The sequence below is a fragment of the Polaribacter sp. Z014 genome (genome assembly GCF_023555435.1).
Lineage (GTDB): Bacteria > Bacteroidota > Bacteroidia > Flavobacteriales > Flavobacteriaceae > Polaribacter.
In genome coordinates this window covers 1-57,671 of sequence record NZ_JALCZP010000004.1, presented here as the reverse complement: position 1 = coordinate 57,671, position 57,671 = coordinate 1, and the positions used below count along the sequence as shown (strand labels likewise).

Annotated in this window: 38 protein-coding genes and 6 tRNA genes (1 of these 44 running past the window's edge); 29 read left to right on the top strand and 15 right to left on the bottom strand. The window is 32.4% G+C overall.

The features are described 5' to 3' along the window. The 17 genes from MPF19_RS07175 to MPF19_RS07095 all read left to right on the top strand — a co-directional run. Positions 1–880, top strand: the 3' portion of a protein-coding gene (locus tag MPF19_RS07175; protein WP_249987459.1) for a tyrosine-type recombinase/integrase. 14 nt of this gene lie to the left of the window's left edge; the window shows 880 of its 894 coding nt (coding positions 15–894); its start codon lies off the left edge, out of view; it ends in the stop codon at positions 878–880. 3 nt (positions 881–883) lie between these two features. Then, positions 884–1,192, top strand: a complete 309-nt coding sequence (gene hpf, locus MPF19_RS07170; RefSeq protein WP_203394019.1) for a ribosome hibernation-promoting factor, HPF/YfiA family — start codon at positions 884–886, stop codon at positions 1,190–1,192. A 105-nt stretch (positions 1,193–1,297) separates the two neighbouring features. Then, positions 1,298–1,371: transfer RNA gene (locus MPF19_RS07165), tRNA-Thr, on the top strand. 54 nt (positions 1,372–1,425) lie between these two features. Beyond that, positions 1,426–1,507, top strand: a tRNA-Tyr gene (locus tag MPF19_RS07160). Positions 1,508–1,523: 16 nt separating this feature from the next. Continuing rightward, positions 1,524–1,596, top strand: a tRNA-Gly gene (locus MPF19_RS07155). A gap of 15 nt (positions 1,597–1,611) precedes the next feature. Continuing rightward, positions 1,612–1,684: transfer RNA gene (locus tag MPF19_RS07150), tRNA-Thr, on the top strand. 60 nt (positions 1,685–1,744) lie between these two features. Next, complete coding sequence (gene tuf / locus MPF19_RS07145) at positions 1,745–2,932, top strand: elongation factor Tu (RefSeq protein WP_203394020.1); 1,188 nt, start codon at positions 1,745–1,747, stop codon at positions 2,930–2,932. Positions 2,933–3,007: 75 nt separating this feature from the next. Next, positions 3,008–3,079: transfer RNA gene (locus MPF19_RS07140), tRNA-Trp, on the top strand. 20 nt (positions 3,080–3,099) lie between these two features. Further along, on the top strand, positions 3,100–3,294 hold the full coding sequence (gene secE, locus MPF19_RS07135) for a preprotein translocase subunit SecE (protein WP_203394021.1): 195 nt from the start codon (positions 3,100–3,102) through the stop codon (positions 3,292–3,294). Positions 3,295–3,296: 2 nt separating this feature from the next. Then, positions 3,297–3,848: a transcription termination/antitermination protein NusG gene (gene nusG / locus MPF19_RS07130; RefSeq protein ID WP_203394022.1), complete on the top strand. Its 552-nt coding sequence runs from the start codon at positions 3,297–3,299 to the stop codon at positions 3,846–3,848. Between the two features lie 76 nt (positions 3,849–3,924). Continuing rightward, positions 3,925–4,362: a 50S ribosomal protein L11 gene (rplK, locus tag MPF19_RS07125; RefSeq protein WP_068450837.1), complete on the top strand. Its 438-nt coding sequence runs from the start codon at positions 3,925–3,927 to the stop codon at positions 4,360–4,362. 20 nt (positions 4,363–4,382) lie between these two features. Then, on the top strand, positions 4,383–5,072 hold the full coding sequence (gene rplA / locus MPF19_RS07120) for a 50S ribosomal protein L1 (RefSeq protein ID WP_203394023.1): 690 nt from the start codon (positions 4,383–4,385) through the stop codon (positions 5,070–5,072). A gap of 19 nt (positions 5,073–5,091) precedes the next feature. Further along, on the top strand, positions 5,092–5,607 hold the full coding sequence (rplJ, locus tag MPF19_RS07115; protein ID WP_203394024.1) for a 50S ribosomal protein L10: 516 nt from the start codon (positions 5,092–5,094) through the stop codon (positions 5,605–5,607). Between the two features lie 51 nt (positions 5,608–5,658). Next, complete coding sequence (gene rplL / locus MPF19_RS07110) at positions 5,659–6,033, top strand: 50S ribosomal protein L7/L12 (RefSeq protein WP_203394025.1); 375 nt, start codon at positions 5,659–5,661, stop codon at positions 6,031–6,033. A 147-nt stretch (positions 6,034–6,180) separates the two neighbouring features. Then, the gene (gene rpoB / locus MPF19_RS07105) at positions 6,181–9,990 is read left to right on the top strand and encodes a DNA-directed RNA polymerase subunit beta (RefSeq protein WP_203394026.1); all 3,810 of its coding nucleotides are present in this window, start codon (positions 6,181–6,183) and stop codon (positions 9,988–9,990) included. A 79-nt stretch (positions 9,991–10,069) separates the two neighbouring features. Continuing rightward, on the top strand, positions 10,070–14,344 hold the full coding sequence (gene rpoC, locus MPF19_RS07100; protein WP_203394027.1) for a DNA-directed RNA polymerase subunit beta': 4,275 nt from the start codon (positions 10,070–10,072) through the stop codon (positions 14,342–14,344). 123 nt (positions 14,345–14,467) lie between these two features. Further along, complete coding sequence (locus MPF19_RS07095) at positions 14,468–14,779, top strand: DUF3467 domain-containing protein (RefSeq protein WP_203394028.1); 312 nt, start codon at positions 14,468–14,470, stop codon at positions 14,777–14,779. Between the two features lie 14 nt (positions 14,780–14,793). Here the strand turns inward: MPF19_RS07095 and MPF19_RS07090 are convergent, their stop codons facing one another. Both MPF19_RS07090 and aroC read right to left on the bottom strand, forming a co-directional pair. Continuing rightward, complete coding sequence (locus MPF19_RS07090; protein ID WP_203394029.1) at positions 14,794–16,278, bottom strand: glycosyltransferase family protein; 1,485 nt, start codon at positions 16,276–16,278, stop codon at positions 14,794–14,796. Positions 16,279–16,302: 24 nt separating this feature from the next. Continuing rightward, complete coding sequence (gene aroC / locus MPF19_RS07085; RefSeq protein WP_249987457.1) at positions 16,303–17,367, bottom strand: chorismate synthase; 1,065 nt, start codon at positions 17,365–17,367, stop codon at positions 16,303–16,305. Positions 17,368–17,612: 245 nt separating this feature from the next. On the opposite strand from aroC, the gene MPF19_RS07080 reads away from it, so the two are divergent. The 4 genes from MPF19_RS07080 to MPF19_RS07075 all read left to right on the top strand — a co-directional run bounded on the left by MPF19_RS07080 (position 17,613) and on the right by MPF19_RS07075 (position 18,549). Beyond that, positions 17,613–17,697, top strand: a tRNA-Ser gene (locus MPF19_RS07080). A 186-nt stretch (positions 17,698–17,883) separates the two neighbouring features. Then, positions 17,884–18,015 (top strand): hypothetical protein, encoded by a 132-nt coding sequence (locus tag MPF19_RS19330; RefSeq protein ID WP_284041418.1) that lies wholly within the window; start codon positions 17,884–17,886, stop codon positions 18,013–18,015. 9 nt (positions 18,016–18,024) lie between these two features. Then, positions 18,025–18,207: a helix-turn-helix domain-containing protein gene (locus MPF19_RS19475; RefSeq protein ID WP_203394031.1), complete on the top strand. Its 183-nt coding sequence runs from the start codon at positions 18,025–18,027 to the stop codon at positions 18,205–18,207. A gap of 105 nt (positions 18,208–18,312) precedes the next feature. Then, a complete protein-coding gene (locus MPF19_RS07075; RefSeq protein ID WP_203394032.1) occupies positions 18,313–18,549 on the top strand; it encodes a hypothetical protein in 237 nt (78 codons plus the stop codon). Between the two features lie 135 nt (positions 18,550–18,684). Here the strand turns inward: MPF19_RS07075 and MPF19_RS07070 are convergent, their stop codons facing one another. The 13 genes from MPF19_RS07070 to MPF19_RS07010 form a co-directional block, all read right to left on the bottom strand. Then, positions 18,685–19,932 carry an McrC family protein gene (locus MPF19_RS07070; protein ID WP_249987455.1) on the bottom strand — a complete coding sequence of 416 codons (1,248 nt, stop codon included), beginning with the start codon at positions 19,930–19,932 and terminating at the stop codon, positions 18,685–18,687. Positions 19,933–19,946: 14 nt separating this feature from the next. Beyond that, on the bottom strand, positions 19,947–22,388 hold the full coding sequence (locus MPF19_RS07065; protein ID WP_249987453.1) for a DUF8426 domain-containing protein: 2,442 nt from the start codon (positions 22,386–22,388) through the stop codon (positions 19,947–19,949). A gap of 66 nt (positions 22,389–22,454) precedes the next feature. Continuing rightward, positions 22,455–22,829 carry a DUF6979 family protein gene (locus MPF19_RS07060; RefSeq protein WP_249987451.1) on the bottom strand — a complete coding sequence of 125 codons (375 nt, stop codon included), beginning with the start codon at positions 22,827–22,829 and terminating at the stop codon, positions 22,455–22,457. Positions 22,830–22,840: 11 nt separating this feature from the next. Continuing rightward, positions 22,841–23,701 (bottom strand): hypothetical protein, encoded by an 861-nt coding sequence (locus MPF19_RS07055; RefSeq protein ID WP_249987449.1) that lies wholly within the window; start codon positions 23,699–23,701, stop codon positions 22,841–22,843. Between the two features lie 6 nt (positions 23,702–23,707). Continuing rightward, on the bottom strand, positions 23,708–24,421 hold the full coding sequence (locus tag MPF19_RS07050) for a hypothetical protein (protein ID WP_249987447.1): 714 nt from the start codon (positions 24,419–24,421) through the stop codon (positions 23,708–23,710). A 19-nt stretch (positions 24,422–24,440) separates the two neighbouring features. Beyond that, the gene (locus tag MPF19_RS07045; protein ID WP_249987446.1) at positions 24,441–25,139 is read right to left on the bottom strand and encodes a hypothetical protein; all 699 of its coding nucleotides are present in this window, start codon (positions 25,137–25,139) and stop codon (positions 24,441–24,443) included. 76 nt (positions 25,140–25,215) lie between these two features. Further along, positions 25,216–26,016: a DUF4339 domain-containing protein gene (locus MPF19_RS07040; RefSeq protein ID WP_249987444.1), complete on the bottom strand. Its 801-nt coding sequence runs from the start codon at positions 26,014–26,016 to the stop codon at positions 25,216–25,218. Positions 26,017–26,256: 240 nt separating this feature from the next. After that, the gene (locus tag MPF19_RS07035; RefSeq protein ID WP_249987442.1) at positions 26,257–27,600 is read right to left on the bottom strand and encodes a restriction endonuclease subunit S; all 1,344 of its coding nucleotides are present in this window, start codon (positions 27,598–27,600) and stop codon (positions 26,257–26,259) included. Next, a complete protein-coding gene (locus tag MPF19_RS07030; RefSeq protein ID WP_249987440.1) occupies positions 27,593–29,218 on the bottom strand; it encodes an HsdM family class I SAM-dependent methyltransferase in 1,626 nt (541 codons plus the stop codon). Before MPF19_RS07030 ends, MPF19_RS07035 begins: the two co-directional genes overlap by 8 nt. 86 nt (positions 29,219–29,304) lie before the next feature. Continuing rightward, complete coding sequence (locus MPF19_RS07025) at positions 29,305–30,276, bottom strand: virulence RhuM family protein/type II toxin-antitoxin system death-on-curing family toxin (RefSeq protein ID WP_249987438.1); 972 nt, start codon at positions 30,274–30,276, stop codon at positions 29,305–29,307. A 53-nt stretch (positions 30,277–30,329) separates the two neighbouring features. Next, on the bottom strand, positions 30,330–33,401 hold the full coding sequence (locus MPF19_RS07020) for a type I restriction endonuclease subunit R (protein ID WP_249987437.1): 3,072 nt from the start codon (positions 33,399–33,401) through the stop codon (positions 30,330–30,332). A 247-nt stretch (positions 33,402–33,648) separates the two neighbouring features. Continuing rightward, on the bottom strand, positions 33,649–34,506 hold the full coding sequence (locus MPF19_RS07015) for an EcsC family protein (protein ID WP_203394045.1): 858 nt from the start codon (positions 34,504–34,506) through the stop codon (positions 33,649–33,651). Positions 34,507–34,604: 98 nt separating this feature from the next. Then, positions 34,605–35,342, bottom strand: a complete 738-nt coding sequence (locus MPF19_RS07010) for an SOS response-associated peptidase (protein ID WP_249987435.1) — start codon at positions 35,340–35,342, stop codon at positions 34,605–34,607. A gap of 339 nt (positions 35,343–35,681) precedes the next feature. Between MPF19_RS07010 and MPF19_RS07005 the strand changes: the two genes are divergently transcribed. From MPF19_RS07005 to MPF19_RS06970, 8 genes are all read left to right on the top strand, one after another. After that, a complete protein-coding gene (locus MPF19_RS07005) occupies positions 35,682–36,095 on the top strand; it encodes an HYC_CC_PP family protein (protein WP_502925069.1) in 414 nt (137 codons plus the stop codon). 116 nt (positions 36,096–36,211) lie between these two features. Beyond that, a complete protein-coding gene (locus MPF19_RS07000; RefSeq protein ID WP_249987433.1) occupies positions 36,212–40,045 on the top strand; it encodes an efflux RND transporter permease subunit in 3,834 nt (1,277 codons plus the stop codon). 15 nt (positions 40,046–40,060) lie between these two features. Further along, positions 40,061–41,305, top strand: a complete 1,245-nt coding sequence (locus MPF19_RS06995) for a TolC family protein (protein WP_249987431.1) — start codon at positions 40,061–40,063, stop codon at positions 41,303–41,305. Further along, a complete protein-coding gene (locus tag MPF19_RS06990; RefSeq protein ID WP_249987429.1) occupies positions 41,305–43,803 on the top strand; it encodes a heavy metal translocating P-type ATPase in 2,499 nt (832 codons plus the stop codon). Before MPF19_RS06995 ends, MPF19_RS06990 begins: the two co-directional genes overlap by 1 nt. 75 nt (positions 43,804–43,878) lie before the next feature. Continuing rightward, positions 43,879–45,591: an efflux RND transporter periplasmic adaptor subunit gene (locus MPF19_RS06985; RefSeq protein ID WP_249987428.1), complete on the top strand. Its 1,713-nt coding sequence runs from the start codon at positions 43,879–43,881 to the stop codon at positions 45,589–45,591. Positions 45,592–45,609: 18 nt separating this feature from the next. Then, positions 45,610–45,768, top strand: coding sequence for a hypothetical protein (locus MPF19_RS06980; protein ID WP_203394051.1), 159 nt, complete (start codon positions 45,610–45,612; stop codon positions 45,766–45,768). A 19-nt stretch (positions 45,769–45,787) separates the two neighbouring features. Beyond that, the gene (locus MPF19_RS06975; RefSeq protein ID WP_249987426.1) at positions 45,788–46,198 is read left to right on the top strand and encodes a heavy-metal-associated domain-containing protein; all 411 of its coding nucleotides are present in this window, start codon (positions 45,788–45,790) and stop codon (positions 46,196–46,198) included. 1,912 nt (positions 46,199–48,110) lie between these two features. Then, the coding region (locus MPF19_RS06970; RefSeq protein WP_249987424.1) for a hypothetical protein at positions 48,111–57,671 on the top strand (9,561 nt) is incomplete at its 3' end.

The window sequence follows — 57,671 nt, the reverse complement described above, 5'->3', positions numbered from 1 at the left end:
TTTAGAATATCTGTCTTTAGAAAAAAAATATTCTATACATACAGTTACGGCTTACAAAAACGATTTAATTTCATTTAGAGATTTTTTAGAGTCGGAGTATGGTCAAGAGAATTTATTAGAAGTTCATTATCCCCAAATTAGAAGCTGGATTGTTTCTCTAGTAGATTCCAAAATATCCAATAGAACTATCAATAGAAAAGTAAGTTCTTTAAAATCGTTTTTTAAATTTTTACAGAAGACAAAACAAATAGAGGGAAACCCGTTATCTAAACATAAAGCCTTAAAAACAGAAAAAAGAGTTCAAGTTCCTTTTACTTCAAAAGAAATTAATGCGGTAATCACCCAGATAGAAATAGAAGCAGATACCAATTTTACAGCTATTAGAAATAAATTAATTGTGGAATTATTTTATTCAACAGGGATTCGTAGAGCAGAATTAATTAATATTAAAGAAAGAGATGTTAGTTTATCAGATAAAACGATTAAAGTTTTAGGAAAAAGAAATAAAGAGCGTTTTATACCGCTGTTAAATTCTGTAATTCAAACAGTAAACAAGTATTTAGAATTAAAACAAGAATTTTCAATTGGTTTAGATGAACTTTTTATTACAGAGAAAGGAAATAAAATTTATGAAACTCTTGTTTACAGAATTATTAATACTTACTTTAGTCAAGTCTCATCGAAGGAGAAAAAAAGCCCACATATTTTAAGGCATTCTTTCGCAACACACCTATTAAATGAAGGGGCAGATTTAAATTCGGTTAAGGAGTTGCTAGGGCATTCTTCTTTAGCTTCAACACAAGTCTATACTCAAAATAGTCTTGATATAATAAAAAAAGTATATAACCAGGCTCACCCTAGGAGCCATAAAAAAGAATAATGTATGAAAGTATTCGTTCAATCAGTCAATTTTAACGCAGATCAAGAATTAGTAAAGTTCGCAGAAGATAAAGTCGAAACTTTAATTAAGTTTCACGATAAGATAGTAGATGCAGAAGTTTTTTTAAAAGTTCAAAAAACAAGTGATAAAGAAAATAAAATAACAGAAGTAAAAATAAATATACCAGGTAGTGACTTAATTGTAAAAAGAGAGACTAAAACCTTTGAAGAAGGCATTAGCTCTGCTGTTGATAATTTAAAAAGACAATTAAAAAGATCTAAAGAGAAGCTTCGAGACTCATTAATTTCATAAATTTGAAAAAAAAAGCAAAAAAGTTTGTAAAAAGTTTTGAAAAGTAAAAAAACTTCGTACATTTGCAATCCGTTAGAAATAGCGGGTTGTTTTTTTGCAACAAAAGCCGATGTAGCTCAGCTGGCTAGAGCAGCTGATTTGTAATCAGCAGGTCGTGGGTTCGAGTCCCTCCATCGGCTCAAAAGCAACAAAAATTGCGAAAGCAATAAAGTTCATTAAAATAGTAAATTAAAGGGGAGATACTCAAGCGGCCAACGAGGACGGACTGTAACTCCGTTGACTACGTCTTCGCAGGTTCGAATCCTGCTCTCCCCACAATTTACATATTATTGCGAAAGTAGCTCAGTTGGTAGAGCGTCAGCCTTCCAAGCTGAATGTCGCCGGTTCGAACCCGGTCTTTCGCTCAAATTTATCAACAAGCCGGTGTAGCTCAGTTGGTAGAGCGCATCCTTGGTAGGGATGAGGTCGTGGGTTCAAATCCCATCGCTGGCTCATTTAATATTTATCATTACACACTAAATATAATTAAACTAAGAATTAAAATCAATAATTATGGCAAAAGGAACTTTTGACCGTTCGAAACCACACTTAAACATTGGTACTATCGGACACGTAGATCACGGTAAAACAACTTTAACTGCGGCTATTACTAAAGTATTAGCTGATGCAGGATTCTCTGAAGCTAGATCTTTTGATCAGATTGATAATGCACCAGAAGAAAAAGAAAGAGGTATTACAATTAACACTTCTCACGTAGAGTATCAAACTGCTAATCGTCACTATGCGCACGTTGACTGTCCAGGTCACGCGGATTATGTAAAGAACATGGTAACAGGTGCTGCTCAAATGGATGGTGCAATTTTGGTTGTTGCTGCAACGGATGGACCAATGCCTCAAACTAGAGAGCATATTTTATTAGGTCGTCAGGTTGGTATTCCTCGTATGGTTGTATTCATGAATAAAGTGGATATGGTTGATGATGAAGAATTAATCGAATTAGTAGATATGGAAGTAAGAGAATTACTTTCTTTTTATGAATATGATGGTGATAATGGACCGGTAATTGCAGGATCTGCATTAGGTGCATTAAATGGTGAGCAAAAATGGGTTGATACTGTTTTAGAGTTAATGGCAGCTGTTGATGATTGGATTGAAGAGCCTTTAAGAGAGATTGATAAAGATTTCTTAATGCCAGTTGAGGATGTATTCTCTATTACTGGGCGTGGTACTGTAGCAACAGGTCGTATTGAGACTGGTATTGCTAACACAGGAGATGTTGTAGATATTATTGGTATGGGAGCTGAAAAGATGACTTCTACTATTACTGGTATTGAAATGTTCCGTCAAATCTTAGATAGAGGTGAGGCTGGAGATAATGCAGGTATCTTATTAAGAGGTATTGCAAAAGAAGATATAAAAAGAGGAATGGTAATTTGTAAGCCAGGTTCTGTAACTCCTCATGGTAAATTTAAGGCAGAAGTTTATGTTCTTAAAAAAGAAGAAGGTGGACGTCATACTCCATTCCATAACAACTATCGTCCTCAGTTCTATGTAAGAACTACAGATGTTACAGGTACTATTAGTTTACCTGATGGAGTTGAAATGGTTATGCCAGGAGATAACTTAACTATTACAGTAGATTTAATTCAACCAATCGCATTAAATGTTGGTTTACGTTTCGCAATCCGTGAGGGTGGTAGAACAGTTGGAGCAGGTCAGGTTACTGAATTATTAGACTAAGAATTTTAGTTTATTAATATATAAATTATAAGGGTGTTCCGTTTTTAACGGAACGCCTTTAATAATGAAAATAATACGGGCGTAGTTCAGCGGTAGAGCACTGGTCTCCAAAACCAGCTGTCGGGAGTTCGAATCTCTCCGCCCGTGCAATAAAACATAAAAGAAAAATGAAATTTATACAATATATCAAAGATTCTTTTGAAGAATTAAGCAGCCATATGACGTGGGTGTCTAAAGAAGAAGCTCAAAAAACAACAGTAACTGTTGCTGTATTTACAATTGTATTTGCTTTAGCGGTAGCTGGTATAGATTATGTTTTTCAAACAGGTTTAGATAACTTTTTTAACATATTCGCTAACTAATTATGGCGGCAGATTCAGTAATGAAATGGTATGTTGTTAGAGCCATTGGAGGACAAGAAAATAAAGTAAAAGCTTATATAGAAACTGAAATTTCTAGAGTTGGATTATCTGATTATGTAAGTCAGGTAATTGTACCTACAGAGAAAGTTGTTCAGATTAGAAATGGAAAAAAAGTAAATAGAGAAAGAGTTTACTTTCCTGGTTACATTATGGTAGAGGCTAATCTTTCCGGAGAAGTTCCTCACGTAATAAAAGGTATCACAGGTGTTATTGGTTTTTTAGGAGAAGTAAAAGGTGGTGAACCTGTTCCTATGCGTAAGGCTGAAGTTAACAGAATGTTAGGTAAAGTTGATGAGCTATCAATACAAGATGAAAATATTGCAATTCCTTTTAATATTGGTGAAACTGTAAAAGTTGTTGACGGTCCTTTTAATGGATTTGATGGAACCATAGAAAAAGTGAATGAAGAAAAGCGTAAGCTTGAAGTAATGGTAAAAATATTCGGAAGAAAAACGCCATTAGAGTTAAGTTATATGCAAGTAGAAAAAATATAATTGTTACACAAATATATATTGATATCGATTTATTTTTTGGCTTCCAACTAAAAGTAAATCATTAAACATTTTTAAAATGGCAAAAGAAGTTAGTAAAGTAGTTAAGTTACAAGTAAAGGGAGGCGCAGCGAATCCATCGCCGCCGGTTGGACCTGCTTTAGGAGCTGCTGGTGTTAACATTATGGAGTTCTGTAAACAGTTTAATGCAAGAACGCAAGACAAACAAGGTAAAGTTTTACCTGTTGTTATTACTGTTTTCAAAGATAAATCATTTGATTTTCTTGTAAAGACTCCTCCTGCAGCAGTTCAGTTACTAGAAGCAGCCAAAATTAAAAAAGGTTCAGGAGAACCAAACAGGAAAAAAGTAGCATCAGTTACTTGGGATCAAATTAAAGTAATTGCAGAAGACAAAATGGTAGATTTAAATGCCTTTGAAATTTCTTCAGCAATGCGTATGATTGCAGGTACAGCACGTTCTATGGGATTAACAGTAAAAGGTAATGCACCAGCATAAACTTTATAAAAAGTAGTAAAATGGCAAAATTAACAAAAAAGCAAAAAGAAGCTTACGCAAAGGTAGATAGCTCTAAGTCTTATGATTTAGCAGCAGCTTCAGCGCTAGTCAAAGACATTACTAATGTAAAGTTTGATGCATCAGTAGATTTAGCTATACGTTTAGGAGTAGATCCTCGTAAAGCAAATCAAATGGTTCGTGGTGTTGTAACATTACCACACGGAACAGGTAAAGATGTAAAAGTTTTAGCATTAGTAACTCCAGATAAAGAAGCAGAAGCTACAGCAGCAGGTGCAGATTATGTTGGGTTAGATGAGTACCTTCAAAAAATTAAAGGAGGATGGACAGATGTAGACGTAATTATTACGATGCCAAGTGTTATGGGTAAATTAGGTCCTTTAGGAAGAATTTTAGGTCCTAGAGGTTTAATGCCAAATCCAAAGACTGGTACCGTAACAATGGATGTTGCAAAAGCTGTTACAGATGTAAAAGCCGGTAAAATCGATTTTAAAGTTGATAAAACTGGTATCGTTCATGCAGCAATTGGAAAAGTATCTTTTGATGCTAAGAAAATTGAAGAAAATGCAAACGAGTTAATTCAAACAATTATTAAGTTGAAACCAACAACTGCAAAAGGAACGTATGTAAAAAGCGTTTTTATGTCTAGTACTATGAGTCCTAGTATTGCTGTTGAGGTGAAAGCTGTTTAATACGTTAAAACTTATAATTATGACTAGAGAAGAGAAATCACAAGTAATACAAGATTTAACAGCAGTATTAGCAGGAACTAACACATTATATTTAGCAGATATTTCTGGCTTAGATGCTCAAACTACCTCTAATTTACGTAGAGCTTGTTTTAAAGCAGGAGTTCAGTTATCAGTTGTTAAGAATACATTACTTGCAAAAGCAATGGAAGCTTCAGATAAAGATTTTGGAGACTTACCAACAGTATTAAAAGGTAATACATCAATGATGATTGCTGAAGCAGCAAATGCGCCAGCAAAATTAATCAAAGATTTCAGAAAGAAAGGAAGTATACCTTTATTAAAAGGTGCATTTGCAGAAGAATCTGTATATATCGGAGATGATCAATTAGGTGCTTTAGTAGATATTAAATCTAGAGAAGAGTTAATTGGAGAAATCATTGGATTATTACAGTCTCCAGCTAAAAATGTTATTTCAGCATTACAGTCTGGTGGACAAACACTTTCAGGTATTATTAAAACATTATCTGAAAAATAATTACGCGCACAAATAAACTATAATAAACAAAATTTTTAAAACAAAATTAAAATGGCAGAATTAAAAGATTTCGCAGAGCAATTAGTTAACTTAACAGTAAAAGAAGTTAATGAATTAGCTACTATTTTAAAAGATGAATATGGTATTGAGCCAGCAGCAGCAGCAGTAGCAGTAGCAGGTCCAGCAGCAGCAGGAGAAGACGCAGCAGATGAGCAAACTGAATTTGATGTTATCTTAACAGCAGCAGGTTCTTCTAAATTAGCAGTTGTAAAATTAGTTAAAGAATTAACTGGTTTAGGATTAAAAGAAGCTAAAGGTATCGTAGATAGCGCACCAGCAGCAGTAAAAGAAGGTGTATCTAAAGATGAGGCTGAAGGTCTTAAAAAATCTTTAGAAGAAGCTGGAGCTGAGGTAGAGCTTAAGTAAGCATTTTGTCCCGAGTTCGAGTATTCGAAACGGGAAAACAAATTTAGGTTTAGGTACTAAGAACTAACGTTTTTAGACCTAAACCATTTTGTGTATATATTCGTTTTTTATTTTTATTTCAGATTTTAATCAAAAAAATATTCTCTTTTGGCAACGAAAAACACTACTGAAAGAATCAACTTCGCTACTTCTCAAATGATTAAGGAATATCCAGATTTTTTGGATATTCAGGTAAAATCTTTCCAAGATTTTTTCCAACTTCAAACTAAGGCAGAAGAAAGAGGTGAAGAAGGTTTGTACAAAACCTTCATGGATAACTTTCCAATTACAGATACAAGAAATCAATTCGTTTTAGAATTTTTAGATTACTTCGTAGACCCACCAAGATATTCTATACAAGAATGTATTGAGAGAGGTTTAACGCACAGTGTCCCTTTAAAGGCACGTCTAAAATTGTACTGTACAGATCCAGAACATGAAGATTTCGAAACTATTGTTCAAGATGTTTATCTTGGTACAATACCTTATATGACTAACTCTGGTACCTTTGTAATAAATGGTGCAGAACGTGTTGTAGTTTCTCAATTACACAGGTCTCCTGGTGTATTCTTTGGACAATCTTTCCATGCAAATGGTACAAAATTATATTCAGCTAGGGTAATTCCTTTTAAAGGTTCTTGGATAGAATTTGCTACCGACATCAATCAAGTAATGTATGCTTATATTGATAGAAAGAAAAAATTACCAGTAACAACATTATTCAGAGCCATCGGTTTTGAAAGAGATAAAGATATTTTAGAGATTTTTGACCTTGCAGAAGAGGTGAAGGTTTCAAAAGCTGGATTAAAAAAAGTATTAGGTCGCAAATTGGCTGCTAGAGTTTTAAAAACTTGGCATGAAGATTTTGTGGATGAAGATACTGGAGAAGTTGTATCAATCGAAAGAAATGAAATTATTTTTGATCGTGATACTATTTTAGAAAAAGAACACATTGATGAAATAATAGAAGCAGGTGCTAAAACCGTTTTACTACATAAAGTAGATAACGATATGGCAGATTATGCTATTATTCATAATACATTACAGAAAGATCCTACCAATTCTGAAAAAGAAGCAGTAGAGCATATTTATAGACAATTACGTAATGCAGAACCGCCAGATGAGGAGACTGCAAGAGGTATTATAGATAAGTTATTCTTTTCTGAACAAAGATATAATTTAGGTGAAGTTGGTCGTTTTAGAATGAATACTAAACTTCAGTTAAATGAACCGATTGACCAAAAGGTATTAACAAAATTAGATATTATTACTATTATAAAATATTTAATTGAGTTAATCAATTCTAAAGCGGAGGTAGATGATATTGATCACTTATCTAATAGACGTGTAAGAACTGTTGGAGAACAATTAGCAAGTCAGTTTGGTGTTGGTTTAGCTCGTATGGCTAGAACAATTCGTGAACGTATGAATGTACGTGATAACGAGGTGTTTACACCTATCGATTTGATTAATGCAAAAACATTATCATCTGTAATTAATTCATTCTTTGGTACCAACCAATTATCTCAGTTTATGGATCAAACGAATCCATTAGCAGAGATTACACATAAGCGTAGATTATCTGCACTTGGACCTGGTGGTTTATCTAGAGAAAGAGCTGGTTTTGAGGTACGTGATGTTCACTATACTCACTACGGACGTTTATGTCCGATTGAAACTCCTGAGGGACCAAATATTGGTTTAATTTCTTCACTTTCTGTATTTGCAAAAGTGAATAATTTAGGATTTATTGAGACTCCGTATAGAAAAGTGAATGAGGGTGTTGTAGAAACAGTAGAACCTACTTATTTAAGTGCTGAGGAAGAAGAGGGAATGAAATTTGCTCAATCTAACTTAGAATTAAATGAAGATGGAAGTTTTGTTGCTGAAAGAGTGATTGCTCGTGAAGGGGGTGATTTCCCTGTGGTGAATCCAATTGAGATTGATTATATGGATGTTGCACCAAATCAAATTGCATCGATTTCGGCATCTTTAATTCCTTTCTTGGAACATGATGATGCGAATAGAGCACTGATGGGATCTAACATGATGCGTCAGGCAGTTCCATTATTAAGACCAGAATCTCCAATTGTAGGTACAGGGTTAGAACGTAGAGTTGCAAAAGATTCTCGTATTTTAATCAATGCAGAAGGAGCTGGTGAGGTAACTTATGTAGATGCAAATAGAATTACAATTAAGTATGATAGAACAGAAGAAGAAAAACTTGTAAGTTTTGAATCTGATGAAGTTTCTTATAACTTAATTAAATTTAGAAAAACGAATCAAGGAACAAACATCAACCTAAAACCAATTGTAGAAAAAGGGGATAGAGTAGAAGAAGGACAAGTTCTTTGTGAAGGTTATGCAACACAAAAAGGAGAATTAGCTTTAGGAAGAAATATGAAAGTAGCCTTTATGCCTTGGAAAGGGTATAACTTTGAGGATGCGATTGTAATTTCTGAAAAAGTTGTTCGTGAAGACATATTTACATCTATTCATATTGATGAGTATTCTTTAGACGTAAGAGATACAAAATTGGGAACTGAAGAGTTAACTAATGATATTCCTAATGTTTCTGAAGAAGCTACTAAAGATTTAGATGAGAATGGTATGATCCGTATTGGAGCAGAAGTTCATCCTGGAGATATTTTAATTGGTAAAATTACTCCTAAAGGTGAATCTGATCCTACTCCGGAAGAAAAATTATTACGTGCTATATTTGGTGATAAAGCAGGTGATGTAAAAGATGCATCATTAAAAGCTTCTCCATCGTTACATGGTGTAGTAATTGATAAAAAGTTATTTAGAAGAGCTGTTAAGGATAAAAACAAGAGGTTAAGAGATAAAGAAGCAGTTGGTAAATTAGAAGCTTCTTTTGTATCTAAATTCGAAGGTTTAAAAGATGTTTTAATAGACAAATTGTTTTTACTTATTAGTGGTAAAACGTCACAGGGAGTTTTTAATGATTTAGGGGAAGAAGTTTTACCAAAAGGTAAAAAGTATACGCTTAAAATGTTAAACTCTGTGGATGATTATGTGCATTTAACAGGTTCTTGGACAACAGATAAAGAATTAAATAATTTAGTAGGTGAATTAGTTCACAACTACAAAATTAAAGTAAATGATTTACAAGGTTCTTTACGTCGTCAAAAATTTACAATCTCTGTAGGGGATGAATTACCTGCAGGAATTTTAAAACTAGCTAAAATTTACATCGCTAAGAAACGTAAATTAAAAGTTGGTGATAAAATGGCAGGACGTCATGGTAATAAAGGTATTGTTGCTCGTATTGTAAGAGCAGAAGATATGCCTTTCTTAGAAGACGGAACTCCAGTAGACATCGTATTAAATCCATTAGGGGTACCATCTCGTATGAACATTGGTCAGATTTATGAAACTGTTCTTGGTTGGGCAGGTCAAAAATTAGGGACTAAATATGCAACACCAATTTTTGATGGAGCGTCTTTAGATCAGATTAATGAGATTACAGATACAGCAGGTGTACCTAGATTTGGTCATACTTATTTATATGATGGTGGAACAGGAAAGCGTTTCGATCAACCAGCAACGGTGGGTATCATTTATATGATTAAGTTAGGACACATGATTGATGATAAAATGCACGCTCGTTCTATAGGACCATATTCATTAATTACACAACAACCTTTAGGTGGTAAAGCACAATTTGGAGGTCAGCGTTTTGGAGAGATGGAAGTTTGGGCACTTGAGGCTTATGGTGCATCAAGTATCTTAAGAGAAATCTTAACTGTGAAATCGGATGATGTAATGGGAAGAGCTAAAACATACGAAAGTATTGTGAAAGGTGAAGCTATGCCAGAACCAGGTTTACCAGAGTCATTTAACGTATTAATGCATGAACTTAAAGGTTTAGGTTTAGACGTTAGATTAGAAGAATAAATTTTTTCAGTAACCAGTTTTCAGTAGCAATTTTGTTACTGAAAACTGAATACTGCCAACTGAATACTTATCAAAAGACATGGCAAGAAAACAAGAGAAATACACTGTAAAAAAGTTTAACAAAATCTCAATTGGTTTATCATCACCAGAAGCTATTTTAGAAATTTCTAAAGGTGAAGTTTTAAAACCAGAAACTATAAATTACCGTACGCACAAACCAGAAAGAGATGGTTTATTTTGTGAGCGTATTTTTGGTCCTGTAAAGGATTATGAATGTGCTTGTGGAAAGTACAAAAGAATTCGCTACAAAGGTATCGTTTGTGATAGATGTGGTGTAGAAGTTACTGAAAAGAAAGTACGTAGAGATAGAGTAGGGCATATCAATTTGGTAGTGCCTGTTGCTCATATATGGTATTTTAGATCATTACCTAACAAAATGGGATACCTTTTAGGTTTACCATCTAAGAAGTTAGATATGATTATTTACTACGAACGTTATGTCGTAATTCAGCCGGGTATTGCTAAGAATGTGGAAGGAGAACCATTACAAAAAATGGATTTCTTAACGGAAGAAGAATATTTAGATATTGCTGATGAGTTACCACAAGATAACCAATATTTAGATGATACTGACCCAAATAAGTTTATCGCTAAAATGGGTGCTGAATGTTTAATTGATTTATTAGCACGTATCGATTTAGATGGGTTGTCTTTTGAATTAAGACATAAAGCAAACACTGAGACGTCTAAACAACGTAAAACGGAAGCATTAAAACGTTTAAATGTTGTTGAAGCATTTAGAGACTCTCAAAAAAATAGAGAGAATCATCCAGAATGGATGATTATGAAAGCTATACCAGTTATTCCACCAGAATTAAGACCTTTAGTTCCTTTAGATGGTGGTCGTTTTGCAACTTCAGATTTAAATGATTTATATAGAAGAGTTATTATTAGAAACAATCGTTTAAAAAGATTGGTTGAGATAAAAGCTCCAGAAGTTATTTTACGTAATGAGAAACGTATGTTACAAGAATCTGTAGATTCTTTATTTGATAACACACGTAAATCATCTGCAGTAAAAACTGAATCTAACAGACCTTTAAAATCTTTATCAGATTCATTAAAAGGTAAACAAGGACGTTTCCGTCAGAATTTATTAGGAAAGCGTGTTGATTATTCTGCGCGTTCTGTAATTGTTGTTGGACCAGAAATGAGATTATCTGAGTGTGGATTGCCAAAAGATATGGCAGCTGAACTTTACAAACCTTTTGTTATTAGAAAACTAATTGAAAGAGGAATTGTAAAAACAGTTAAATCTGCTAAGAAAATAATCGATAGAAAAGAACCAGTTGTTTGGGATATTTTAGAAAATGTAATTAAAGGACATCCAGTTTTATTAAACAGAGCTCCTACTTTACACAGACTTGGTATACAAGCTTTTCAACCAAAGTTAATAGAGGGGAAAGCAATTCGTTTACATCCACTTGCATGTTCTGCATTTAATGCGGATTTTGATGGGGATCAAATGGCAGTTCACTTACCATTAGGACCAGAAGCTATTTTAGAAGCACAATTATTAATGTTGGCTTCTCATAATATCTTAAACCCTGCAAATGGTGCTCCAGTTACGGTACCTTCTCAGGATATGGTACTTGGTTTATATTATATGACTAAAGAAAGAATTTCTACTCCAGAAGTTCATATTAAAGGAGAAGGTTTAACTTTTTATTCACCAGAAGAAGTTACGATTGCTTTTAACGAAGAAATGGTAGACTTAAATGCTGGAATTAAAGTTAGAACTTATGATGTAGATGAAAATGGAGAACAAGTTAGAAAAATTATAAAAACTACTGTTGGTAGAGTTTTATTTAACGAAGTTGTTCCTCCTGCTGCAGGTTATATTAATGAAGTTTTAACTAAGAAAAACTTACGTGGAATTATTGGTGGTATTTTAAAAGCGACTAACATTCCTACTACAGGAGAATTCTTAGATAATATAAAAAATATGGGATATAAATTTGCCTTCCAAGGTGGTTTATCATTCTCATTAGGGGATATTATTATTCCTAAAGAAAAACAATCTATGATTGATGAAGCCAATAAAGAGGTAGATATCATTGTAGGAAATTATAACATGGGTATGTTAACGCAAAAAGAGCGTTACAATCAGGTAATTGATATTTGGGGTAGAACCAATAATGATTTAACTGAATTATCTATGAAACGTTTACGTGAAGATCAACAAGGTTTCAACTCAGTATACATGATGCTTGATTCTGGTGCAAGGGGTTCTAAAGAACAAATTCGTCAGTTAACAGGTATGCGTGGATTAATGGCAAAACCTAAAAAATCTACTGCAGGTGGTGGAGAAATTATTGAGAATCCGATTCTTTCTAACTTTAAGGAAGGTTTATCAATTCTAGAATACTTTATTTCTACTCACGGTGCACGTAAGGGACTTGCAGATACCGCCTTAAAAACGGCAGATGCTGGTTACTTAACACGTAGATTGGTAGATGTTTCTCAAGATGTTATTGTAAACGAAGAGGATTGTGGTACACTTAGAGGTTTAGAAGTAACTCCTTTAAAGAAAAATGATGAGATTGTAGAACCTTTATCTGAAAGAATTGAAGGTAGAGTTTCTTTAAACGATGTTTATCATCCTTTAACAGAAGAGCTTCTTTTAAAAGCGAATCAACCAATTACTTATCAATTGGCAATGGCTGTTGAGAAGTCTGGAATTGATACTGTAGAAGTTAGATCTGCATTAACTTGTGAATCTACTAGAGGTATTTGTGCAAAATGTTACGGACAGAGTTTATCTACGCTTAACAAAGTTCAAATTGGTGAAGCAGTTGGTGTAATTGCAGCACAATCTATTGGAGAACCTGGTACACAGTTAACATTGCGTACATTCCACGTTGGTGGGGTTGCAGGTAATATTTCTGAAGAAAATAAATTAATTGCTAAGTTTGACGGTAAAGTTGTAATTGACGATTTACGCACAGTTGTTGGTAAAGACAATGATGGTAAAGAGGTTGAAATTGTAATTTCTAGAACAGCAGAAATTAAGATTATAGACAAGAAAACCGGAATTACTCAAAGTACAAATATTATACCTTACGGTTCTATTATCTTTGATAAAGAGCGTAAATCTATTAAAAAGGGAGATGTAATTGTACAATGGGATCCATTTAACGGGGTTATTGTTTCTGAGTTTGAAGGAAAAGTGAAGTTTGATAATCTATTTCAAGGTATTAACTACTCTGTAGAAGTTGATGAGCAAACAGGTTTCCAAGAGATTGTAATGATTGATTCTAAGAACAAGAAAATCATTCCATCTTTAATAGTAGAAGATAAAGACGGTAATGCTTTACGTTCATATAGTTTACCTTTAGGTGCACACTTAATGGTAACTGATGGAGAGAAAGTAGAGACAGGTCATACTTTAGTTAAAATACCAAGAAAATCTGGTAAAGCTGGGGATATTACAGGAGGTTTACCTCGTGTAACAGAGTTATTCGAAGCACGTAATCCTTCTAACCCATCTGTTGTTTCTGAGATTGATGGTGTTGTTTCTTTCGGTAAAATTAAACGTGGTAATAGAGAAATTATCGTAGAATCTAAAACTGGAGATATTAGCAAGTATTTAGTAAAACTTTCTAATCAGATTTTAGTTCAAGAAAATGACTTTATTAAAGCGGGTATGCCGTTATCAGACGGAGCTACAACTCCTTCAGATATTTTAAGAATTCAAGGGCCTTCTGCAGTGCAAATGTACTTAGTAAATGAAATACAAGAAGTATATCGTTTACAGGGTGTAAAAATTAACGACAAACATTTCGAAGTTGTTGTTCGTCAAATGATGCGTAAAGTTAAAATTATAGATTCTGGAGATACTTTATTCTTAGAGAATCAATTAATTCATAAGATTGACTTTATCAAAGATAATGATGAAATTTTTGGAATGAAAGTGGTTGAAGATGCTGGAGATTCTGAAAACTTAAAACCAGGTCAAATTATTTCTGCACGTCAATTAAGAGATGAAAATTCTTTATTAAGAAGAAATGATCAAAACTTAGTAGAAGCAAGAGATGCTAAACCTGCAACAGCAGAACAAGTGTTACAAGGTATTACAAGAGCATCACTACAAACAAAATCGTTTATTTCTGCAGCTTCTTTCCAAGAGACTACAAAAGTATTAAACGAGGCTGCTGTAAGTGGTAAAATAGATACATTAGAAGGCTTAAAAGAAAATGTAATTGTTGGTAAGAGAATTCCGGCTGGTACAGGTATGAGAGCTTATGAAAAAATTCTAGTTGGTCCTAAAGACGAAATAGAAAAAAGTTTCTAAATATAACGTGTAAACGTTTAAGAGTTTAAAAGTTGAATTGTTTACTGTAAGTTAATTACACTATTCAGTTCAACTTTTTTCTTTTTATAACTTTTATACATTAATAAATACACACTATAAATTATGGAAGAAAATCAAAACAAAGACGGACAAATAAATATTGAATTAGATCAAGTAATTGCGGAAGGAACCTATTCTAACTTGGCAATTATCAACCACTCTATGTCAGAATTTATTGTAGATTTTATTAATATCATGCCAGGAGTGCCAAAAGCAAAAGTAAAATCTAGAATTATACTAACACCACAACACGCCAAACGCTTAACACAAGCTTTAGCAGATAATGTTAGAAAATTTGAGGAGCAACATGGTGAAATTAAGGATTACGAGCAACCTCCAATTCCAATGAATTTTGGACCAACGGGACAGGCATAAAAAAAAGCGAAACTTTAAAGTTTCGCTTTTTTATTTGCGTAAAGTACAAACACTTTATTACCTAAATTAACTTTTTTAAATAGAGAGAATAACAAATTTGGAAATGTTTTTTTTATTATAACCATATTTGTTTCAGATTGTATTTCTTTTAACTTCTCATTTTCTAAATCATTAATAGAAAGAATTAATACGTTTGTAGTATTTTTATCAGTACTAAAAATAGATTGGTATTTGTCTTTTTCTATGTTGATGAATTTTGCATTTTTTTCTTTATAAAAATTAGCATTCAGAGACCATAGATACTTAGGGTAAAAATCATCTGTTACATAAATATTAAGGTTTTCTCTATTATTAAGTTGATGTATTTTGGACACAATACCAGCTCTTCCTTCTCCAGCAGCTCTTGTATTGGCGAAAATTAGCCCAAAAACATTCAATAATAAAATTAGAATTAGACTAATATTTAAACATTTTTTATTTTTAATAAACCACTTCTTCTCTATTATGTATTCATAAGCTACGATTAATATAATTGGGGCGAAATTAATTAATGGAAAAAGAAAGCGTATTTCTTTATGAGATACTAAAGAATGAATAATTAAAAAAGGAATTATTGCCCAAGTAATAAGACTTGTTTTTTTATGGTATGTGAAAATGATAGTTGAAGAAATTAAAAGAATTCCTATTGGTAAAAGTGCATAAAATAGAATTAGAACAATATAAAAGTACCAAGGAGATACACCAAATTCAGCAGCCTTGTTATTTATAATATTTTCTACAAAGTAATTATAAGGTGCAATGGTTAGTTCTCCATAAAACCAGGAATCTAATAGTATTCCTAGAAAAACTGTAAATAGAATACCTAAAAGGATTATTATAATTTTATTTAATTTCTCTTTTCTAATAAAGATTAGCCAGAATATAACTCCTAAAATAGCAAAAGCTATTTGATATCTAAATAAAAAACTAGAACCAAAAATTAAACCTAAAAAAAGATAATGATAATAGTTTTTTTTATTTTTTAGAATTATTGTAATTCCAAATAAAAAAAGCAATCCAGACCAAGTTTCTGATGAAAATCTAACATTAATAAAAGGTAGAAACCAGAGAAAATAACTTAAAAAATAAAAAACTATCCAGTTGCTGGTCCTGATTAATTTTTTTGCTTCGCTTATAAAGTTGTTGATAAATAAAAGAACTACAACAGCACTTAATAGTCTTAAAGTAAGTGCTTTTGAATAAGGATCTGATATTGAGAAAAAGCTTGATATTTTAAATATTAGAAATGCTAAGAATGGTTGAATACTAGACCTAATTTGTTTAGAATACTCCCAGGGAAGATCTTGAGGTGTATTGTTACCATCTAATATCCCCGAAAATTCGATGATCTGATAGTGTTCATCAGGATTAAAATACCCAACGCTAAAATAAGCTGTTAAAGTATAAAAAATTAATGCTATGAAGAAAAACTTTTTTTGCCAAGTAAATTTAAAATCCATATAAATATTAAATTTACTTAATAATTATAATTTCCTAGATTTATTAATCAACCAAAAATCTGCTAAAACCAAAGCAGTCATTGCTTCTACAATAGGTACAGCTCTAGGTACAACACAAGGATCATGTCTTCCTTTACCTGTAATCTCTGTAATTTCATATTCTGAGTTAATAGTCTGTTGAGAACTCATAATGGTTGCAACAGGCTTAAAAGCGACTCTAAAGTAGATATCCATACCATTACTAATTCCGCCTTGTATACCTCCAGATAAATTAGATTGTGTAGAACCATCTTCGTTAAAGATGTCGTTGTGTTCTGAGCCTTTCATTTTTGCACCACAAAAACCGCTTCCAAATTCAAAACCTTTTACGGCATTTATAGATAACATCGCACTACCTAATTGCGCATGTAATTTTTGAAAAATTGGTTCTCCTAAACCTACAGGTACATTTTGGGCAACACAAGTTACGGTACCACCAATAGTATCTCCTGCTTTTCTGATTTCTTGTATTTTTGTAATCATTTTTTCTGCAGAAACTTCATCCGGACAACGCACAATATTACTTTCAGTTTTAGAAAAATCTAAATCTTGATATGGTTTGTCTATAAAAATATCTCCAACAGAAGATGTAAAAGCATTGATATTCATGCTAGCAATTAGCTGTTTAGCCAAAGCACCAGCAACCACCCAATTGGCCGTTTCACGGGCAGAACTTCTTCCACCACCTCTATAATCTCTATTTCCAAACTTCTTATCATACGTAAAGTCTGCATGAGAAGGTCTGTACACATTGGTATTGTGATTGTAATCTTTAGATTTCTGATTGGTGTTTCTAATAATAAAACCAATAGAAGTACCTGTTGTTTTTCCTTCAAAGATTCCCGAAAGAAATTCAACTGTATCTGGTTCTTTACGCTGAGTAACTATTTTAGATTGCCCAGGTTTACGTCTATCTAACTCATTTTGAATGGCTTCAAAATCGAGCTCTAATCCGGCAGGGAAACCATCTATAACACCACCAATAGCAGTTCCATGAGATTCTCCATACGTTGTTACTTTTAATAAATTTCCAAAGGAATTAAATGACATAATTATATAATTAGAATAATGAATGCAAATATAACAAACTAGGTTGCAAGAATTCTAGATTCAGTAAGTTTTGTAATGATTTCTAAAAAAAATATATTGTTTGTAATACTTGATTTATAAGGAGATAGAAATATGAATGAATGATATTCAAAAATAATTAAAAATAATTCACTTTTTCTTTTTGAAAACTAAAAAATGTTTATATATTTGCAGCCGCATTCAGGGTATACCTGATGAGACACACTGGAGAAATGGCAGAGCGGTCGAATGCGGTAGTCTTGAAAACTATTGACTGTAACAGGTCCGGGGGTTCGAATCCCTCTTTCTCCGCAAAACCCTTGATAATCAGCTGATTATCAAGGGTTTCTTTTTTAAGTTGACAGTTCCTTTATTAGCTTCCCTTTCTTTTATTATTTATTTTTCCTGTATTTTATCTTTATTCTACTATTTTGTAAAGAAACAATTGATATAAATTATCGTATTGTTTGACTATAACTTTTTCTTAAAAAGACACTTATGGAAAATCCTTTTGAAATTTTAAATGAAAGATTAGATCGAATTGAGCTTTTATTACTTAAAATAGAATCATATATGGGGTTTAATGAGTTAATTCCTGTTCATTCTAAAGTTATGGATATTACTCAATGATCATCCTATTTGAGTTTATCTAAATCATGTATTTATAAATATACTCATTCTAAAAATATACCTCATTCAAAAAAAGGTAAAAAGTTATATTTTGAAAAGGAATTAATTGATAATGGGGTGCTAGAAAATAAAATACGTACAATGGATGAATTAGAACAAGAAGCCATAAAATATTCTCTAAAAAAAAGATAAATTAATAAGTTTTAGCTAAGTTTATATGATTAAATCAATTGCTAATTTAATCATGTATCAACTATAGTTGGACATTGGTAGCTGAAATAATTAAAAAATTTATAGATGAGTAATTTAAAATACATCTCTGAAAAGTTAAAAAAGAACGAAATAGTTTATTTGCTAAATGAATTTGAAGAAATAGTAATTAAATTAGTACCAATTAAAAACAGCTACAAGTGTATTGCTAAAACTAAAATTATTAAATCTAATGAATATGAAATAGACAAAACCACAAACTTGGCTTTAGAAACAGAAATAGGAGGTAAGATAATTACAAAAAAAGAATATGACGAATATTAATATGAAGAAATAAAGATAGATAGAAGGACGAAAAGCTTTAAAAAACATCTTATTACTTTGATAATATCTACTTGTTTTTTTGAATAGTATTTAAAATCTTTTTACGGGAATTTTTTTAGTTCTCAACGTTTTGGTTTATTCCTCAAAATCCAATAACTTTAAAATATCAGTAGCAATGTTATTTCTAAGATTACCATCATTATCTAAAACAGAAACAAACCCCATTTTACATTGATGATCAATTTCTTTAGGTTCTTCACTATGGATTGAGTAATCATCCGTTAAGTACGATTTAAATTTATTTTCAGATGTTTCTCCAGGATACAATAAAACGGCTTTCTCTGCATCCCAAAAACGACAATAGGCATACATTTGACGTAAATCACTTACAGAAGCAGAACTTTTTTGAGGTCGTTTCCATTTGGTGTCTATAATGTAGGTTTGATTCCCTTTTCTTAAAACAATATCAGGTCTTAAACTATTGGCTCCCCAAAATGATTTTGATTCTTGTCCTGAAACTTTAATATCTGTTCCTTCAGACGCTTTTTGGAGTTGTTTTAAAACATATTCTTCCCAAAGTTGATTCATGTCAAACAATAAAGACAACATTTTTTCTTTTCCGCTAGCAATATCTGGAGAGTAATTTAAAATAATCAATCGTGCTAAATCTAAGGCAGGTTTATAGCTATTCGATTTTCTGTTTAATATAATTGTATTTAACTGTTTTGCGGTAATGGTTTTGGTATCTACTTCAGGAAAACTTAACAGAACTCTATTTGTTGAGTCTTGCAATCTTGTGCCTTTTGTAAATTGACTTACAATAGTTAACGCTTTGTACAATACTTGATGTAAAAAATGGTTGCTATCATACACTTGATGCGTTGTATAAAAACGTTCTTTATGAACGATATTATGTCTTATGTTTCCTGCAAATTCTAGCTTTCCTTTTAGTGCTTTTGTATTTTTAGTTTGTTTTCTATATTGTTTGATGAAACCTTTTCGAACCAAGATTTCTACTTCTTTTAAGTACAACTCAAAATAGATTTCTAATAAATTAAGATGTTGTCTTTTTACATTTGCATCTCCAGAGGAATCTGCTTTAATTTTTCCACAAGCTTTCAGCATTTTTAATAAAACACCTTTCCACTTGTAATCTTCATCATCTTTATCTGCTTTTGGATTAATCTCTATAATCAAACCATCAACCTGAATAACACCAACATACTGATTAAAGCGAATCCCTTTTGCTATAGGTTCAAAATAATTGCCATCATGGTATTCGTTTAGTTTTAAAAGCGCATCTAAATGCGTTTGTTTAAAACCTTGTGTACCAATGTATAATTTTTGGTGTTCGAAAACGGATATTTTATGCTGTTTTACCAATGCTATTCAGAAATTTATTTTTTACCTAACAACTCTAAAACGGCATCAATAACCGTATCTTCATCAATATGTTTTAGTTCGTAACTAGCGATTTTAAAATCGTTCGCATTGTCATATTTAAAATTAGCAAAATGAATCGTATCATTTTTCTTTATTTCAACAAAACCTTTGCCAAGTACTAAGCCTATTTTCCCATAATCTCCGTAAAAATACTCTTGTAATAAAGGCACAATTTTATTATTAAAAGCGTTAGCTAATTTCTCAGGTGAAGTAACATTTACAAAGTAGGAGTGACCAATGGTATGATCTCTATCGATTAATAATTCTATCCGCTCATTTATCGTTTTTAAAACCTCAGAAAGTTTGATTTCTTCAATTTCTTCTTCATTAATTACGGTATAATCTGGCATCATTTCTTTAAATTCAAAACGACGACGTAAAGCAGTGTCTAAAGCCTCTACACTTCTGTCTGCTGTATTCATAGTTCCATAGATGTCAATATTAGAAGGTACGCTGAATGCTGTTTTAGAGTAGGGAAGTTTAATGCTTATTTCGTTTTTAGCGTCTTTACGTTTGTCTATTTCTATCAATGTAATTAGTTCTCCAAAGATGGCAGAAACATTCCCTCTGTTTATTTCATCAATAAAAATGGCGTATCTATTATTAGGATCATTTTTTGCTCGTAAACATAATTTTTTAAAAACACCATCTTCAATGGCATATCCTAAATCTTTGGATTCTTCTCCTTCTTCTGGTGAAATTGGCTTGATTCCTTCAATAAAATCTTCATAAGCAAAAGATTGATGAAATGTAACAAAGTCGTAGTTTTTAATTGTTATATCATCATTTGCTTTATATTTTTTTATTTTTTCTAAATGTTCAAGAGCTTCTGGGTAAAGTTCTTTTAATTGTGTATCCACAATTGACCATTTAGAATTGTCATTTTTATTGAAAATTAGTGGCTCAATACGTTGCTGTACTTTCACGTTTTTACATTCTAAAACAGTGTGTGTTTGTAATGAACTCCATAAAATTGGTCTAATATTTTTAGAGGAGGATAATTTAGATTTAGCAATTATTAACTCATGATTCAATAAATCATTAGTTTTTGCCAATTTAAGATCTAGAACTGCAATCGTAATTATTTGCCACCAAGTAAAATCAGTGACAAAATTTTCTAAATATTGTGATCTAGTTATACTACCTTGAGCTACTGTATATTTTTCAAATAGTTGATCTTTTAAATAAAACGTTTTCCCTGTTCCTGGAGGTCCGTATAGAATTTTGTTTGTTGGTGCAGTATTATTTATCTCTATTACATTCTTATTTTCAACTTTCCCTCCATTCATAATCGCTAATAGTTTGTCGTAATAATTTTCATTTTCATTTCCTTTTTCTTTGTATTTGGTAATATTGGTTAAGGTTTTTAATGCCAAATTACCATCTAATTTCCAATTACCTTTTAAAATCCAATCTACATTTCTATAATTTTTATAAGATGCTCTCTCATCATCAAAAAATAGTTCCGAAGTAACTTCTCCGTAGCCTAACAATTCATGCAGCCCTTTTTTAACAATAATAATATCTCCTGGTTTCATTACTTTTAAAAACTCGTAATTCGCAGCGGTATTATTTGTTTTAGCCGAAGTGGTATTCGCTAATTCTTGAAGTTTTATTTTAATGGATTTTTTAGTGGAATATGCATTTAAATCACCTAAATCATCCCAACCAAGTCCCATAATTCCCTTTTCATAAAACTCGTCCCATTTACTAGCATTTTCTCCTGGAGCATACATCCAATAATTTATAGGTTCAAATTTGTTAAACATTTGATATAAAATGTCTTGAGCTACTAAAAGATGGTTAGAGCCATCATAATAGTCTGGAATAAAAGATTTTACTAATTCAATAAGTTCGGTATCATTTTCTATATATTCAGAAATTATTTGATGTATCAATTCTAAATAATGTGCATACCTTTCATTTATTTTTGCTTGTTCAATATTTAATAAATCGCACAATTCCTTATAATAGGAATACTTGTAAAAAGTATATTTTTCTGGATTGTAAAAAGTTAAATAAACCGATATGGTTCTTTCATCTTGATGATGCGAAAGAGTTTCTCCTAACCCTCTATGAATTTTTAAAGTTTCTTCGTTAAACGCTTTAACTCTAGTATTTAAATCAATAGATTCATTAAAGAGATTCTTAAAAAGGAAACGTATTTTTTCGGGTTCTTTAAGTAATAATTGTTTAATAACCGCTTTACTCATAGCATAAGGCAAATTGCTATAATCAATTTGTTTTACTTCATCTAAAAAATTATCGGCTTTTAAATTAGGAAGTCCTTTGTATTTTTTTAGTAATTCCCATTTGTAACGTTCATCTTTTAAATGTGTTTTTTCAATTTCTCTTTTGTAATTATTTATAAGGGGTTGCAATTTGTTCTTATACATCTCAATAATTTAAAAACTCAACTTGTTGTGATTCTATTTTCTAATGTTATTTGGATAACATATCATTTATTTTATTATTAATCCCGCATCCCAAAGTGCCAAAACAACATCCATTTGAGAATTAGATCTTTTGTCTCCTAAATTTAATTCTGCCCAAAGTTCTTTTGGAGTATAGATTTTATTATCAGCCCATTTTAATATTTCAATAGCTTGCAAGGCATATTCTTTATTTTTTACAGATTTTGTGTAATTCCCTCTTGGTATTCCTTTAACCAAACCTGCTTCGCACAAACCTAAAAATGTTCCTTTCGGACAACCCTTTTCTTGAGAACTTTTTGTTTCAAAAACCTCTTTTGCGGCTCTAGCGTAAATTTCTGTAATAGCATAAGAGCTTTTATAATTTTGTACTGCTTTTAAAGCTGTTTGTCCGTATTTATTCATAGCGTTTTTTTTTATTGATTTCTTATTTCTGCAAATTCAAACGAAAACTTATAGTTAGAGCAATCTAAAATAATGGAATCTTCAGTTTTATGTTTTATTAAATACCGCTCTTTAAAGTTGTTTAACTTTTTAGAATCATCATTAAAGATATATCTGATGTCTTTATATTTTAGTTGCCATTCTAACATATCTAATTCATTTGAAGTATCTGTTTTTTTATAATCGGAAACGGCTTTTTTAGTTCTTTCAGCGTCTTCTATAATAGTAAGTACAAATAAATTGTCAACAACAAAATTAGAAAAGTCATAATAAAATTTATATTCTAAATATTTTCTTAATGGTATGCAATCATAAAGTTCTTTAACCAATTTATACCAATCTCCAAATACATCTAATGGTATAATTGAACCTTTTAAAGCCTCAAATTGGGAGTAAAATGGATCAATTCTAGTAATAAAAGAAATATACTCATCAGTGGGTTTGTAACTTAATTCTTCATCGTTCCAAACACAAAAAATGATTGGTGTTGTTTCTTCTTTATCTTGGTAAAGCTTAAATTGAGAACCATTATAAATATCTATAATCTCATTATTTTCTAATTCAAATAAGAATGTTAAAGATCTTTTATCTGCTGTAATAAATTGACAACCTTCTAAACTATAAGTTCCAGAATCTTCTTCGGAAACTCTTTTTTTGATTTTAGAAAATTCTTTAATATCAGCTTCTTTTAACGTAATAAAAATTTCTTCTAACTTTTCTAAAAAAAGATCTTTGGTAATATTCATAATAGAAGTGTCATTCTCTAAAACTAGAGATAACATATCTATATTCATTTCTGAAATATATTTTACAAGTGCTTCTTTTTTAGTCATTTTGAATTATTTATACATTTCTCTCCATTCCAAACCTGCGTTTATAATTTCGGTACAATAAACATCCATGTTTACACTCCAATAAGCTGGTTGATACGCGTTAATACATAATTTATCATTTGAAATAGGGTAATAATGAGTGTTGTTTGTTACTTCATTTATTATATGCTTGTCAGATAAGTCCCAACCTATTTCTTTTAACTTTTCTAAGTTAAAATATTTTAAAGTATTACCAAAAATAAGAATGTTAGGCTCGTATTCTTCTATTTGTTTTAGAAGTAATTCTTCATATTCATTATAAGATTCTTGTATTTCTTTATCCTTAGATTGAGCTCCTCCACCTGTTTTTTTTATGTTGATATAAGCAATTTCTTCTCCAATTGAATACACTTCTTTTTCTTCTGCAACGGGTAAATCTGCATATTCTTTGTTATTTAATAAACCATAAGAAGCGTATATAATTTTTCTGAAAATTGGGTATACTAAAATATTAGCTTTCGTATCTTTTTTAGTTTCTATATCGGCTATAGATAAATAGTCTTGATATGTCCAACTTTCTGTAGAATTAGGTTCTTTTAAAACCCAAAGTATTTTTGTTTTTACTTTGGCATATTTTTCAGAATTAATAATACCATCTACATTAATGCTTTTTCCTGAATGATTAATTTTATTGATTAATTTTTCAATATTTTCTTGAATATCTTTAAAATTATTTTCCATATTTCTTTTTTTTTATTTATTAAATTTTAGGTGTCATAATTCGTTGGAATTTTTCTTTACCAGTAACACTTGTTCCATTTATTCCATATTTTTTAGATTTTCTATTCCACCAAGAACTTGCGGATGGATGAGGAACAGAACCAACATAAGGTAGTTTTTCTTTTTGCTCTTTAGATGCATGATTCATAAAATCATTATAGGCTTTACTACTTACAAAAATTATTTTGTTAGGTTTTAAAACTTCGGATAATACGATTAAGTTTTCTAAAGCCGTTTTACTATCTATTTCATGAATATTAATAGAATCTCCTTCAACCTCAGAGGGTCTTTGAAAGTAATTAAGATATACACATTCTTCAAATAACTTTATTTCGGATCCTATTTCTTCATTAGCTTTTTCTAAATTATTAAATATGCCAAAACCTTTTGGTAACTTTTTTCCTTGTTGTTCCTTATAATGTTTAATAACTCCTCTTGTATCAAACCAAGCTTTATCATCACCAATAATCTTATAAATTGATATTGGATTATTGTACCAATCATCCGTAGAAAATAGATTGTTATGTTTTTTAGGTAAATAATGACTTTCAGCAATTATAAAAGTTTTAGCTCTGGCTTCATTATACTTTAAACCAATATGCGGTAAATAGTTAGGGTGCAATTTTAAATGAGGTAATTTAGATAGTAAATCAGTATCATAAGTTTTAATACAGTTCATATCATTATTTTATAAATTACTAAATATTAAAATGAAATTACTTGGTAATTCGTCTTGATTAATTTCTAAAAACAAATTACGCTTCAGACTTATTAAAAACTGTAATAAGATATAATAACGGAATTATACCAATAAGAATTGATGCAATAATTGTACTAGAATTATCTGTAAAAATGTCTAAAATGAATACTAAAGCATAACTTATTACAGTTGCATAAGCGAATTTTGAGATTCTAGAAGCCATACTATTTTCAAGTTTAGATAGTTTTTTTCCTAGTTTAAAGAAATAATACCAATTCACAAAAAGTGAAATAACCACCACCACTATTAAAGCCACAATAAAGTTACTTAAGGAGTCTGAACTATCAAGTTTATCTTCAAATTTAGTAGCTAGTTTTATTCCAACTCCTAAAATTATTGAAGTAACAATTAAAATATTTATATCTCTATTTGCTTTTATAAAATTTAATACGTCATTTAAGTATTTTTTTATATTACTTAAAAGATAATACGTTGCTATTACTAATGCAGTAATTAAAAAGCCATAAAATTTACTGCTTTCTAATTCTTTATATTCCATAATACCCATAACAATGGTTATTATAGATAATAAAATTGCGTTTAAATTTATTGCTTCAATTGCGTCTTTGGCCTTGTCTTCTGTATCTTTAGTTTTCTCGTTTTTAGGGTTTGAACCAGGAATTGGTGGTGGTTCTTTTAGAAAAAGATCATTTAATTCTGGAAGTTGAGATGCTTTTATCCAATTTCCCATTCCTCCTTTCCATACTAACGTATCTTTAGATACTTTTCCTTTTAATTCTGTTTTAGATAATGGACCTATTTTTTGATCATTATCTGCGTAGTAGTACTCTTTCATAATTATTTTGGGGTATATTAATTATTTAGTGGTTCTCTTTCTTTTTATGAGATACAACTTTCTTCTATTATTAATTCTCTTTTTTATGTTTTTCACTCTCCTCAGCAACCAAATTCAAAGAATCTTTTGCGTTTTCATTATAAGATTGCTTTATCTCGACTTCGCTCGATACAGGTTCACCTCGCAATGACGAATGAACGTGTCATTGCGAGGAGGTACGACGTGGCAATCTGTTTGTTATTAAGATTGCTTCGTGCCTCGCAATGACGAAACTGCCTTTTCTGCACCACCAACTGTAATTTGCCCATTCATTAACATAGGCAATAACCAATCTCGTAATTCTGAAAGTTTTTGGTTTTCTAACTCTAATAAATTTTGTTTCTTAAAAATTGGTTTTGATATTTTATAATATTCTTCCAAAACATTTTCATTTGGAATAGAAATCATTAAAGTTCTTAAAGTAGATGTTGAAACTTCCTTAAAAGTTGAACCTGATGAGTATGCTTCAATTTTTGGAATTTGATTTTTTACAGAATAATAAATAAATTCTGATGAATAATTTTCTTTGGGAACAAAAGACTTAAAACCTTGATTTGTTGTTACTTCTTGTCTGGAAATTGCTAAATAACCAATTGGCGCTCTTGAACTTAATAAAACAGTTCCTTTTGGCATTAACTTTAAAGAAGCACTTTTAATTCCAATATTTGTAACATCCCATTCTCCTCTTGTAATAAATTTTTTTCCTTTGTTTTGTGACAAATCTTTTGGAGTAATCCAAGATGTGTTATTTTCTTTTGTGAAGTTTTCTATTATTGCTTTTGAAGGTGTGCTTCCTCCTGTAATTGTAGAGATAGTATCGAAAGTTCCACTTTCCCAACCAACAGGAATCTCACGTTTCAACTCATCATTAAAAACCATTTTTCCACCAGAAGATTTATAAGGTTTAGAATTTCCTGAAGTAAGAGGTTCTGAATCAAGTTCAGAACTTGTTGCTAACGCAACAGGAAAATCGAATTGAACAAACCAATAATCATACAACGTTTTTGCCATTGCTTCTAATTCTTGGTTTATTTTATTGTTGATTTCTATTTTTGCATCTAAATCGGATAAAACTTTGGCAATCTTTTTTTGGCATACAAGATTTTTATGAATTGATAATTTCAGTTTATCAAATTCAGTTTTATTTAACATTGGTAAAGCTGTACTTCCTAAAGCAGCCGTTCTTAATAATTTATAGTTATTTTTTAACTGATAATAGATATAATCTGAATCATAATAATTTGAATTAACAATAATAGAGTTTATCTGTTGATTAGTTATTGCAGTGGAATTATTAATTGTAACTTTTCCCATAGCTGAACCTATACAGGAAACAAGAACACTTTTAGGTGGAAGTATTTTGTTTTTCAATTTATTTAGTCCATTTTCTGACAAATATCTGTTTGTTCGATAAATTGTTTTATCATCAAAATTATCACTAGGAGTAATAAACATATACTCTTCACCAAAATCTTCTGGAAATTTAGATGAAGGTGTTTTACCAGTAATAGTTTGTCCTATTTGACCTATTTCAATATCAATCATATTTCAAACTTTTTAAATTGGATTGAATTTCCTTTTCCAACGTTTTAGATTCAGCAAACAACGTTTCTAAATTACTTTCAAAACTGTTCATTTTAGTAGCAAACTCATCCGCAGAAATATCTATGTATTCAATTTTAACTTCAAAATATTGTCCTGCACTTAAACTGTAGTTTTTGGCGGTAATATCATCATAAGAAACTACTACAGAGAAATCATCTTGTATTTCTTTTGCATTAAAAACATCAATAATTTGTTGTTCTTCAGCATTACTTAAAACGGTTTTTTGGTTTTTACCCTCTTTCACTTTGGTGCCTAAATTAGAAGCATCAATTAAAACCACATCTTTGGTATTCGCTTTGTCTAAAAACAAAATACTAACGTTGGTACCTGTAGTTGCAAAAATATTAGAAGGCATAGAAACCACACCAGCCAACATTTTACTTTCCACCAGTTTTTGTCTAATTTTTTTATCAATACCACTTTGTGCGGTAATAAAACCCGTTGGCACTACAATTGCCGCTTTTCCTTTGGCAGACAAACTGTGCATAATGTGTTGTATAAACAACAAATAAATTGCCATGGAGTCTTTCTTGGTTTTAGGAATATTTGGTATTCCTGCAAAAAAGCGTTCTTTATTGGCTTTAGAATCTAAAGATGCCGAATAATCAGAAAAATCTAATTTAAACGGCGGGTTAGAAACAATATAATCGAAGGTTTGTAATTGTCCGTTTTCTTGTTTATGTGTTGGGTTAGAAATGGTATTGCCTTGTATAATGTTTTGTATGGAGTGTACTAAATTGTTTAAAATTAGGTTTAAACGCAATAAACCAGAAGATTTCTGAGAAATATCTTGGGAGTAAATAGTACATTTATCTTCGCCAATTTGGTGTGCAATATTCATTAACAACGTACCAGAACCTGCACTTGGGTCGTAACAAGTTACATTGGTTACGTTTTTGTCTGTTACCAAACAAGCCGCCATAATTTTTGCAACTGCATGAGGTGTAAAATACTCGGCATATTTACCACCGCTATTGCTATTGTAATCTTTTATTAAATACTCGAAAATGGTGGCAAAAAAATCGAACTTTTGTTCAAAAATATGCTCGAAACTAAAACCAACCAATTTGTTAACCAATGCTTTGCAAAATGCATCTTTATTGTCGGTTACGTATTTGCTAATATCATCAAACAAGACTACCTTTTCTCCACCTTGTGTGAGTACCGAAAAAATATCATTATTTGCTCTGGCAACTTCTAAAAAGGTTTCGTCAAAAATTTCTGCAAATTTGTCCTTGTTTTGTTGTTCAAACAAACGAGATAATAAGTTTTTAGGTGCAAAAACAGCCGTGTCTTGGCTAATTTGCATGGTTAACATTTCTAAATCGTCTGCGGATAAGTTTTTTAAAGCAGCATCAAAATCTGCTGCTTCGGCTAAAGTTGGTTCTAATTGTTTTAGTTCGTAAACGTATTTGTCGTTTAAGAATTTGTATAAAAATACTTGGGTAATTATTTTAAATTCGTTTCCGTCATTTCCTAAACCGTAATTAGCACAAACGCTTTTTAGGTCATCTATTAATGCTTTGGTTTTGGTTTCAAAATTTTGTGTTTGAGTCATTTTATATTAGGTGCTATTTTATTTTTAAAGTTCTCGACTGCGCTCGAACTGACATTCGTAATTCGTAATTAGGCATTCGTAATTTTTTAATTATTTCTATTCAATACACTTATCACTAATCGTTTTACGGTTTCCATTTCTTCTGGTTTACTAGAAGCAATAAAAAGGGTTAAACTTGCTAAGGTGTCATTACTAATTATGGGTTGATTTTGGTTATTAAATAGTATGTTGTTTTGTTGTAGGAATTTTAAAAAGCAAGCTGCTGCAATCCGCTTGTTTCCATCTACAAAAGAATGGTTTTTTACGACTAAATATAATAACATTGCTGCTTTTTCTTCAATACTTGGGTAAAAATCGGTGGTACCAAAACCTTTTTCAATCTGGGCAACAGAACTCTGAAAACTTTTGTCTTTTTCTTTACCAAAAACATCAGAATCAAATTCGGTAAGCATTTGATTGATTAATTTTTGATACTCAGAGATACTTGGATACTCTGCTTCTTTTGTGGTAAGTCCTTTTGCGTCTAGTTCTTCGTGATCATAATCATCTAACAAACTCAACCCTTTTGCAAAAACACTTAACCAATGGTTGTCTGCTGTCTTTTCTTCTATAACTCTGCTTAAAATGGTGATACCATCTTTTAGAATTTGTACTTCTTGTTCTTTTTGTGCTAAACGTTTTTCGTTTATTGTATATCCTTTAACTAAATGTTCTTTTAAGGTTTGGGTTGCCCATTTCCTGAATTTTGTAGCTTGTAAGGATTTTACTCGGTAGCCAACAGATATGATAACATCTAAATTATAATATTTTACATCTTTAGATTGTTGTTTACCTTCTATAGCACCATGTTTAGTGGTATGTGCAAAATTTGCACATACCACTTTTTCGTCCAACTCTTGTTCTTTAAATATATTACGAATATGTCTTCCTATAACAGTTCTATCCCTTTCGAATAAAATAGCTAATTGCTCTTGATTAAGCCAAACAGTTTCCTTTTCAAATTGAATATTTACTTCAATTTGATTGTTACTAGATTCATATATAATTATTTCGTTCATTTTATATATTTTGAACTACCGAGTATTTTTCGGAAGTTGCTTTTTATATTCTATTAAGCAACATTTCCATTATATTCGTTGATGTATTCTTTTACTAAAATATTATTTATGCGTTTTACATCGGTTGCATTGATGTTGATGTTTTGTTTGTTTTTAAATTGATTAATCACCAAACGCATCATCATTTTTTCTACATAACGCTCGTTTTCTAATATTTTTGCATTTTGTAAAATCTCATTATCTACTTCTGTTTTTAATCCTTTTAAGGCTTCAAATAATTTACGTTCGTTATCTGTTAACGGGTTTTTCTCTAGCAATCTTTTATGGATTCGTGCATACTTTTCATCATAATCATACTTTGCTCTCAATAGCTGATTTTCTCTTTCTAGTTTTTTTGCTTTGGTGTAAATTTCATTTAAAGCTTTTATATTGGCTTCCATTTCTTCTTTGGTAACTTCACTTAAATTTTTCTTTTTAAACAAACGTTCTAACTCTTCTCTTAAAGAAACAAAAACTGGGTCTTTCTGGTCGAAATTACCACCTAACATTTCTCTTGTTTTTTGTAAAGTGTCTTTCAGTTCATCTGCCAACACCATTTCTTCTTGCTTTATTTTGGTAAAAGCAAAAATGACATCTTCTAAAGCAGTGTTTAAAATGTTGTTGGTTTCTAAGTTGGTTTCTAAAGCTATTTTTGTGTTGATAAGTGCTAGTCTATCGTTGGTCATTCTAGATAAAATAACCAGTTTTCTAAAATCTAACTGTTCTAATAATTCAAAATTACCAGATAAACGAATTAGGTTATACAATTCTTTAGAGTTGTTTAAAACTTTAGCAATTTGTCTTATTTCTGTGCGATCGTTTATTTCTGAAATTTGCTGACTAAATACTTCTGCATTTATAGTGTCAAATTTAAAAAGGATATCTTTTATCTCTTCAATCTCTTTTTTTATTTCTTCCGCAGATTTAAATAAATTGGAATAATGTTCCATTTCATCACCTAACTCAGATTGCAACTCGTTAAAATAATCTTGATTTGTTTTATCGAATTCTTTCTGAATATCAGCAAAATCGACTACAAAACCATATTTGTGATTTTTGTAGGTTCTGTTAACTCTAGTAAGTGTTTGTAATAAATTGTGCGATTTTATTTTACGACCAATGTATAATTTCTTTAATCGTTTTGCATCAAAACCAGTTAATAGCATATTGTAGACAAACAGCAAATCGATATTGCCTGCTTTGTAATCTGCAACCCAATCATTTCTATCTTGTTTTGTACCCACATCGTGCAAAATTACTTGTGCTTTTTTTACTTTGCTTTTTTCTAATTTTTGATTTCCATAATGTTCAGGATCTTCGGCTGCTTGTGAAAAATAAGAAGCTTCTTCATTTACGGCATATTTATCTTGAAATATTTCAAACATCATTTTTGCTTGGTCAGAAGAATCGCAAACTACCATTCCGCCAATAGAAGTATCATCCATAGAAATTCGTGCTTGCTCCATATCCTGTACAATATAGTTTAGCATTGGTTCTACAAATTTATGATGTGCAAAGATTTTCTTTTTATCAGCATCACCTTCTAAAACTTTAATTTTTTCTAAAGTTTCTTGTAAAGTCAGTTTAAATTTGGTTTCTATTTCTTCACGAATTAAACGAAGTGTATAGCCATCTTTAATGGATAAATTGTAATAGTATTTATGAATATAATCGCCAAACAAAGTTTTAGAATTGTATTCTTTACCTAAAAGCGGTGTTCCTGTCAAACCTATTTTTATAGAATGTTTGTCGGCCAATTCTAAATTGGCTAAGAAACTCCCTTTTGGATTGTAACTTCGGTGTACTTCATCTAAAAAGAAAACACGTTGTACGCTTAAATTATAATCGTTGTTTTTAATAACATCAGGATCGTCTTTAAACTTCTGAATATTTACAACCGTAATTTCTGCATTACCAGAACTGTTGTGTATTACATTGGTAGATTTAATATCTCTTGTAAATTCTTCTCTAGAATTTACTTTGTGAACTATTAATCCACGAGCATTAAATTCTTTTGCTGCCTGGTTTAATAAATCGATTCTATCTACAATAAAATAGAATTTTGGGATCACATTTTTCTTTTGATAATAATGGGTAAGATGTTTTACGTTAAAGTATGCTAAGGCAGTTTTTCCAGAACCTTGCGTGTGCCAGATAATTCCCTTTTTTATTCCGTTTTCTAATTTATTTTCAATTGCTTTTGTTGCAAAAATCTGCGGATAACGCATTACGTGTTTCTCTAAACCATTTTCTTCTTCTACATAGGCAAAGGCATATTGTAAAATGAATTTTAATCGTTCTTTTTGAAATAGGGAAGTGGCAATAGAGTTTGTAGCAGTAGTAGGTTTTTTATTTAAAGCAAATTCATCAGCATTTTTAATACTGATTAAATTATTGTCTTTTAAAACAATATTTTCTGTTTCATCAGAAATAGGAGACAATAATTTTTCTAAATCAAAGGTTTCTTCTTCTCTAAAATAATTGAAAATGGGTTTTCTGTAATTTGTTGTGCTGTAAAAAGCACCTTCTAACATTTGAGTATCATTATCGCTATACTGCATGTTATTAGAAAAAACCATTAACTGTGTTAAGTTGATGAACTTTCTGAACTTCTTATTTTTAAAACGTCTTTGCATGCGATCATGCTCGTCTTTAATACCATTTCTATTGTTTGGTTTTTTAACTTCGATAAAAACAAGTGGCATTCCGTTTATTAAAATAATAATGTCTGGTCTAAAATTGTCCTCATCTTTTTCATAAGGTAATTCTGTAACTACATGAAAAGTGTTGTTATCAAAATTTTCGAAATCAATCAATTTAATTCCAGATTGATCTATCAGTTTCTTATAAAAAGCTCTCCCTAAATCTTCGTTTTCTAATGATAGAGAAACTTCTGTAAAAACTTTTTCAGCTTCTTTTTGAGAAAGATTTTTATTGATGTTTTTTAGCTGATCATAGAATATGTCAGTAAATATGTTTGTTTCTAAATCCCAACTATTATCCTTCAAGGAAAGATACGTGTATCCTAACTTGATCAGATGTAAAATTGAGGGGATTTTTACTCTTGAATCTTCGTTAAATTTCATAGCATATGAATGGAGGACTAAAGTACTAAAACGAACTGATATAGAATTACGGATTTCCATAAAACTATAAAACTAGATTTGTTGTAGTACGTAAGGTATATCATCTTTTTAAATTTGATCACAGTAAGACAGCGATGGTAATTGCCCGAGGCTTGCCTCGAAATGCAAAATAGTTGTTTCGAAAACAGATCTTGTACCCTTGGGGCGAGTTTGTTGCTTAAACTGAAGGTTGGAAATTTGTTTTTTTTTATTTTTCTTCGATCAAAATACTATTGTAAGTTTCTTGAACCAATAATGCTCCATATTTTCGTTCTAATTGTCTTACTTTAAAATGAGCAGATGCCATTTCTTGAAAATGATTTACAAATACAAAATTAAGAGATGCTCCACCAATGGCGCCAAGGACGGGAATGGCTTGCGCCAAAAATTTCTCGCTAATTAAAAGACTTAATTGTGTGGCTATTTTAGAAATAAAATTAGTAATTACATTTGTTCCCACGGAACTTACACTCTTTAAAAGCGTTTCAATACCTACTTTTACTCCAGATGCAGATATATTTTTTAAGGCAGAATTTAATGCAATACGCGTAGTATAATAACTAGATTCCATACCATCATCTTTATTAGAATCACCACCTAAAGCAAAAACTTCTAAGCAAGCCATTTGTCCTTCTAGGGTATAAATATCTTCTCCTTCGCTACGCGCAATATCTAGAATCGTTCGCATAATAAACTTGGTGGTTATGGTTAATTCTGATGTAAAAATCAAAGTACCTATACCTGTTGTTGATCCTAAAAAACCGCTTAGCGCTCCAGAACTGGTTACAATTGCTTTGTACGTGTGTTTAGATGGTTTTTTAAATTTTTTATTTTTTTGAATGGTGATTAAATTAGCTTTTATAACAGTTAATAACACGGATTTGGTTATTTTTTGAATTCGAACCAATGTTTTATCCGGAATGTAATTCATACCATCTTCTATGGTGTTACCAATCTTATTTACATTTCGAATAGCCCAACCTAAATTATTCATAGTCTGTTTGGCTTTTTTTAATGCTTCAAAATCTTCCGTTGATAGTTTCTGAAACGATACTTCTTTACTCATTTACTCTTTTATTTATTTGTTGGTTTCTTATTACAATTGATCAAATGATTTTTTATTATTTTGTGCCTAAAATGCTATTTAAACGGCTTCTTTGTAATTTAAAATAACCCTTTTTGATAAGGAACTTCATTTAAAATAGAAAGGAGGTTACTCTCTTTTTTAATACTAAATAAATCTGTGGAAACAGGATAGTTAATCAATTCTTGTGTTGTAAAAGTATTCAATAATTCTTTAATTGAATTTTCTTCAGAAGTATGCAACCATTCTTCATAATTTCTGGGATCTAAAATTAAAGGCATTCTGTAGTTCCCCAACTTATTTGGTGTATTGTGTATTTCTTTAAACATAGCGTTTGCTTGGGTAGTTATTATAGAAGCTGAGCAATTTTGATGTAAAGAATTATCTGCTAAAACCGAATAAACACCTGCAAATGCAATTAAATTATGGTTTTTCTCTTTAAAGTAGTACGGAATTTTGTTTTTAATACCAACTTCAGAATGAGGTTCAAACAAACCATCGGCTACTATTAAACAGCGTTGCCATTTTATAAACTGACTGTACAATTTACTTTCAAATAGGCGTTCTTTTGTCGCGTTTAAGGTGTTGGTTTTTAATAAGAAATCTTTTCTTTTTTCTACATGATAGTCGGTAGGTAAAACTCCCCAAGCCGCATGTTCTATCAATGTAGGATCTTCTTGTTTTACGATGGCTAAACTCTTTGCTTCCCAACCGTTAAAATGATAATAAGGCTCATAAGACAATGGATCCTTAACTAGCAACTTCGATTTTTTTTCTAGCTCTTTTAAAGACTTGGTTAAGGAAATATGAAAACACATAAGTAGCTTTTTGTGAAAGTTATAAAATATCTGCGAACTCTAATAACTTTCTTTTAATTGATTTTTCTAAGGTGTTTCGAAAAATAGCACTTTCCATTTGATTAAAGTGTAATTAGATTAGAGTATAATAAAAACATCATAAGTTTGAATTCGCTTTATTTAATTCAATTCGTTTCGACGGAAATTGTTAGTGAATATTTGTGATACAAAAATGCTTAAAAAGAGTTAATAGAGAAAGTCTTTTTAATGTACACTGCTGCAGAAATTGGAGGTTGATTAAGTTAAACTTTTCTTAAGGAATATTTTGTTATTTAATTTTGTATACCTTTGTTTTCTAGTATGAAACAGATATCCCATAAAATAATGTCCTTTATAATGGCCCTTGTAGTGTTATTCTCTACAATGTCATTTACTGTAAGCATGCATTATTGTGGCGATAATTTAGTGGAAACGGCCATGTTTCAGAAAGCGAAAGGTTGCGGAATGGAAATGGAGAAACCTTCTAGTGAGGATTGTAAAGTAATCAAAAAGAATTGTTGTAGTGATAAACAATTTATGGTAGATGGTCAAAATGAATTACAGCTACAAGTAGATATTATTTCTTTTGAGCAACAAGTATTTTTAGCTTCATATATTTACTCTTATATCAACCTTTTTGAAGGTTTAGAAAACAATGTTTCTTCTTACGGAGAATACGAACCACTGCTCGCTAACAGGCAAATCTTTAAGTTAGACGAGACCTATTTAATCTGATTTTTTAAACAATAGACTGTATTATCCAGTGATTTATTTCATTAGGATAAATTGCTGTATTCGGTGTTTTCTTATTTAAGATAACGCCACTTTCTAACTGTTTAATAATTAAACCAATGCTAAATAAAAGCATCAAATTCTTAATAGAGAATAAAATCGTAGCCGTTTTATTACTTGTCCTTTTTGTAGGATGGGGAACTGTAAACGCACCTTTTAATTGGAATACTGGTTTTTTACCAAGTGATCCTGTGGCTGTAGATGCCATACCAGATATTGGTGAAAATCAACAAATTGTATTCACAAAGTGGGATGGTCGTTCTCCACAAGATATCGAAGACCAAATTACATATCCTTTAACAACCTCTTTATTGGGTATTCCTGGAGTAAAAACCATTCGTAGTTCGTCTATGTTTGGCTTCTCTAGTATTTATATCATTTTTGAAGAAGACATCGAGTTTTACTGGAGCCGAAGTCGGATTTTAGAAAAATTAAATTCACTACCAAGTGGCTTGTTACCAGAAGGCGTTAACCCTGCTTTAGGGCCAGATGCTACAGGTTTAGGTCAAGTATATTGGTACACGTTAGAAGGTCGTGATGAAAACGGAAAAGTTACTGGTGGTTGGGATTTACAAGAGTTACGAAGTATTCAAGATTACTATGTTAAGTATGCTTTATCGTCTGCAAGTGGCGTTTCAGAAATTGCTTCTATTGGTGGTTATGTTCAGGAATATCAGGTAGATGTGAATCCAGAATTAATGCGTCAGTATAATATAGGTTTAAATCAAGTTGTAAAAGCGGTTAAAAGTAGCAATCAAGATATTGGTGCACAAACCTTAGAAATCAATCAAGCAGAGTATCTAGTACGTGGTTTAGGATATATAAAATCGGTAGAAGATATTGAAAACGCAGTGGTAACTTCTAAAGATTTTACTGCTATTAAAATTAAAGACATTGGAAAAGTTTCTCTAGGTCCTGCAGCACGACGTGGTTTATTAGATAAAGAAGGCGCAGAAGTTGTTGGTGGTGTTGTAGTTGCTAGATATGGAGCAAATCCTATGGAAGTAATTACCAATGTAAAAGAAAAAATAGACGAACTAAAAGGAGGCTTGCCAACGAAGGTATTAGCAGATGGACGAACATCTCAACTAACAGTGGTTCCTTTTTATGACAGATCAGATCTTATTGTAGAAACTTTAGACACACTTACCGAAGCATTAACTTTAGAGATTTTAATTACCATTTTAGTAATTATTGTAATGGTTTTTAATTTAAGAGCTTCTCTTTTAATTTCAGGATTGTTACCTGTAGCTATTTTAATGGTGTTTGTGACGATGAAACTATTTAATGTGGATGCAAATATTGTAGCACTTTCTGGTATTGCAATTGCTATTGGAACCATGGTAGATGTAGGCGTAATACTTGCCGAAAATATGATTCGCCATCTTGATGAAAATGAAGTAAAGAGTGAAAAGTTAAGAGTGAAGAGTGAAAATGTCATTCCGACAGAGCAAGGTACGAGCGACGAGGAATCTATGATTTCTAATGTTCAAAACAATAAACTTTCAATAAACGAAATTATTTACAACGCTACCGCGGAAGTTTCCGGAGCTATATTAACAGCGGTTTTAACAACAATTATCAGTTTTATACCTGTATTTACGATGGTTGGTGCAGAAGGGAAGTTATTTAGACCTTTGGCCTTTACAAAAACGATGGCATTATCTGCTTCTTTAGTGATAGCTTTGTTTATAATTCCGCCTTTAGCAGCTTTTTTATTCCGTAAAACAACGCTAAAAAATTCATTTAAATATATTGTAAGTGGTGCTTTAATCCTTGCCGGAATTGTAATTGTAATAAGTGGATTTTGGTTAGGTTTTATAGTAGTTGCTTTCGGAATTTCAGGGTTATTAGGCATTTTAGGAAAACTAGATAGTAAAAAAGTAAACCTTGTAAATATCATTATTTCTTCGGCAGCAATTGTATTTCTATTGGCGGAATATTGGAGACCTTTAGGTTTTAATCGTAGTATTTTTATCAACTTAATTTTTGTGGCTATTATTTGCTTCGGAATTTTAGGACTGTTTTCTATTTTTAGAAAATATTACGGACAAATTTTACAATGGGCTTTATCGAATAAAATGTTGTTTTTAATGATTCCAATCACCGTTCTTGTTTCTGGAATTTGGATTATGAGCAATACAGGAAAAGAATTTATGCCTTCTTTAAATGAAGGATCCTTTCTACTGATGCCAACTTCCCTTCCGCATGCAGGAGTTGAAGAAAATAAACGTGTGTTACAGCAATTAGATATGGCAGTTGCTACCATTCCAGAAATTGAAACGGTAGTAGGTAAATCTGGTAGAACAGAATCTGCTTTAGATCCTGCTCCTTTGTCGATGTACGAAAACATGATTCAGTATAAACCGGAATACATGCGTAATTCCGAAGGAAAAAGACAGCGTTATAAAGTGAATGCCGATGGTTATTTTATATTGAAAGACGGTAGTTTGTGCGTAAGTAATTCTATGCCAATGGAAAAGACCTCACAGGATTCAAAAACCTGTGAGGTCTCTAGCGGACAACTTATCGAAGACAACGATGGTGAATTCTACCGCAACTGGCGACCAGAAATTAAGAGTCCAGATGATATTTGGAAAGAAATTATAAAAGTCACCAAGTTACCAGGCGTTACTTCTGCACCCAAATTACAACCTATAGAAACCCGCTTAGTGATGCTTCAAACAGGGATGCGAGCACCTATGGGAATTAAAGTAAAAGGACAAGATTTAAAACAAATTGAAGCTTTTGGACTAGAACTAGAAACTCTTTTAAAACAAGCGGAAGGTGTTAAAGTAGAGGCTGTTTTTGCCGATAGAATTGTTGGTAAACCTTATTTATTGATTGATATTGATAGAGAAAAAATAGCACGATATGGAATTTCAATCGAAGATGTACAGAGTGTGCTAAAAGTTGCTATTGGCGGAATGGAATTAACGCAAACTGTGGAAGGCCGAGAACGATATGGAGTTCGTGTACGTTACCCAAGAGAATTACGTGGCAATCCAGAAGACATTAAAGACATTTATATTCCTGTGGAAAAAGGGAGTCCTGTGCCATTAAGTGAGTTGGCAACGATTCGTTATGAACAAGGTCCGCAGGTAATAAAAAGTGAAGACACTTTTTTAGTCGGTTATGTTTTGTTTGATAAAATTGACGGTTTTGCAGAAGTAGCTGTGGTAGAAAATGCACAAGCCTTATTTCAACAGAAAATAGATTCAGGAGAATTAATTGTTCCTAAAGGAATCAGTTACCAATTTACAGGAACGTATGAAAATCAATTACGTGCAGAAAAAACATTGGCTATTGTAGTTCCTTTGGCGTTGGCAATTATCTTTTTAATTCTGTATTTTCAGTTTAAATCGATCACAACTTCATTAATGGTCTTTACAGGAATTGCCGTTGCATTTGCGGGTGGTTTTATTATGATTTGGTTATATGGACAAGATTGGTTTTTCAATTTTAGTTTCTTTGGCGAGAATATGCGAGACCTTTTCAATATGAAAACCATCAATTTAAGTGTGGCTGTTTGGGTTGGTTTTATAGCTTTATTCGGAATTGCAACAGATGATGGTGTTGTAATGGCAACCTATCTTACACAAACTTTTGATCGTGAAAAACCTGCTGATAAAATGAGCATTAGAGCTTCGGCTTTAGAAGCTGCTAAAAAACGAATTCGTCCGTGTTTAATGACAACAGTTACTACCATTTTAGCCTTGTTACCCGTTTTAACATCCACAGGAAAAGGAAGCGATATTATGATTCCGATGGCAATTCCAATTTTTGGAGGAATGGTGATTGACATCACTTCTTACTTTATTGTTCCCGTTTTATATAGCTGGAGAGAAGAGGTGAAATTGAAGAGAATAGAGAGAAAAGAGCTAAGAAAATAGACTAAAAAAGATACCATGAAAAAAAATAATAAACATATCGTACAGAAAGTAGCCTTGCTTCTAGGTTCTTTTTTCTTTGTTCTAAATGTTAATGGTCAAGAACTAGAAACTTACATTAATAAGGCTTTAGAAAATAGTCCTGAAATTCAGAAATTCGAGTTGCAATATAATATTGCTTCAGAAAAAGTGAATGAAGTAAACACGTTGGCTAACACAGAATTTGGGGTTGGTTATTTTGTTAGTGAACCAGAAACCCGAACAGGAGCGCAACGTTTTAAGGTGTCTGCAAAACAAATGTTGCCTTGGTTTAATACTATTTCGGCAAGAGAAAATTATGTAAATGCCTTGGCAGATGCAAAATATGAAGACATTGTTATTGCTAAACGAAAATTAATGGCTTCAGTTTCTCAATCGTATTACAATTTGTATGCTAATACCGCAAAACAAACTGTTTTAGTTGAAAACATAAAACTACTGGACACCTATGAAACATTAGCATTAACCTCTGTAGAAGTTGGCAAAGCATCTGCTGTAGATGTATTGCGTTTACAAATGAGACAGAATGAAATGCAGCAATTATTAGAAGTATTAGGACAGCAATTTCTTGCTGAGCAAACAAAATTTAATAAGCTCTTAAACCGTGAGAAAGCTATTGCTGTAAAGGTTGTAAATGAATTGAGTATACCTTCGGAAGATTTTGAAATCACTACTAAAAATTTAGCATTACATCCAGAATTATTGAAATATGATAAACTGTATCAATCGGTTGAAAAATCGGAGTTATTGAATCAGAAAGAAAGCAGTCCGCTGATTGGTTTTGGTCTAGATTATATTAATATTGAAAAAAGACCAGACATGAGTTTTAGCGATAATGGAAAAGATATAGTTATGCCAATGGTGTCGGTTTCTATTCCAATATTCAATAAAAAATACAAATCACAAACCAAGCAAAACGAATTACAACAACAAGAAATTGAAGCTCAAAAACAAGAACGTTACAATACTTTAGAAACGCTTTTAGATAAGGCGATAAACGATCGGTCTTCTGCAAGAATTAGTTACAATACACAAGTTAAAAATTTACAGCAAGCTAAAGATGCGGAAGATATTTTAATTAGAAGTTACGAAACTGGAACGATCGATTTTAATGATGTTTTAGATATTCAAGAATTGCAATTGAAGTTTCAAATGAATCAAATTGAAGCGATTAAAACATATTATTTACAAACAACAATTATTAATTATTTAACACAGCAATAATGAAACATACATATCACATACACGGAATGACTTGTAACGGTTGTCGTGGACACGTTGAAGAAACACTTTCTAAAGTTAAAGGTGTTTCTAAAGCTACAGTTAATTTAGAAAAAGCAGAAGCTACTATAGAAATGGAATCTCATATTTCATTAGAAACCTTCCAAGAAGCTTTAAAAAATGATGGTGGCCGATATAGCATTCACAAACCGGGAGAACATCATCATATAAAAGAAGTGAAAAAAGAACTTCCGAAAGGAAAAGGCACAGGTACATTTTATTGTCCGATGCATTGTGAAGGCGATAAAACGTATGACAAAGCGGGAGATTGTCCTGTCTGTGGAATGGATTTAGTAGAAGAGCAAAACATATCTATTAACACCGCAGAACACTGGACTTGCCCAATGCATCCTGAAGTTGTAAAAGATGAAGCTGGAGATTGCCCTATTTGCGGAATGGATTTAGTGCCTATGAAACCAGATCTTTCATCAGAAGAAAAAACATATAAAAAGATTGTAAAGAAGTTTTGGATTGCAGTCGCTTTTACCTTGCCAATATTTTTAATTGCCATGAGCGAAATGATTCCAAACAATCCATTGTATACAATTTTGGAACAAAAACATTGGAATTGGATTCAGTTTGCGCTGTCTATTCCGGTGGTTTTTTATGCCACTTGGATGTTCTTTGAACGTGCGTATAGAAGTATAAAAACGTGGAATTTAAATATGTTTACACTTATCGGAATTGGCGCAGGTGTATCTTGGCTATTTTCTGTTTTTGGAATGTTTTTTCCTGACATTTTTCCTATTCAATTTAAAACAGAATCAGGTGCTGTACATGTTTATTTTGAAGCGGCAACTGTTATTTTAACATTGGTGCTTTTAGGTCAATTATTAGAGGCGCGTGCACACGGAAAAACCAATTCAGCCGTAAAAGAACTCTTAAAATTAGCACCTAATAAAGCGTTAAAAATAGTAGACGGAGAAGATGTAGAAGTTACTATTGATAAAATTGAATTACATGATGTTTTAAAAGTAAAACCTGGTGATAAAATTCCTGTGGATGGTGTTATAACTGAAGGAAACACAACGATTGATGAATCGATGATTTCTGGAGAACCGCTTCCGGTAGACCGATCTAAAGGCGATAAAGTAAGTGGAGGTACTATTAATGGGAATCAAGTTTTTTTAATGAAAGCAGAGAAAGTTGGTAGCGATACGTTACTCTCTCAAATTATTAAAATGGTGAATGATGCAAGTAGAAGTCGCGCTCCAATTCAGAATTTAGCAGATAAAGTTTCTGGTTATTTTGTGCCTGTTGTGGTGCTTATTTCTTTAATAACATTCGCTGTTTGGGCAATTTATGGGCCAGAACCTGTGTATGTATATGCTTTTGTAAATGCCATTGCCGTATTAATTATTGCATGTCCTTGTGCATTAGGTTTAGCAACACCAATGTCTATAATGGTTGGTGTTGGTAAAGGAGCACAAAACGGTGTCTTGGTTAAAAATGCAGAAGCTTTAGAACGAATGGCTAAAGTAGATACTTTAATTATTGATAAAACAGGAACTATTACCGAAGGAAAACCAACCGTAGAAAAAGCGGCTGCGTTTAATGCTATTTTAAGTGATGTAGAAGTGTTGCAATACATTGTGTCTTTAAATAAAAATAGTGAACATCCTTTAGCCGAAGCCACTGTAAAATATGGTAAAGAGCAAAACACGGAAGTTTTAAAATCGGAAGAATTTAGTGCTGTTACAGGAAAAGGTGTGGAAGCAACAATAAACGGTAAAAAAATCGCTTTAGGAAATCCTAAAATGATGGATTATGTAAATGCTGAAATCACTCCTAAAATGGAAGAAGAAGCTAAAACGTATCAGAAACAAGGGAAAACAGTTTCCTTTTTATCCGTAGATAAAAAAGTTGTTGGTTATGTTGTTATTGGTGATAAAATTAAAGCAACGAGTGCAAAAGCAATAAAAGCACTTCAAGATAGAGGAGTTTCGGTAATAATGTTGACAGGTGATAATTATGATACCGCACAAGCTGTGGCTACCGAATTATATCTTGCCGATTTTAAAGCAAGTATGTTACCAGAAAATAAATTGCAAGAAGTAACCAAATTACAAGAGCAAGGAAAAGTAGTCGCAATGGCTGGAGACGGAATTAATGACGCACCTGCACTCGCAAAAAGTGATGTTGGTATTGCCATGGGAACGGGTACAGATGTAGCAATTGAAAGTGCTATGATTACTTTGGTAAAAGGAGATTTACATGGTATTGTAAAAGCGCAACATTTAAGTGAAGCTGTTATGAAAAACATTAAACAAAACTTATTTTTCGCGCTGTTCTATAACACATTAGGCATACCAGTTGCAGCAGGAGTTTTGTTTCCTTTTTTCGGAATTTTGTTATCTCCTATGATTGCTGCTTTGGCTATGAGCTTTAGTTCGGTTACAGTAATTGCAAATGCCTTACGTTTAAGAAATATTAAAATATAAATAATAAGATAATTAACCTGCAAGGTATTGCTGACAAAGGAAGCTTCCTTGTAGGTTTTAAAAACAAAGAAACTTATGAAAAAATATAGTGTTTATATAGGTTTAATAGCTGTTGGATTACTTTTAGGCTGGATGCTTTTTGGAGGATCATCAAAAACAGAAGAAATACACAAGCACGATGCTGTAGCAGAAACAAACCAAATGTGGACTTGCTCTATGCATCCACAAATTATGCAACCAGAAGCAGGCGATTGTCCTATTTGCGGAATGGATTTAATTCCTGCTGCAAGCAGTGCAGAAGGATTGTCTGCGGATCAATTTAAGCTTTCAGAAAATGCGATGGCATTAGCCAACATACAAACCACAATCGTAGGAGAAAATAGTTCTGATGCTGATACAGGTTTTGTTTTATCAGGAAAAATTACAGAGAATGAAGATGAAACAGCAACTATGCCTGCGCATTTTGATGGTAGGGTTGAAAAACTGTTTGTAAATTCTTTAGGACAACAGGTAAATAAAGGGCAAGCAGTTGCTCAAATATATTCTCCAGAATTGATTGCTGCTCAACAAGAGTTAATAACGGCCTATAAATTAAAAGCATCTCAACCACAACTATATAATGCTGTTAAAAATAAGTTTAAAAATTGGATGATTCATGGTGCGCAATTAGATGAGGTAGAGCAAACAGGAAAAGTGAAAAATAGTTTTACCATTTACTCGCATGTATCTGGTGTTGTTACAGAAATTGCGATAAATGAGGGATCTCATATCATGGATGGAAAACCAATTTTTAAGGTTTCTAATCTAAATACAGTTTGGGCTAATTTTGATGTGTATGAAAATAAAATTAGCCAGTTTAAAAAAGGTCAGGATGTTGTGGTAACCACAAATGCATATCCGAATAAAACGTTTAAAGGAAAGGTCTATTTTATAGATCCTATTTTAGATACGCAAACAAGAACTGTAAATTTAAGAGTGGTTTTAAATAATAAAAATGAGCTGTTTAAACCAGGTATGTTTGTAGAAGGAAAGATGAAAAGTATGGTTTCTGTGGATGAAAAACAAGCAATTACAATACCTGCTTCGGCTGTTTTATGGACAGGGAAACGATCTGTTGTGTATCTAAAAACGAATCCTAATGAACCAGTTTTTGAAATGAAAGAGATTACATTAGGCAATCAAATAGGTGCTAATTATCAGGTTTTAGAAGGTCTAAATAATGGCGATGAAATTGTAACCAACGGAACCTTTACGGTAGATGCTGCAGCGCAATTGCAAGGCAAAAAATCGATGATGAATAAAACAGTTAAATCAGAACCAATATCACTTATTGGAACCATGAAGATGAAATTTCCTCTAATTTTTAAAAACGAATTTAAAACGACACTACCGCTTTACTTTTCTATTAAAGATGCTCTTATTGCAAGTGATTACAATAAGGTTTCTAAATTAGCAAATACAATGCTTCAAAAAGCACTAAAAATTAATTTAAAAGGTTTAAGCCAAATGGAGTTAGTTCATTTTAATAAAACGGTATCCATGTTAAAAGCTATTTCTGAAAATAATACTATTGAAAAACAACGTGCTCATTTTGTAATACTCAATGAAAATATAGTTGCTATAGCAATGAATATGGATAATTTAGAATCGACATTATATGTTCAAAAATGTCCGATGGCTAACAATAATAAAGGTGCCATGTGGATGAGTACTGAAAAGGATATTAGAAATCCTTATTACGGAGAGACCATGATGACTTGTGGTAGTATAATTGAAGAAATTAATTAATATTAAAACGAATGCTATATGACTAGAATAAAGACATTAAATTTAATAAGTATTCTGCTTGCCTTAACGGCGATAGCAATGCTAAGTATTGGTCTTATAATGAAAATTCCCGCTCCGGCTTTAACAGGTGTTGGATTTTTATTAATCGTATGGGCTTTACAAGTAATTAAAAAATAAATAATTAAATTTTGAAATAATGAAAAAAGTAATTTTGAGTCTAGCTGTAATAGCTACAATGGGTTTTACAAGTTGTAAAAATGACGCCAAACAGAAAACTGAAACGATAGAAGTAACTAACAAAATGGCAAAAGCAAACGTTTCTTTTGGTGTTAGAGGAAATTGTGGCATGTGTAAAAAGACCATAGAGACAGCAGCGAATGCGGTTGATGGTGTTGCAACTGCCATTTGGAATTTAGACAAAAAGGAAATTGAAGTGTCTTTTGATGATGCCAAAACCGATGCTATGGAAATTCATAATGCAATTGCTGCTTCTGGTTATGATACTGAGAAAGTCTCGGGAAGCGAAGAAGCTTACAATGGTTTACCAGGCTGTTGCCAATATGACCACACAATGGCAATGAATCAGTCTGGTGAAATGAAAGAATAGGACTACTCAGGTAAATATGAATCATAAATTTTTTTTTGAGATTTTATCTAGAAGCTAGTCATATTTTTTTATATTTACAGCCAAAATTATACGCCCCCCTTGTGTAATTAAAACTACAGGATTAAGCTTAAACGTTTAATCCTGTTTATTTTTTTTACAAACAGGATTCCGATAACTTTAAAATATCCATAACAATATTATTTTTAATATTGCTGTCATCATGTGATGCATAATTAAATACTATTTTTCATTGAAACTTATTTTTTAATGAATATTTTTTTATATTATTTGTGTAATTAATTGTTGTACAGGTGATTAATTTGGTTTAGTGGTTTTTTTAGGCTACAATAAAACGGATTTTGCTGCATTGTAAATATTTTTTTTGCGAACTTGATTTAGTTTGTATGTAGCAATTTCAATACCCTAAGCATTGTCAAATTTAAAATCCCCAAAATGAATAGTATTTTTTTTATAGATCCACCGCCCAAAATTCTACCTATTTTCTTCTAATTTCTATAAAATATTCTTATGTCTCATGCATGGGTTTGTAGTTAAAAATGTTTGCTAGTTTTTTTAGTTGAAGTAACATTTACTGGTTTGGAGTTATCGATGTTGTAATTTCTTTCTGTTAATTATACTATTAGCGGATGTATCGTTTATAAAATCATAGAATGTTTACTGCATTCTACTTTTATATTTTTAATTACAGTATAATCTGGCGCCACTTCTTTAAAATCAAAACCAGTACTTAAAACCGTATTTTAAGCGGCTTCAATTCTACTTTTTTCAAGACGTTTTCAAGCAGTGATAGGATTCTAAATTCTAGCGCAATTAGAAATGTTGAGGATATGGTATATGGTAAGGTACTCTCTTTTTTAAATTCGAATACTAATTATAAAAAGTATTGGCATACAGCTATAAAAAATTAGCAAAATAAATATTCTATTATAATAAATATTTACATTAAAGTATTTTAATGTAAATGGCAGTAGAAGCATCGATAATTTTAGAAGTCCAATAAAAATATCTAACTAAATCTTCATTTTAAGAATTTGATAAAAAAAAACTGTATTTGTTTGTTTTTACTTAATATGTTTAAATTTAATCAAATTTGTTATTTTTTTATAAAAAATATTTTTTCTAAGAGCACAAATAATAATTTTGTATCTAATTTTTCTGAGAATATTTTTATATTAATATTTATAAAATAGTTTAATTCCCTTTAAAATAAAGGGTTTGAAGCTTTTTTTTAGCTGTTTTAGATGTTCTTAATGGGTTTAGAATAGATTATTTGGGTAATTGTCAATAAAAATTTCAAATACACCATTCTCAGCGATTTGAAATTGCGAGAAATATGCCGCCCAAAAGGTGATTTTTGATAAATTATAATTTATTTTATCACTAAAGTACTTAAGTGGTAAATTACTTTTTTATTAAAGCGAACCTTAGGTACTAAAGTGAATTAAAATTTTCAATTTCTAAGCAAAATTTTAAAGTTTACGAACAGATTTTACGATCTATTGTTAATAAAAAAAATATAAAATTCTATATTTAATGTGCGTTGCTGTCTTATTGTTTTTTGTTTTAAAGGCTGTTTTTTTTAAGCGTTATTAAATAATATGCGTTCTAATAATTACGAATTAAATGTGATTATTTTAACTTTTTTTAACAATAATAGTATAAAAGTGTTTTTTAGGGGGGTAAATGCTTTATTTATAGTTTTTTATAGTTTTTGTATTTTTCTAAAAAAAAAGTTAAATTTTTCTTAAAAATTTATTAATTTTACCATTTACTGCATTGTTAATGCCGCTTATCGATTAAAAAAGACATTTCATCGGTCTATTTTATTTAGAGTAAGTGTAAATTTTATTTTTGCATTAGTATATCAACAGAATAATTTAATTACAGTTTCATGGGAAAACATTATTTAGTCACCAAAAAACCTTTAAGTATATATAATAAGGTTTCGTTAATTTTTACATTATTTGCTATCTTCTTGTTTAGTAATAGTGCTTTTACACAAACTTGTAATTTAAATGCAGGTAACAGTAAAACAATTTGTGAGTCAGAAGGATTAAGTTTAATAAGTTCGTCTTTTGATGATGGTCTTGTTATTAATCCAAGATGGTCGCAGATTAACGGTCCTACTGCAATTTTGCAAACCCCAAATGCTTCCTCTACCGTTGTTGATGGTTTAGTAGGTGGTAATATATATACTTTTTTATTAAAAGGTGAGTGTGCAGATGGTTCTGGAGATAATCAACAACAGGTTGTTATTACAGTAAACGAAAACACTTTAGCAGAGGCAGGTTCTAGTATAATTGGTTGTCCTGGTAGTTATGCGCTTTCAGCAAATTCTCCAAACACATCAATTGGTGAAGTGGGAGAATGGACTGTAGACGGAAATGATGTTGCAGGTGTAACTATTTTTGATAGTAGCTTACCAAATACATCAATAATACTTGATGCCAATAGTACAGGGGATACAGTATTAAGATGGTCTATAAGTAACCCATCTCAGGCTATAACTTGTCCAACATCAGATACGGTACTTATAACTAATTTGGGTGGTGATCCAGTAGTAAATGCTGGTGCTGATTTTGAGGCGTTTACAGATGTAAGTGAGTGTTATACAAAGTTTAAGAGTGTTACCATGGATGCTTCAATTGGTGGGGTAGGTAATGGGCAAATTGGTACTTGGTCTTTTGTATCGGGTCCTAACGTTCCTTCCATTGCAAATGAAAATAGCCCAAATACTAAAGTTAATAAATTAACAGAAGGTACTTATGTACTTAGATGGAGTGTTGTAGGTCCCTGTGCTACAGGTACAGATACAGTAACAATAAATGTTCCTGCGGCTACGCAACAAAATACAACAGCAAATGCTGGTCCTAATCAGGTTTATTGTTCTCCGGTTACTTCTGCAGTATTAGATGGTAATCTACCTCAGTATAGTGGCGAAACTGGTGAATGGAAACGAACTGGAGGTAATGGAAGTGGTACAGTAACTTTTAGTGATGCTACAAGTCATTCTACAACAGTTAGTGGTTTGTCTGGTGTTAACGGAGAAGTTTATACCTTTAGATGGAGAATTACAGCACCGAATTTAGGGAATCTGGATTATGATTGTATATCATCTGATTTTGTAAATATTTCATTTAAAAATGATCCAACAACGATTGATGTAAATGGTGCTGCAAATACTATAGTATTACCTTCAGCTCCAGCTAATCCAGTGCCTTCATCTATATATAATAGTGTAGATCTTCCTTATGTATCCACAGGAGGAACTAGTACAATAGCTACTTTAGTTAGTGGTCCGGGTGCAGTGGTTCCTGTATATGCGTATTCAGGAAATAGTATAAATGTTTCTGGTTTAGATGATATAGGAACATATGTTATTCGTGTAACAAGATATGCAGTAGGAGAAGGGTTAACTGGTTGTGGAACAGCATCAGAAGATATTACTATAATTGTTTCAGAAACTCCTGGTGCTAATCAAGATATGAAAGCAAATGCAGGTACAGATTCTGTTTTACCTTGTGGCGCTGCTTTTACAAATTTGGCAGCTAATAATCCTTTAGCTACACAGCCTGGAGTTACAAATGTATATTCAGGGTATTGGACACAATTAGACGGGCCAAGTACTGCCGTTTTTGTAGATGAAACAATATATAATACTAGGGTAGATGTATCTCTTTCTGGAGATTATAATTTTAGGTGGCACATAATAAGTGGTCCATCCGGATCAACACCTTCTACAGATGATACTAAAATTACAGTATCACTTGTTGCTAGTGATACAATAGAAACACCTGCTGCAACCGATGTTTGTGCTGGTGATTTTGTATTAGAAGCAATACCATTAGAGTCTAATCAAACAGGTCTATGGACGTCTACCCCAGCTACTGCTGTATTTGACGATGCTACAAAACCTGTTACAGTTGTAAACCTTGCTGGTAATACTAATTATACATTTACATGGACAGTTTCAATTATAGGAGTTCCTGGTTGTACAGGTTCAGATTCTGTAGATATAGGGACTTCGGTAGATGAAGCACCTGCAGCAGCGGAGGCAGGAGATGATGTTTGTTTGCCAAGTGGTACAACTAATGTTACCATGAATGCAGATGATTCTGGTTTTAATGCTACAAATGCAACAACAGGTATATGGACATGGACGAAACCTACTGGTGCCGCAGATCCTACTACAGTATATGCAATTAAAATACCAGCGGTACCAGAAGTGCCTGCACAAGTTGAGGTTGTAGCACAAGATGCTGTTACGGCACAAAATGAAATTATAGGACAAGCGGCAGTATCTACCCAAGATGCAGTAGATGCTCAAGATGCAGTAGATGCTCAAGCTGAAGTTTTTGCTCAAGATGAAGTTTTTGCCCAAGATGCTGTAACGGCTCAAGATGCTGTAACGGCTCAACCGGCCTTTGCAGGAGGGTTAGCAAATCCCGGTGAAGCCCAAGATGAGGTTTTATTTCAACCAGAAATTTTAGCACAACCAGCAGTTCCTGCACAACTAGCAGTTCCTGCACAGCCAGAAGTTTTAGCTCAGCCAGCGGTTGCTGCACAGCCAGCAGTAGCAGCACAAGCAGCAATACCTGCTCAACCAGCAGTAGCAGCGCAACCAGAAATTTTAGCACAACCAGCGCAAGGAGGTCAGCCAGCAGTGGCGTATCAAGCAGCAATTCCAGCTCAGGCGGCAATTCCAGCTCAAGCAGCAATTCCAGCGCAAGCGGCAATTCCAGCTCAAGCAGCAATTGCTTATCAAGCAGCAATTCCAGCTCAAGCAGCTGTTCCTGCGCAAGCAGCAGTAGATTATCAAGCAGAAATTCCTTATCAATCAGCAATTATAGTAGATGGTATAACTTCTTATCCAGCTCAAGCGGCAATTCCTGTACAACCAGCACAAGGAGGTCAGCCGGCAGTAGCTTTGCAAGCAGCAATTCCTAATCAGGTAGCAATTCCTTTGCAAGCGGCAATTCCTTTGCAAGCGGCAATTCCAGTTCAAGTAGCAATACCAGCTCAAGCGGCAATTCCTGCACAAAATGCAGTAGCAGCTCAAGCGGCTATACCTTTTGAAGCAGCAATACCAGCTGTTTATTATTCGGCTACAGATGCAGATCCAAAAGCTACCTTTAGTGGTTTAGCAGCAGGACAATATGTTTTTCAATGGCAAACTTTAAACAATACAGCATGTAATACAACTTTTACAGATACTGTTTCTGTAACTGTAGATAATGGTACTATTTATAGTGCAGGAAACCTTTCGGATGTTTGTTCAACAACTCCTTTAGCATCTGTAACTATGAGTGCAGATGATCCTACCGGAGATGGTTTTACAGGAACATGGGTACAGTTAGAAGGAGATAATTCTTGGACTGTAGATGATCTGAATTCTGCAACTGCAGTGTTCTCTAATTTAAAACCAGGGTATAATTACGAATTTGAATGGAGTGTAGATAAAGGTCTTTGTACATACAATAACCCTGATACTGTTAGTTTTAGAGTTGCTTTACAAGCAGATGATGCTGCTTTAACAGGAGATGATTCAGATACTACTTGTGGTACTTCATACATTTCATCGCAAACAGCTAACGGTGTTACTGGTTCGGGAGGTTTAGGAGCTCCAGCAGTTGTTGCAGTAGGTAATGGAGGTACAGGAATTTGGTCTATTGTATCTGGTTCTAATACTCCTGTATTGGTTGATACAAATCCAGATCTTACAGTAAGTGGTTTGTCTACAGGTGTTTATGTTTTTAGATGGACAGTTACTTCAGATAATACATTTTGCCCACCAGATGTTCCTTTTGTAGATTTTACTTTAACGGTAAATGAGCCTGCAGATGCAGGAGATGATTTTGAATTATGTGATGCTACTTCAGTATTATTACAGGGTAACGAAACTTTAAGTAATAATGGAGTTTGGACCTATAATTCTGGTTCAGGTAGTCATGATCCTTCAGCAAGTATTACAGTTGCAGGAAACGGTTTGGCAACAGTAACTATTATTCCTGGAAATGTTTATGAGTTTACATATACTACATCAGGTGTTGCTTGTGGAGATTCTGATACGGTTAAAGTAACCAATAGTGCTCCACCAGTAATCCCTAATGCGGGTACTGATAAAGAAGTTTGTTTAGCTGGCGGTAATACAGTAGTAATGGATGCGAATGATGTTACGCTTTCGGGGACTAGTGATAGTGAAGGAACTTGGACACAAGTGAGTGGACCTGGTTCTGCAGTAGCAACTTTTGATAATCCTAATAGTCCTACTGCAACTGCGAGCCTTTCTACAACGGAAGAAGGGTTATATATCTTTTTATGGTCTTCAAAAAATGCATCAGGTTTTTGTACAGAATCAATTAGTGATTTTGTTCGTGTAAATTCTTACTTAGAACCTAGTGATGCAGTAATTACGCCAATAGATACTGATTCTTGTCAATTTACTACAGAATTAGAGGCTACGACGCCTGTAAATGGATTAGGTCATTGGGAACTTATATCTAGTGCTAGTTTAGATGGAGATGGTAACCCATATTCTGCTAATGCAGGAAACGCAGGTTATGTTAATTATGATTCACCAGCGTCTTATACTCCTGGAGATATTTCATTAGATAGCCCTAATAATCCTACTACAAGCCTTTCTATAGTCAATGAAAATACATTGGCATTGGGAGATTATTATTTTAGATGGAGGGTAAGTAATGGTGTTTGTGATTCAAAAGAAGCTATTATAAAAGTGACTTATAGTGGATTACCACCAACGGATCCTGTTGCAGGGCCAAATCAGTTTGTTTGTGCTTCTTCTTCCGTTGTAATGAGTGGAAATAAAATTACTCAAGGTACCGGAGAATGGTCTCAAGTTGGTACATCGCCTTCTATAGTTGCTTTTACAGACAGGTTTAGTAAAGATACAGACGTTAATGGTTTAACTGTAGCAGGGACTTATACACTTATGTGGACAGCAACAAATGGTGGTTGTTCTTTTTCTGATACCCTAGAGGTAACAGTTACAAATACAGTAGATAATGCAAATGCAGGTCCAGATCAAAATTTATCTCAGTATGAGTCTGTTACTTTAGCATCCAATGACCCTATTCCAGGGGATGGTGTATGGAGTTTTGTTTCAGGACCTAATACACCTAATATAATAGATATTCATAATCCTGCTACACAAGTATCGGGTACTATACCAGGAACGTATGAGTTTTCTTGGTCAGTTTCTAATGGGGTTTGTGGTACTTCTACAGATACCGTAGTTATTATAATTTCACCGGACGTAGATTTAAGTTTAGAAAAGACATTGCTTACAGCTTTACCAGTAAGTGTTGGACAAGAAATAGAGTTTCAGATTGCAATTACAAATAGTAGTGCAGATTTTGATGGAACAGGGGTAAGTGTTTTAGATAAATTACCTGCGGGTTATACTATTGTATCGGGTTCTGTAACGAACGGAGGAGTTTATAATGCTGGAGGAAATAGCATTAACTGGGCTAATTTAACCGTGGCAAAAGCAAGTACTGTTAATTTAAAGTATAAAGTAACTGTAAATGAGGTAGGACCTTATAATAATACAGCAGAAATTATGAGTTTAGATCAATCAGATCCAGATTCTACTCCTAATAATCAAGATAGTACAGAAGATGATTATGGTACAATAACTATTGCGCCAGGAGCTGTTGTAGATATTAATTTAGAAAAAACTGTTGATAATGCAACACCAAATGTAGGGGAAAATGTTGTTTTTACAATTACATTAAATAATAACGGACCAAGTGATGCAACAGGAGTTGAGGTAAGTGATATCTTGCCTGCTGGTTATACATATGTAAGTGCTACTTCTGCAACAGGAGCGGCAAGTATAAACGATGGAACTCCATCTTCTGGATCAGGTATTGTTTGGACCGTAGGTAGTTTAGCTAGTGGAGCTTCACAATTTTTAGAGATAACTGCTACCGTTGGTGCTACGGGACCATATGCTAACACAGCATCAGTTACAGCAACTAATGAAACAGATTCAGACATAACTAATAATAATGATGCTACTTCATTGGCACCAGTAGATGTAACAGATTTAAACTTAACAAAAAGTATAAGTGCACCAGCAAATGGTGTAAAATATTTAGTAGGAGAAATAGTTACATTTACGATAACTGTAAATAATGTAGGTCCTAGTACTGGAACAGGAATTAGTGTTGTAGAGTATTTACCAACAGGTTATACATATGATAGTGATAATGGAGCAGGAGCTTATACCCCAGCTACGGGTTCTTGGATTGTAGGAACCATAAATAGCAGTTCTTCTAAAACATTATTAATAGATGCAAAAATAAATGATGCAGGAACTTATAATAATGTTGCAGAAATAGTCCATTCAGATCAACAAGATCCAAATTCTACACCAGGTAACAATACTATATCAGAAGATGATCAAGAACAAGTAGATATTTCACCAATAAAGGTGGCTAATTTATCACTTGTTAAAACTGTAGATAATGGAACACCGGCTGTTGGAGATAATGTTACGTTTACACTTGCATTAACAAATGCAGGACCAAGTGCTGCTACATCTGTAGTTGTAAATGATGAGTTACCAGTAGGTTATACATTTGTAAGTTATACTTCAACTTCAGGAGCTTATAATTCTGCATCTGGAAATTGGACACTTTCTGGAAGTGTTTTAAATGGAAAAACAGAATATTTAGATATTGTTGTTACAGTAAATGCAGCAACAGGAGCTACAGATGAGTATAAAAATGATGCAGAAGTAACTGCAAGTACTCAATTTGATCCAAATTCTACTGTAGATGATGGAGCAGGGGATGATTTTTCATCAATAAGTACAATTCCAACAGCAGTTATAGATTTATCATTAACAAAGTCTGTCGATAAAACAGTAGCACAAGCAGGTACAAACGTTGTATTTACAGTAGTAGTATCAAATTCAGGGCCTAGTGATGCTACCTCGGTTGTCGTTACAGATAAATTACCAACAGGGTATACTTTGTTTGGTCATGATGGAGGAACAGCTTATAATGCTAGTACAGGTTTATGGTCTATAAATAGCTTAGCAAATGGAGCTACAGCAACTATAAATATTACGGCTACAGTAAATGCTACAGGTATTTATACAAATGTTGCAGAAATTACGAATGCAGTAGAAACAGATATAGATTCTACTCCAAATAATGATGACTTAACAGAAGATGATCAAGATGAAGTAACGGTATCTAGAGATCCTTTAGTTAATTTAAGTTTAACCAAAGGTGTAGATGTAGCTTCCCCTAATGTAGGAGATGAAGTTGAGTTTACAATTACAGTAACAAATGCTGGACCAAGTGCTGCGACTGGCGTTGTGGTTACAGATGAATTACCAAGTGGTTATGATTTTTCAAGTGCAACAGCATCAATAGGAACCTACAACCCAGTATCTGGTTCTTGGACTATAGGTAATTTAGCAAGCAGTGGAACAACTGCAACTGCTACTTTAAGTATTAAAGCCGAGGTATTACCAACAGGAGATTATAATAATGTTGCGGAAGTTACAGGAATTGATCAAGTAGATGGAAATTCTACTCCAGGAAATAATGATGCTACTGAAAGTGATCAAGACGAAGTTGTTGTAACACCGATTGAAAGTGCAGATTTATCTGTAGTAAAAGTTGTAGATATTCAATCTCCAAATGTAGGAGACAATGTTACTTTTACTATTGAGGTGAGCAATGCAGGACCAAGTGCTGCTACAGGTGTTATTGTAAAAGACCAATTACCTAGTGGTTACCAATTTGTAAGTGCTACGCCTACAGCGGGAATGTATAATAGTACCACAGGATTATGGACCGTTTCAGGACCAATATTATCAGGTGCATCAGAAACGATTCAAATAGTAGCTACAGTTTTAGAAAGTGGCGTTTATGCAAATAGTGCGGAGGTTACTGCAGTAGTTCAAGCAGATCCAGATTCTACAAAGAATGATGGAGCAGGAGATGATTTTTCAACAGTAACACCTACTCCAAATGCTTTAGTAGATCTTGCATTAATTAAAAGAATAGACACACCAACACCAGACGTAGGTTCTGATGTTGTTTTTACTATCGAAATTGTTAATAATGGACCAAGTGATGCAACAGGAGTTGTTTCAAATGATCTATTACCAGCAGGTTATACTTGGAAAAGTGATGACAGTTTAGGTAGTTATGCGGAAGGTACAGGAGTTTGGACTATAGGAACATTGGCTAATGGGGTAACTACAACTTTAAACATAACAGCTACTGTAAACGCTATATCTACTACAGCACCAATAGTAGATCCTGCAGTCGATTATACAAATACAGCAACTGTAACTAGTACAGAAACAGATGGAGATGCTGCTAATAATACGAGTACTATTTCTAGTACTCCAAGACCAGTTGCAGATATAACTTTAGCAAAAACAGTAGTTAATGCGGCGCCAAATGTAGGTGAAAATGCTGTGTTTAATTTAACTGTTAATAATGTTGGTCCAAGTGATGCGACAGGAATTATAGTAACAGATAAATTACCTTCTGGTTATACTTATGTATCTTCAACTCCATCCGGAACAACTACTTATAATAGTGTCTCTGGAGCATGGAATGTTGGAAGTTTAGCAGATGGAGTATCAGCAACTTTATCCATTACAGCTAAAGTATTAGGATCTGGAGATTATGATAATATTGCGCAAGTAACAGGTTCAGATCAATTTGATCCAAATTCTACACCAAACAATAATAATCCAAATGAAAATGATTATAGTGAAGTAGCAGTTACACCTATTAATAGTTCTAACCTTGTTACTACTAAAACAGTAAATAATCTTGCACCGAATGAAGGAGACACCATTGAGTATACACTTTCAGTTTCTAATTTAGGTACAACGTCTGCTACTGGAGTTAGTTTAACAGATAATTTGCCAACGGGAATTACCTATGTAAGTAATGACCAAGGAACAGCCTATAATCCAGGTTCTGGAGTTTGGACTATTGGAAATTTAGCAGTAAATGCTACAATTGTTTTAAAAATAACAGGTACTGTTAATTCAGGGACTTCAGGTGATACAATTACCAATGCAACAACAGCCGCAAGTGGAGATCAAACAGATCTAACGACAGCAGATGATGTATTAACGGCACCACTTACGGTTGCGAACAATGCAGATGTTGTGTTAACCAAATCAGTTGACAATGCGACACCAAATACAGGAGATACGGTAACGTATACGATTACTGTAACAAATAAAGGAGCAGCAGTTGTAACAGGTTTGAAATTAACAGATGATTTATCATTAATAACAGGCTTAGAAGAAGGGGCTATAATTGCTAGTGCAGGAACTTGGGCTTCACCAGCTTGGACAGTAGGAACTTTAGGAGTAGGCGTTACAGAAACGATTACGATTGAAGCTTTAGTAACAGCAGCAGGAACATCACCAGGTACTGTT

Bases quoted from the DNA above. Each gene is read 5' to 3' on its own strand.
- hpf (WP_203394019.1), top strand. From the start codon at position 884: ATGAAAGTATTCGTTCAATCAGTCAATTTTAACGCAGATCAAGAATTA.
- tuf (WP_203394020.1), top strand. From the start codon at position 1,745: ATGGCAAAAGGAACTTTTGACCGTTCGAAACCACACTTAAACATTGGT.
- secE (WP_203394021.1), top strand. From the start codon at position 3,100: ATGAAATTTATACAATATATCAAAGATTCTTTTGAAGAATTAAGCAGC.
- nusG (WP_203394022.1), top strand. From the start codon at position 3,297: ATGGCGGCAGATTCAGTAATGAAATGGTATGTTGTTAGAGCCATTGGA.
- rplK (WP_068450837.1), top strand. From the start codon at position 3,925: ATGGCAAAAGAAGTTAGTAAAGTAGTTAAGTTACAAGTAAAGGGAGGC.
- rplA (WP_203394023.1), top strand. From the start codon at position 4,383: ATGGCAAAATTAACAAAAAAGCAAAAAGAAGCTTACGCAAAGGTAGAT.
- rplJ (WP_203394024.1), top strand. From the start codon at position 5,092: ATGACTAGAGAAGAGAAATCACAAGTAATACAAGATTTAACAGCAGTA.
- rplL (WP_203394025.1), top strand. From the start codon at position 5,659: ATGGCAGAATTAAAAGATTTCGCAGAGCAATTAGTTAACTTAACAGTA.
- rpoC (WP_203394027.1), top strand. From the start codon at position 10,070: ATGGCAAGAAAACAAGAGAAATACACTGTAAAAAAGTTTAACAAAATC.
- MPF19_RS07095 (WP_203394028.1), top strand. From the start codon at position 14,468: ATGGAAGAAAATCAAAACAAAGACGGACAAATAAATATTGAATTAGAT.
- MPF19_RS07090 (WP_203394029.1), bottom strand. From the start codon at position 16,278: ATGGATTTTAAATTTACTTGGCAAAAAAAGTTTTTCTTCATAGCATTA.
- aroC (WP_249987457.1), bottom strand. From the start codon at position 17,367: ATGTCATTTAATTCCTTTGGAAATTTATTAAAAGTAACAACGTATGGA.
- MPF19_RS19330 (WP_284041418.1), top strand. From the start codon at position 17,884: ATGGAAAATCCTTTTGAAATTTTAAATGAAAGATTAGATCGAATTGAG.
- MPF19_RS07075 (WP_203394032.1), top strand. From the start codon at position 18,313: ATGAGTAATTTAAAATACATCTCTGAAAAGTTAAAAAAGAACGAAATA.
- MPF19_RS07065 (WP_249987453.1), bottom strand. From the start codon at position 22,388: ATGTATAAGAACAAATTGCAACCCCTTATAAATAATTACAAAAGAGAA.
- MPF19_RS07060 (WP_249987451.1), bottom strand. From the start codon at position 22,829: ATGAATAAATACGGACAAACAGCTTTAAAAGCAGTACAAAATTATAAA.
- MPF19_RS07055 (WP_249987449.1), bottom strand. From the start codon at position 23,701: ATGACTAAAAAAGAAGCACTTGTAAAATATATTTCAGAAATGAATATA.
- MPF19_RS07050 (WP_249987447.1), bottom strand. From the start codon at position 24,421: ATGGAAAATAATTTTAAAGATATTCAAGAAAATATTGAAAAATTAATC.
- MPF19_RS07045 (WP_249987446.1), bottom strand. From the start codon at position 25,139: ATGAACTGTATTAAAACTTATGATACTGATTTACTATCTAAATTACCT.
- MPF19_RS07040 (WP_249987444.1), bottom strand. From the start codon at position 26,016: ATGAAAGAGTACTACTACGCAGATAATGATCAAAAAATAGGTCCATTA.
- MPF19_RS07035 (WP_249987442.1), bottom strand. From the start codon at position 27,600: ATGATTGATATTGAAATAGGTCAAATAGGACAAACTATTACTGGTAAA.
- MPF19_RS07030 (WP_249987440.1), bottom strand. From the start codon at position 29,218: ATGACTCAAACACAAAATTTTGAAACCAAAACCAAAGCATTAATAGAT.
- MPF19_RS07025 (WP_249987438.1), bottom strand. From the start codon at position 30,276: ATGAACGAAATAATTATATATGAATCTAGTAACAATCAAATTGAAGTA.
- MPF19_RS07020 (WP_249987437.1), bottom strand. From the start codon at position 33,401: ATGAAATTTAACGAAGATTCAAGAGTAAAAATCCCCTCAATTTTACAT.
- MPF19_RS07015 (WP_203394045.1), bottom strand. From the start codon at position 34,506: ATGAGTAAAGAAGTATCGTTTCAGAAACTATCAACGGAAGATTTTGAA.
- MPF19_RS07010 (WP_249987435.1), bottom strand. From the start codon at position 35,342: ATGTGTTTTCATATTTCCTTAACCAAGTCTTTAAAAGAGCTAGAAAAA.
- MPF19_RS07005 (WP_502925069.1), top strand. From the start codon at position 35,682: ATGAAACAGATATCCCATAAAATAATGTCCTTTATAATGGCCCTTGTA.
- MPF19_RS07000 (WP_249987433.1), top strand. From the start codon at position 36,212: ATGCTAAATAAAAGCATCAAATTCTTAATAGAGAATAAAATCGTAGCC.
- MPF19_RS06995 (WP_249987431.1), top strand. From the start codon at position 40,061: ATGAAAAAAAATAATAAACATATCGTACAGAAAGTAGCCTTGCTTCTA.
- MPF19_RS06990 (WP_249987429.1), top strand. From the start codon at position 41,305: ATGAAACATACATATCACATACACGGAATGACTTGTAACGGTTGTCGT.
- MPF19_RS06985 (WP_249987428.1), top strand. From the start codon at position 43,879: ATGAAAAAATATAGTGTTTATATAGGTTTAATAGCTGTTGGATTACTT.
- MPF19_RS06980 (WP_203394051.1), top strand. From the start codon at position 45,610: ATGACTAGAATAAAGACATTAAATTTAATAAGTATTCTGCTTGCCTTA.
- MPF19_RS06975 (WP_249987426.1), top strand. From the start codon at position 45,788: ATGAAAAAAGTAATTTTGAGTCTAGCTGTAATAGCTACAATGGGTTTT.